Genomic DNA, 57,671 nt, shown 5'->3' on the forward strand with positions numbered 1-57,671 from the left:
TCTCGGGTTCCCCCTTTTGTGTGGACATACCCCACTCTTATAGCTGGGAACGCCGAGATTACAACCCCATCACTTCCTCATAAATCAACACGTTGCACGCTCTCTACCGCTTAATGCGTTGTTCCGGAAAGCACCGGTGCCCGGAACGATCACCCGATTGCCAGGGAGTGGCGGCCCGGGAGACGTCCGGTCGCCACTGCCAACACCAATGGGTCGCCTCGCCCGACTGACACCTTTCTCCATGCAAGGCGGTAGGGTAAATTAGCCGTCAGCTGTAGCTCGAAGTGCTATCAATAAAACATAGGCATGACTTTCCCGAGGTCGAGGAATGGCGGAATCCAGCGACTTCTACCGCAAGAGCTACGAGCGAATGCTCCGAGAGTTCACGCGTCTGGAAGACCACGACCTGCGGCTGGTGAAGCTGTTCAAGCTGACCATTAGCCGCACACTGATCGCGGTGGAAAAGGCCTATCCCAGTCTCGTACCCATGTGCAATCGCATCCGCAGCCATGTCAGCCGCCAGGCGGATGCCGAGTTCCCGCTCGATCAGCTTCAGGTGGATATCGAAAAACTCTCCGAGAGCCTGCGCAAGCTGGAAAGCGGCCGTGAGCCAACGGGAGACGAAGATAACCAATCGAACAACTCGCGCACCGATTTTCAGCGCAAGTTGTTCGTGCGGGAATTCATTCCGCAGATGCTCGAGGACATCGCCTTTATCGGCCCACTGGAAAGCCATCGCCGCCAGTTGCTCGAGGCGATAGCCGCCCATCGATTCGATGCTCACCCCAGCCTCCTGATCGACCGCACCGTGGCGCTGATCAACGAGATGCGCCAGATGATCGAGCAGGAGAAAACCGAACTCGCCCAGTTTCTCGACGAGATCCGCTCTTCGGTGCAGAAGATCGAGGAGGATGCCTTCAATCAGGGGCGCGAGGCGGAGGAGCGCCGCGGCAAGCTCAAGCGCTTCGACAACGTGCTCGCCAGGGGCGTTGGCAAGCTCAAAAAAGATGTCGAGCAGGCCCAGGACATCGACACCATCAAGCAGACCGTCCGTGATCAGATCGAGAACCTGCACAGCAAGGTGCGTGAATTTCACGAGACGGAAGGCCGGCGCTTGGCGGAATTCGAAAGCCAGAACCTGCGCTTGCGGGGCTACCTCACCACCGTGATCCGTCGCGCAAAGATGCAAGAGGCAAAGCTCAAGCAGCAGTGTGGTGATCGCAATCGCTGTCCGCTGACCTCCCTGCCCAACGCCTTTGCGTTCGAACAGCACCTGCAGGCGGAACTGGGGCGACTCGCACCGGAGCGACCGCCCAAGTCACTGCTATACGTCGAGATCGACCATTTCGATGATCTGATCCAGTTGCAGGGCCAGGAAACCGCCGACAGGATATTGATCGTGATGGTCCAGGTGATCTCGCGCAAGATTCACTACAACGACTTCCTGGCACGCATCGGCCCGGGACGATTCGCCGTGATCCTTGCCGAGCAGGACGGCTCGGCAGGAATCGAATTGGCTGACCGAATCCATACCCGGATGACACGCACCAAACTGCGCCGCGGTGGTAGCAGTCTCAAGATCACGGTCTCATGTGGCGTGACGGACCTGGAAATTGGGCAAATCTCCGAAGAGGCCTACCGACACGTGCTCGAAGCACTGCAGCACGCCAAGACCCAGGGCACCGGTCACTGTCAGAGGATCGGGCCGACTTGAGAGTCAGTCCCAGCCGTTTCTTGCTGCCACCCCAGGATTGAGCAGCCGAATCTGCTGCACCACCGGATCGGGGTGTTCGCGTTCAGGCTCGATCTGCATCAAGCGCAACAAGTAGGGCAACAGCGCACGGCGCACCGTCACACCGCGCTCACCATCGACCATGCCGTAATCTGCGGCGATCACCGCCTGTTGGGCCGGCGGCAGATCGGGATGGACACCCACCCGCAACGTCACCTCCTCGAACCAGTCGGCATCGCCGTCCCGCGGCGCACCCGGCTGATCCGGCAATGCTGCGGCATTCGTCATCCGTGCGAGCACGAAGTCTCGATATTCGCCGTGCTCGTGGCTAAACGCGCGTAGATGCCAGCGAAAGCCGCTGTAGACCAGGGTGTGCGGGGACAGCTCAAGCGTTCGTGGATGCGGCCGGCGCATCGACTGATAGTCCACCCGCAGCCGATGCCCATTGCTGGCCGCCGCCGAAACCGCACGCAGAATATCCAGATCCAGTTCACGCTCGAGTGGACGCAGCAATTCGACCGTCGGCCCGGCCGCGGCCAGCGCGACTACCGGCCGATTCTCCCCCGGCAAGGCGGCCAACACGTCCAGCAATTCAGAGGTACGTCCCGAGAGCAGCAACGCGGCGAAGTGCTCAGCGGGCTCGTAGTATTTCTGCGAGCGGTTGTAGACCAGGTTGTCCGGGGCGAGCGCCTGATAGACGGCAAAGTCCTTGGAGGCCTGCGCCCGACTGATGCCGAAACTCTCGGTCAGTGCCTGGGTACGGACCCAGCCGTTGAGCAGCACGGTGCACTCGAGCAGCTTGAGGCGCTGGCGCAGGTCCCACTTCAGGTCGGCGATGGTGGTCGGGGTGTTTGGGTTCATGCGACCTCATTCTCCGCCCCGGCACTGGTATGTCAATAAAAACGACGTAAGTTTGTTGACAGGTCCATATTGTGTGCATACTATCTGGACATGCCTATTTTGTAGGCAGTTAATAGAGGAGCGCAATCATGCAGACCTACCGTGACGAAGTGATCGATTTCTGGGCCAACATCTTCCGCGCCTGCCGCCTGTCGACAACCGGCCTCGACCTGGAGACCTTCCTCGAGGCACCCACCCGGCACCTCGATCAGCTCGGCCTGTCGGATGCCGTCGAGATGCTCGCCGGCGGCCACCTGCCGCTGCTGCCCGAACAGGCCCTGGTCCGGCGCGAGATCGACGCCCGGTTCCCGCTGCCGGCCGCACCGAAGGCGCCACCGGTTGCCACTCGGCCCTTTCTCGAGACGCCCGCCTTTCTCGCTGTGGCAACCTGACAAGGAGTAAACCCCCACCCTGGCGGGGAGGTGGGGCTCAACCGAACCTGCCGGGGCGGCGGCCCCAAGTGAACCATCCACTTGATGATCCCGGGGATGATCCCGGGCACGAGTCCGTCGGGGTGGACTAGGCTCTTCGCACTGACAGACCTCGTTGCGGGCAACCGGTCCCGGCGGCACGCCCGCTTGGGGCGATGCCTCGCGTATAGTTTAGGCACCGCCACCCACGCCCGATCCGAGAGCCATGGACGCGACCAACTCGTTTATTTTGCTCGGCGCCCTGCTGCTGTTTTCCAGCATTCTGGCCAGTATGGCCTCGGCGCGCTTTGGCTTCCCGCTGCTGCTGATCTTCCTCGCGGTGGGGATGCTCGCCGGGCAGGAGGGCCCCGGCGGGGTCGAGTTCGACGACTTCAAGACCGCCTTTCTGATCGGCAACATCGCGCTGGCCATCATCCTGCTCGACGGCGGGTTGCGCACCCATATCCGCACCTTCCGCGTCGCCCTCAAGCCCGCCCTGTCCCTGGCAACCGTCGGCGTGATGATCACCGCCGGTGGCATCGGCGCGTTCGCCACCTGGCTGATGGGGTTCGATTGGTACTACGGGCTACTGCTCGGGGCGATCGTGGGCTCGACGGACGCCGCGGCGGTGTTCTCGCTGCTCAAGGGCAGCGGCACCCGGCTCAACGAGCGGGTCGGCTCGACGCTGGAGATCGAATCGGGCATCAACGATCCGATGGCGATTTTCCTCACCATCACGCTCCTCGAAGTCATCTCGAGTAGCCAGTCGCTTTTCGACCCCTGGATCCTGCTGTTCCTGGTGCAGCAATTCGGCATCGGTGCGGTGCTCGGCGTGGCCTTCGGCTTCATCCTGCGCGAGACGCTGCGGCGCATCGAACTGGCCGAGGGCCTCTATGCGCTGCTGATCGCCTCGGGCGGGCTGCTGTCCTTCGCCATCATCAACGAGCTGGGCGGCAGCGGGTTTCTCGGCGTCTACCTCACCGGGCTGGTGATCGGCACGGCCAAGAATCGCGGCACCTTCCATGTCCTGCGCATCATGGATGGCCTGGCGTGGCTGGCCCAAGCGGGGATGTTCCTGATCCTGGGGCTGCTGGTCACGCCGTCAGCGGTGCTCGACCAGATCGTCCCGGCCCTTATCCTGGCATTCGCCCTGCTGCTGGTGGCCCGGCCGATCGCCATCTGGATCGGGCTGTGGCCGTTTCATTTTAATTGGCGCGAGACCACCTTCATTGCCTGGGTGGGGCTGCGCGGTGCGGTACCCATCGTGCTCGCCCTGTTCCCGATGATCTACGGCATCCCTGGGGCGGAACGTTTCTTCGAGATCGCCTACGTGGTGGTGATCACCTCGCTCTTGATTCAGGGCAGCAGCATTTCGCTCGCCGCTCGACTGCTGAAAGTCGAGGTGCCGCCCGAGCCGGAACCCCGGCATCGGGCCGACCTCAATTTGCCGATCGAGCCGCGGCTGGAGATGGTGCAATTCGTGGTCGGCGAGCATACCGACGCCGACAGCGCCGGGCCGGAGCGGATGCCCTTCGGCGAGTCGGTGTCCATCGCCGGCGTGGTGCGCAATCTCGCGCTGCGCAAACCCGACACGGGCTTCACCTTTCAGCCGGGTGACATCGTGCTGACCATCATCCCCGAGGACATGATCGGTGATCTCAGCCGATTCTTCTCCGGCGAGCGGCGCAAGAAGACGGCTCTGGTCGAGCAAACCTTCTTCGGCGTCTTCTCCCTGCGCGGCGGGGCGAAGGTGGCGGATCTCGCCGCCGTCTACGGCATCCGCTCGTCCGAGGAACTGCGCGAGTCGACACTCGACGAGGCCATCAAGTCCCTGCTGCGCAACCCGCCGGTGGTGGGTGACTCGGTCGACCTGGATCGCGTGCGCCTGACGGTGCGCGAGATGGAAGGGCCGACGATCACGCAGGTGGGTCTCAAGTTCCGCCAGTGAGTGGGATCAGTCCGGGTCGAGCAACCGCGCGACGCGGGCTCGCAAGGCGGGCACCACCTCCTCTTCGAACCACGGATTGTTCCTCAGCCAGCGATTGTTGCGCGGGCTGGGATGCGGCAGCGGAAAGTGCGTCGGGGCGAACCGGCGCCAGTCGGCGACCACGTCGGTCAGGCGCTGGCCGCCTTTGAGCCCTAAGTGCCATCCCAGCGCATACCGACCGATGACCACCGTGGTCTCGACAGTCGGCATCGCGTCGAGCAACGGGTGGCGCCAGGTCGGGGCACACTCCGGCCGAGGCGGCATATCCCCACCCCGGCCGGTGCCCGGAAAGCAGAAGCCCATCGGCACGATGGCGATGGCCGGGTGGTGATAGAAGGTCTCGCGATCGATACCGAGCCAGTCGCGCAGGCGATTGCCGCTGGGGTCGTTGAACGGCAGGCCGGTCTCGTGCACCCGTCGCCCCGGGGCCTGGGCGGCAATCAGCAGACGGGCCTCGCGGCGGGCGATGAACACCGGCCGCGGGCCGAGCGGCAGGTCCGCCTCGCACAAACGGCAGGCGCGTATCTCGGCCTCGAGTTCCTCCAGGGCGATGGGCTCAGCCGGCATCCCCGTCCAGGGCCTTGAGGTGGGCGAGCACCGAGTCCTCCAACCCTTCCAGGTCGTAGCCTCCCTCTAGCAAGGACACCACCGGCAGGTCGTCTCCGCCCGCCGCGGCGATCGCCTCGCGGGTGATCCAGGCAAAATCCTCGTCCTCGAGAATCCAGCCGCCCAGCGGATCGTTCTTGTGGGCGTCGAAACCGGCGGAGAACAGCAACAGTTGCGGGCGGAAATCGGCCAGCGTGTCGAACCAGACCGACTCGCGCACCCCTTTGCGGAATGCCTTGCCATCGGTCATGTTGGGCAGGCCGATCGGAAAGCAGTTATCGGCGATCGGCGGGATGCCCGAATAGGGGTAGAACGGGTGCTGGAAGACCGAGAAGAAGCGCACCGCGTCGCTGTTGGCAACGATCTCCTCGGTGCCGTCGCCGTGATGCACGTCGAAATCGACGATCGCCACCCGCTCAAGACCATGGTGGCGGATGGCGTAATAGGCCGCGATACAGACGTTGTTGAACACGCAAAAGCCACGCGGTTGGCAGGGGCCGGCGTGATGGCCCGGCGGGCGGGTCGCGAGAAAGGCACGCCGCTCGGGCCCCGGCAGGACCGCATCGATGGCCGCCTTCGCCGCACCCACCACCCGTCGGCTGGCATCGATGGTGTACTCGTTCAGCGAGGTATCGCCATCCACCCGCAGCACTCCGGAATCGGTGGGCGCCTGGCTGAAGATCGCCTCGACGTAACGCGGGTCGTGGGCCAACTCGTAATCGCTCTTGTCGCCCAAGGGCGCCTCGACTCGTTCATAACGATCAGCCGGGAACCGCTCGATCGCCGCCATCACCGCGTCCAGGCGCTCGGGGCGCTCCGGGTGCGGCAGCATGACGTCGTTTTCGTTCTCGTGCTTCCAGCAGACCGGGTGGCTGTAGATGAGCATGGGGCAAGTCCTCTTGGGCAGTTCGGCGGGCGTCGATCAAATCAAGCACGCGACCGGGCCGTTGTAAAGAATACTCCGGCGGTATCGAGTGCCCTGCCTACCGATCGTCAGACGCCCTCGTCGCCGGCACGCACGGTCAGCACGTCACCCTTCGACTCGCGCAGGATGTGTTGGGCCACGCTGCCGAGCAGCAGGTGGCGCAGCCCGGTATCGCCCTGGGTGCCACAGACGGTCAAGTCGGCGCGGGCCTTGATCGCCGCGTCGACCACCGCGGTGCCGGGATGGCCGGCGATAACGCGATAGTCCGGCTCGTGATCGCCGCGTACACCCACCTCGCGGGCGAACTCGCGCAGATGATCGTGCAGGGCCTCTTCCTGTTCCTGGCGCAGGCGCTCGTAGGTCGCCGCTTCGATGTAGCTCTCGAACCAGGTCTCGTAGGCATGCACCAGGGTGAACTGCGCCTGCGGCGCCCAGTCGAGCGCCGCGCGCAGCGCCGCCCGGCTCGATTCGGAGAAATCGATGGCCACGGCCACCTTTTGGTAGGCGTGGGTCGGTTCCACCCGGGCAACCAGCACCGGTACGTTGCTGGCGCGCACCATCTTCTCGGCGGTCGTGCCGATGAACCAGTCGCGCACCGCGTGGCGCCCGTGGGCCCCCACCACGACCAGGCGCGCGGCAATGGAGGTGGCCATCTCGGTGGCCACCGCGGCCGGCTTGCCCAGCCGCGCCTGCACGTCCGATGCGGGCGGCTCGATCCCCAGGCGCCCCGCCGCCTCCTGCACTTGCGATTTCAGGCCGGCGAGTGCCTCGCGCAGCAATTCGGCGCGCAGGTCGTCCGAGTCGAGATCACGGGTCTTGGCCACCCACCACAACGGCTCCTCCTGGATGACGTGCAGCGCGGTCAAGGAACAGGAGCGATGGGCGGCCAGCTGCGTCGCCCGGGTAATCGCCACCTCGCTGGCCTCCGAGAGGTCACTGGCAATCAGGATCGGACAGGTTTCGGCCATGGGGCGCTCCTTGCGACTAAGTTATCTTGCTTGTGAAGGTACCATCAGGCCATTCGTCTAAACCAGCGCCGCGATGCCACTCTAGCTCGGCACTGACCGTCGATCCCGGAGCAGGAACGCCTTGCAAGACCTCAAGATCTTCTGGAACACCCTGCTGCACGCCGGCCGCAACCTGCTGCCGATCGTGCTCGTGGTCGCCGTGTTCCAGCTGTTCGTGCTCGAGTCCGTGCCCGAAGGCCTGACCGGCATCCTGATCGGCCTGGGCGTGGTGGTCGTCGGCGTCGCCCTGTTCCTGCAGGGTCTGGAAATGGGCATCTTCCCTATCGGCAAGAGCCTCTCGAACGCCTTTGCCCGGCGGGGGTCGCTGCCCTTGCTGCTGGCCTTCGGTTTTTCCTTCGGTTTTGCCGCCGTGATCGCCGAACCGGCCCTGATCGCGGTGGCCGAACAGGCCCAGACCATCAGCCAGGGGCATATCGATGCGCTGACCCTGCGACTGATTATCGCCACCTCCGTGGGGGTGGTGGTGGCCTTGGGCGTGTTGCGCACCCTGCTCGGCCTGCCACTGCACTGGTTCATGATCGGCGGCTACATCACGGTGGTCACCGTCACCTGGTTCGCACCGGCCGAGATCGTCGGTCTGGCCTATGACTCGGGTGGCGTGACCACCAATATCGTCACCGTGCCCTTGATCGCGGCAGTAGGCATGGGGCTGGCCGCCTCGGTCAGTGGCCGCAACGTGCTTTCCGACGGCTTTGGCCTGGTGGCACTTGCCGTGATGGTGCCGATGATCACCGTGCAGGCCTACGGCATCTACGTATTCGAAATTGTCGGTGTCGATCCGGGTGCCGACTCGCTGGATCTGGCCGCACAAGCCGATGCCAAGCAGGCCCATCTCGACCCGATGGGCATCCTCACGGGCTTGCTGATCACGCTGCGCGACGTGCTGCCGATCATCGCCGCCGTGCTGTTCTTCCAGCTGGCGATCCTCCGCCAGCGCATCCCGCATCTCAAGCGCGTGATTATCGGCTTTCTGCTGGTCATCCTGGGGCTGTACGCCTTTGTCGTCGGCCTCAAGCTGGGGCTGTTCCCGATCGGCGAGCGCATGGCCGACCAGCTGATCGCCCAAGACAACGTGATCTTCCTGTACCTGTTTGCCTTTGCGATCGGCTTTGCCACCACCATGGCCGAACCGGCGTTGATCGCCATCGGTGACCAGGCCGAGCACGCCGCCCAGGGGCAGATCCGCGCCTCGATCATCCGCCTGCTGGTTGCCGTGGGTGTCGCGATCGGTATCACAATCGGCGTGCACCGCATACTGGCCGGGGATTCGATCCACTATTACGTGATCGGCGGCTACGCGCTGGTGATCCTGCTGACGCTCCTGGCGCCGCGCTACATCATCGCCCTGGCCTATGATCTGGGCGGGGTAACCACCTCGGAGGTGACCGTGCCGCTGGTCACGGCGCTGGGCATCGGCCTGGCCACGCAAATCGAGGGACGTGATGCGCTGATGGACGGCTTCGGCCTGATCGCCTTTGCCTCGATCTTCCCGATCGTGACCGTGCTCGGCTACGCCACGATCGCCGAGTTCGCCAACCGACGGCAGGCAAACCGGCCCTCGGGCCGGCCACCGAATGACACATCGACTGAAGAGGACGCACCGCGATGAGATTTTCCGTACTGGTCGCCATTCTCGCCGAGGATATGGAGGAAAAGGCCGTCGAGGTGGCCAAGACCGCCGGCGCCGGCGGCGTGACCCTGCTCAATGGCCGCGGCATCGGTGCCGAGGAAAAAAAGACCTTTTTCGGGCTGACCTACGAGGGCAGCCAGTCGGTATTGCTGTTCGTGCTCGAGCGCTCGCTGTCGCTCAAGGTGATGAAGGCGCTGACCCGGGAGCTCGAGTTGACCGACCACTCGCGCGGCGTCGTATTCACCCTGCCGCTCGAGCATATCGCCGGTATCGAGAACCGGCAGGTAGAACGTTTCCAGGAGAACGTGAAAGATGACCTCTGAAACCCGCCCCCGGCTGGTCGGCGACGTGATGGTCCGCGAGGTTGCGACCATCTCGCCCATGGCCACCCTGCGTGAGGCCCTGCGCGAGATGCGCCAGAAGCGCGTGAAATCGCTGGTGGTCGAGAAGGCCCATCCGCATGACGCCTACGGCATCCTCACCTACACCTCGATTCTGCGCACCATCGTCGCCGAGGAAGGCGACATCGATCTGGCGAACGTCTACGACGTGATGAGCAAGCCGGCGATCTCGGTCCCCGAAGGCATGGAGATCAAGTACGCCGCCCGCCTGATGGTCTCCCAATCGATCCGTCGCGTCATCGTGCTCAGAAGCGATGACCTGGTCGGCATCGTCACCATGAGCGACATCGTCGAATCGATCATGGAACTGGCCGAGCGCTGAAACACGGGCAAGCGAACGAAAAAAGGCGCACCCACTCGGGCCCGCCTTTCTGTCTCTTCCCGACCGATTCGGCCGGGTCACTCATTGGCTTACTGCCAGCCGATAAAATCGGTGGCGGCATCGGCCGCGTCATACAGGAACAGGTCGCGGAACATGTGATCCGCACCGGAGACAACCGTCATCTCGATGTGATCGTCTTCGACCCGCTCTGCCATCTTCTCTTCAAGATCGGTAACGGTCTCGTCCGCGCCGGCGACGATCACGAGCGTCGGCACAGAGACCTCGCCCAGCACCGTGGGCGTATCCATGCGCGGATCCTCGCGGTAGTAGCTGACCACGCTCGAGGCGGCGGCGCGGGTATCCGGGCAGTAGATGAAATCCATCTCCATCAACTCGTCGCCCTTGCCCTCGTCGACCAGTGCCTCGGCCTTCTCCAGCAGCGGGGCGAGCTCGGTGTCGTAGTTCGACTTGTAGTCCTTGGCGTAGTAGCCCTCGGACCAGGTCTGCGGTGCCAGCAGGACCGCCTTCTCGACCATCGGATCGGCCTGATCGGCGAGATAGCGCGCCACCTGGTTACCACCGCGCGAGTGCCCCATCACGGCCAGCCGCTCGGCACCCTCACCCTTGAGCCACTCGGCCCAGGCAGCGATCTCGTCGACCGCATCCTCGTGCTTGTGACGATGGGTGGAATCGCAGTCATACATGCCTTCGCGGGCGTCCTGACCGAGGCTCAAGTTGATGGCCAGCGAGTTGTAGCCGGCATCACGCAGCAGTTCCTGCATGCTGCTCATGATATCCATCTGCCCGTGGGCAAGCGTGCCGTGGACCATTAGTACCACGCCGTCCTCGACGGAACTGCCCGGCGCCATCTCCATGTACCCGACCAGGGTCATGTCGTCGTGCTCCAGTTCGACCCGGTCGGCGGCCTGCGCAACCGACTGGACCAGGCCGATCCCACCGACCAGCGGCAGGCAGAGCGCCGCCGTGGCAATACGTTTCAACATGCGTTTCATTGTTATCTCCCCTTTGGTGGACGAGTCGGTAGACGTCGACTTCAAAGTGTAGCCCGCTCTCACCGGTCACGCCCCTCCGTATGCCGCAGCAAACATGTCCTGGCTAACGTCCTTGGCTGACGTTCTGGACGAACGCAAACGTCCCCACGAGAGGCCGAGTGGAAAGACACGAACAGGACGCGACAGAGGCAACGATGTTTTTCCAACAGACAAAAAAATGGGCAGGTCGCTCCCCGTGGGAACAGACCTGCCCGCAAAACTCACCGCAGGAGGAGTCGATGAAAACGAAGAAGCATCTAAATGCGACTCACGGCCTATGACCGGAACGAGATTCAGGAGTTCCCCGAACCACGCTGAATCGCTGGAATCGATGCGCTGCGCTGGTCGATTCCTGGGGCTTGGCCGATTCGACCGCCCTTCGTTTTCAAGTGACGAGCCGAGTATAGCGCCCCAATATGCGAATGCAAACGTTTCGCATTGCCGTTTGCATGACATGGTGATGACAGCCCGCCAGACCCTCGGCTGACCTAATGAAAATCCCGCGAATGGGTGGGCAACTCGCCCAGCCACTCGCTGTGATCGACCAGCATGCGCGCGACGAGATGGGCGACGCCGTCGCGGTGTTGCCATTGACCGCGCACCTCCAGCAGACGCGCATTGACCACCACCTGCTGGTATGCGGCGACGCGATCCGGCCAGACGATCACGTTGACCGTGCCCACCTCGTCCTCGAGCGTGAGAAACACCGTGCCCTTGGCCGTGCCAGGGCGCTGGCGCATGGTCACCAGACCGCAGTAGCGCGTGTGGGCACCATCGTGCCGAGTCTTGAGCTCGTCGCTGCGTCGCAGCCGCAACTGCCGCAGCCGCTCGCGCAACAGGCCCAGCGGATGGCCGTTCAACGACAGGCCCAGTCGCTGGTAGTCGGCGACGATGGTTTCGGCCTGGTTCGGCGCGGGCAATTCGACGGACGGTTCGGCCACCATTCGATCGGCCGGCAAGCCGGCCTCGAGGTCCATGTCCGCCGGGATGCCGCTCGCCGACCAGTGCGCCGCGTATCGATTGCCCTCCAACGCGGCGAAGGCACCCGCATGGGCCAACGCGCGGCGGTCACGGACATCCAGGCGCGTCCGACGCACGCAGTCGGCCACATCGCGAAAGGCCGCCTGATCCCGGGCGGCCAGCAAGCGCTCGATGCCGGCAGCGGAAAGGCCGTGAATGCGCCCCAGCCCCAGGCGCAGGGCGTGAGTCTGGACGGCATACCCCGCTTCTTCCAGTGGTTCGAGCGTGCTCTCGCCGTCACTGGCCATCACGCAGGGCGGGCGCACCACCACGCCGTGACGACGGGCGTCCTGCACCAGTTGCGATGGGCCGTAGAAGCCCATCGGCTGGCTGTTCAACAGCGCGCAGTAGAAGGCGACCGGCTCGTGGCACTTGAGCCAGGCCGAGGCGTAGGCGATCACGGCGAAGCTGGCCGAGTGCGATTCGGGAAAGCCGTACTCGCCGAAGCCGAGAATCTGCCGGTAGACGCGATCGGCGAATTCGGCAGCAAAGCCGCGCTCGGTCATGCCGTCGAACAGGCGTCGGCGAAAGTCCTCCAGCGTGCCGCGCTTGCGCCAGGCGCCCAATGCGCGCCGGAGTTGGTCGGCCTCGCCGGCGGAAAACCCGGCGGCCACCATGGCCAGCTCGATCACCTGCTCCTGGAAGATCGGCACGCCCAGCGTGCGACCCAGCACCCGCCGGATGTCCTCGTTGGGATATTCCTCGCGCTCGAGCCCCTGCCGGCGCTTGAGATAGGGGTGGACCATCTCGCCCTGGATCGGACCGGGGCGGACGATGGCAATCTCGATCACCAGGTCGTAGAACGAGCGCGGCTTGAGCCGCGGCAGCATGCTCATCTGCGCGCGCGACTCGATCTGGAACACGCCGACGGTATCCGCCCGGCTGATCATCTCGAAGGTGGCCGGATCCTCGCGCGGGATCGACCACAGTGCCAGTTCCTGATCGCCTGGACGATGGAAATTGACCAGTTCCATCGCCCGGCGCACCGCCGAGAGCATGCCCAGCGCCAGTACGTCGATCTTCATCAGACCGACGGCGTCCAGGTCGTCCTTGTCCCACTGGATCACGGTCCGGTCGGCCATCGAGGCGTTCTCCACCGGCACCAGGTCGGCCAATTGGCCGCGGGCGATGACGAACCCGCCGACGTGCTGGGAGAGATGCCGCGGCATGCCGGTAAGCTGCCGGGCGATCGCCAGCCACCAGTGAATCTGGCGCAGGTTGCCGTCGACGCCGGCCGCAGCCAGCTTGTCGGCATCCACCTCGCGATCCCACCAGGCGAGCTGCTCATTGACACGCTCGGTGACGTCCTCGCCCACGCCCAGCGCCCGAGCGGCGTCGCGCAGCGCGGACTTGCGTCGGTAGCGGATCACCGTGGCCGCCAGCGCGGCCCGCTCGCGCCCGTAGCGGCGGTAGATGTACTGCATCACCTCCTCGCGGCGGTGGTGCTCGAAGTCGACGTCGATGTCCGGCGGCTCGGCGCGCTCCTTGGAAATGAAGCGCTCAAACAGCATCGAGGATTCGGCCGGATTGACCGCCGTGATGCCGAGCGCAAAGCACACCGCCGAATTCGCCGCCGAGCCGCGCCCCTGGCAGAGAATCCCCCGCGAGCGGGCGAAACGCACGATGTCGTGCACGGTAAGAAAGTAGGGCTCGAAGGCCATCTCGTGGATGATCGAGAGCTCGCGCTCGATCTGTGCGGACACACGCTCGGGGATGCCCTCGGGCCAACGCCCAGCCGCCCCCTCCAAGGTCAACCGACGCAACTGCTCGCGCCCGGTCACACCCGGCGGGATGTCGTCCAGCGGGTACTCGTAGGACAGTTCGTCGAGCGAGAAGTGGCACGACTCGGCGACCGCGATGGCCTCGGCCCGCCACTCGGCCGGAAACCGATCGGCGAGCAGCTCGACCGGACGCAGATGGCGCTCGGCATTCGACGGCAGTCGATCGGCCGCCTCCATCACGGTCACGCGATGACGCAGGGCCGTGACCACGTCCAGCAGCGGCTTTTCTTGCCGATCGGCCATCAGCGTATCGCCCAGGGCGGTGACGGGCAGATCGCGGGCTTCTGCCAGCGCCCGGGCATGGCCGGATCGACGTCCGTCCAGTCCGTCGAGCCACGCCACCACGCCCAGCCAGGGGCGGATGTTGCCGGCCAGAAGCCAGTCCGGCGAGACCATGCCACCGGCCGGCACCTGCCAGATCACCCGTACCCCCACATCCAGCCCATCCAGCCCATCGAGCACGTCCGCCCGGCCAAGCCGGTACTCGCCCTTGGTCGCCGCCCGGCGCCCGCGGGTGACGATCTGGCTGATCGCCGCATAGCCGGCCCGACTCGCGGCCAGCAGCACCAGCTGGTCACCCTCCTCAAGGTGCAGCCGCGTACCGAGGATCAGTTGCGGACGCCCGTCCTCCGGCAAGGCCCGCCACCCCTGCTGGGCCCGCACCACCCCGGCCAGCGAACATTCGTCGCAGATGGCGATGGCCGCGTAACCGCGCGCGGCCGCCACCTCGACCAGCCGCTCGGGGTCGGGCGTGGCGGTCAGGAAGCTGAAATTGGAACGGGCGGACAACTCGGCATGGGCATTCATGCCGATACTGTATATAAATACAGCTTAGGATATCCAGTCACTCATCAAGTCGATCTGTACCAACCCGCATACCGACTCGAATCATCGAGTCAGAGTCGTCGCCCCCGGCACCAACGACGGCAAGTCGGCTGGTCAGCCGGCATGCGCCTGCAGGATGCGCAGGAACCCCTCGCCGTATTTCTCCAGCTTGTGCTCGCCCACCCCGGAGACCGCCGCCATTTCCTCGAGGCCAGTCGGTCGTATCTCGAGCATGTGCTTGAGGGTGGCATCGCTGAACACCATGTACGGCGGAATGCCCTGCTCTTCGGCCAGCCGCTTGCGATGGGCGCGCAGCGAATCCCAGAGTGGCTCGTCTTCCGCGGGCACCGGGGTGCTGCCCGGCTTTGCCCCGCGCCGACCCGCTTGGCGCTTTTTCTCGGGACGCAGATGCAGGCGCTCCTCGCCGCGCAGCACGGTGCGGGCGCTGGGGTCGAGGTGCAGTCCACCGTGGCCTTCGGCATCGACGGCGATCAGCCCGCGCGCGATCAACTGGCGGAACAGGCCCCGCCAGGCGGTGGCGGACAATTCCGTGCCGATACCGAAGGTGGATATCTGGTCGTGGCCGAAGCGGCGCATCCGGTCGTCCGCCTCGCCGCGCAACACCGCAACCAGGTAGTTCACGCCGAAGCGCTGCCCGGTGCGATGAATGCAGGACAGCGCCTTCTGCGCGGCCTCGGTGGCATCCCAGGTCTCCGGTGGCTCGAGACAGTTGTCGCAGTTGCCGCAGGGTTCGGCCAGCGTCTCGCCGAAATAGCCCAGCAACGACTGGCGACGGCAGCGGGTCTCCTCGGTCAACCCGAGCATGGCGTCGAGCTTGGCCTGCTCGATGCGCTTGATGCGTTCGTCCGCCTCGGAACCGGCCATCATCTGGCGCAGGGTGAGCACGTCCTGCAGGCCGTAGTCCATCCAGGCATCGGCCGGCAGGCCGTCACGCCCGGCCCGGCCGGTCTCCTGGTAGTAGGCCTCGATGCTCTTGGGCAGGTTCAGGTGCGCGACGAAACGCACATCGGGCTTGTCGATGCCCATGCCGAAGGCGATGGTCGCGACCACGATGACGCCCTCCTCGGCGAGAAAGCGCTCTTGAACGGTGCGCCGGTGATCGGCCGACAAGCCGGCGTGGTAGGGCAAGGCGACCAGGCCCTGGCTGCTGAGCCATTCGGCGGTCTGCTCGACCTTCTTGCGTGACAGGCAGTAGACGATGCCCGCCTCGCCCGCGTGCTCCTCGCGGATGAAACGCAGCAGCCGGTCGCGGCTACCGCCACTGCCCTGGCTGATGCGATAACGGATATTGGGCCGGTCGAAACCTGAGACGAAGCGCCGCGCGTTATCCAACCGCAGGCGGTTGATGATCTCCTCACGGGTCGCCTCGTCGGCCGTGGCGGTCAGGGCAATGCGGGGGACGTTCGGGAAGTGGTCGGCCAGTTCGCCCAGACGGATGTACTCCGGGCGGAAGTCGTGGCCCCACTGCGAGACGCAGTGCGCCTCGTCGATAGCGATCAGGTTGACCGGCAGGCCCGACAATCGCTCGAGCGCCGCCGGGGTCATCAGCCGCTCCGGCGCCAGGTAGAGCAGATCGAGTTCCCCGGCGTGCAATTGGCGGATCACCTCGCGGGATTGCTCGGCCGAGAGGCTGGAGTTGAGAAAGGCCGCGGCCACGCCCAGCTGGCGCAGCGCGGCAACCTGGTCCTGCATCAGGGCGATCAGCGGCGAGACCACGATGGCCGTGCCGGGGCTCGACAGCGCCGGCACCTGGTAGCACAGCGACTTGCCGCCGCCGGTGGGCATCAGGACCAGGGCATCGCGGCCCGAGGTGACCGTCTCGATCACCTCGCCCTGCGGCGGGCGGAAGTCCTCGTAACCGAAGACGCTGTTCAGGATTTCGCGGGGGGTTTTTGACATGGCGCGTATTGGGCCAGATTCGGCCTCGGAAGGAAACCGCGCACGGTCGAACACGCGCGCTCAAGACCGACTCCCGGGCTTGGGAAATGGACGAAGCGGCGCGGGTCCGATAACGTTCCGTTTTTCATGACATTGTGACAGGCGTATTCGACATGGATCTCAACGAGATGGACGCGTCCGAAAAGGTTGCCCAACCCGCCGGCCGGGAGCTGTTCCGCTTTGGTGTGGCCCTGCTGTTCGTCATCGGCGTAGCGCTGTTCACCTGGCTCACCCAGGGGCACGTCAGTCTCGTTATGGTGGCCGCCGCGGTGATCGGCGCCTACATGGCCATGAACATCGGCGCGAACGACGTCGCCAACAATGTCGGCCCGGCCGTCGGCTCGAAGGCCCTGACCCTGGGCGGGGCCATCGCCATCGCCGCGATCTTCGAGGCGGCCGGCGCGATCATCGCCGGTGGTGACGTGGTCAGCACCATCAAGGGCGGCATCATCGACCCGGCCGCCATCGATGACCCGATGACCTTCGTCTGGCTGATGATGGCCGCCCTGCTCGCCGCGGCGATCTGGCTCAACCTCGCCACCGCGATGGGCGCACCCGTCTCGACCACCCACTCGATCGTCGGCGGGGTGATGGGCGGCGGTATCGCCGCGGCCGGCTGGGGCATCGCCAACTGGGGCACGGTCGGACAAATCGCGGCCAGCTGGGTGATCTCGCCCCTGCTCGGCGGGCTGCTCGCCGCCGTTCTGTTGTACCTGATCAAGCGGAGCATCACCTATCAGGACGACCTGATCGATGCGGCGAAAAAACGCGTCCCCTGGTTCCTCGCGCTGATGGCCTGGGCCTTCGGCACGTATCTCGTGGTCAAGGGCCTGAAAAAGATCATCGAGATCCCGTTCCTGGGCGCCGTGCTGATCGGCCTAGTGCTCGCCGGGATCGTATTCTTCATCGTCCGTCCCATCGTCGCCCGAGCCGCCGACGGCATGCAGGAAAACAACAAGGCGAGCGTCAATCGCCTGTTTATCCTGCCGCTGATCTTCGCCGCCGCCCTGCTGAGCTTCGCCCACGGCTCGAACGACGTCGCCAACGCAGTCGGCCCGCTGGCCGCGATCAACGATGCGCTCACGCAGGCGGGCACCGCCTCCGAGGCGGCCATTCCGTTGTGGGTGATGCTGATCGGTGCACTCGGTCTGGCGGTGGGTCTCGCGCTGTATGGCCCGAAACTAATCCGCACCGTCGGTCACGAGATCACCGACATCGATCCGATGCGCGCCTACTGCATCGCGTTGGCCGCCACCCTGACGGTCATCCTCGCCTCGCAACTCGGCCTGCCGGTCTCCACCACGCATGTGACCATCGGCGCGGTATTCGGCGTCGGGTTCCTGCGCGAATACCTCAAGTCCAACTACGACCGTCTCGAACAACAGGTCCGCGACCTGCACCCGGAAAGTGATGACGACGAGGTGATGCAGGAATACCTCGAGCGCTTCCGGGCAGCGCCGCTCAAGCAAAAGAAGCGGATGCTCCAGGAGCTCAAGGACAAGAACATGCGTCGCGAGGCACACATCAGCAAACGCCAGCGCAAGGGCCTGAAGAAGATCTACAAGCGTGAACTGGTCAAGCGCTCGCTGGTGCTCAAGGTCGTCGCCGCCTGGGTGATCACCGTGCCGGCCGCCGCGCTGCTGGCCGCGATGTTCTTTTTCGTGATCCGCGGCATCTTCGCCGGCGGGTGATCGCCAGCGCTGGCCAAGGAGCCTAGAATCCCTCCATGCCAGCGCACCCGACCGACCTGACCCTACGCGACACGCTCGACGCCGCCCTGCCCGCCTGGCAACGCGCCGGCCATCGCCTGCCGGTACTGCTCGCCGGCTCGCGCGACTGGGCACTGACCGCAGCAAAGGCGCTGGTCAATGCAGATACGCTCTGGGTGGGCCCCGATGCCCCGCCAACAATCCACTCGCTCGGCTTTCGCCGCACCCGCGAATCACTGGGCGGGGAATACGACCGGGTGGTATTCAACGCCCTGTCGGGGTTCGACCCCGATGCCCTCGGTGCGGTCGCCGGCCTGCCCCGTGCCGGCGGCTGCCTGATCCTGCTCGTCCCACCGCTGGCCGACTGGCCCGACCGGGAGGACCCGGAACTGGCCCGGATCACGCCCTACCCGTTCACCCCGGCGGATGCCGGCTCGGCCTACGTCCGTCGCCTGATTCGCCTCTTGGCCGAACAGCCCGTGTTGTGGAGTGTGACGGAGGGCCAGCCGCTACCACCGGCACCGTTTCCCGCCTTGCATGCCGGCAAGCCGCCACTCGCCGCCGCGCCCTGCCGCACGCCCGAGCAGGCCGAAGCGGTCGAGCGCATCCTTGCCGTGGCCAACGGCCGCCCGCGCCGACCGTTGGTGCTGCGCTCGCACCGGGGACGCGGCAAGAGCTCGGCACTGGGCATTGCCGCGGCTCACGCCCTGCAGATGGGCTTGGGCGACGTGCTGGTCACCGCGCCACGGCGCGCGGCAATCGAGCCGGTGTTCGCGCGCGCCGCCGAGGTCGTCGGGACCGAAACCGATGCCGATGGCACGCTGCGTCTCGGCGCCCACAGCCTGCGGTTCGTACCGCCAGATGTACTAATCGAGCAGCGCCCATCGGGACGCCTGTTGCTGGTCGACGAGGCGGCGGCCCTGCCCGCCGGCCTGCTCGAGGACCTGTTCGCGAGCCACTCGCGCTGCGTGTTCGCCACCACCGAGCACGGTTACGAAGGCAGCGGCCGCGGCTTCGCGCTGCGGTTCCTGCCCCGTCTCGAGGAGCAGGCGGTCTCGGTGCATCACCAGCGGCTCATTACGCCGATACGCTGGGCGGCGGACGACCCGCTCGAGACCCTGATCGACCGGCTGCTGCTTCTCGATGCCGAGCCGGCCGACCTGCCGGCGGAGGGCCCCCTCGCCCCCGGCCCGCCGCGACAGCTGGATCGCGACGCACTGGCCGCCGACGAGCCTCGGCTCGTCGAGCTGTTCGGCCTGCTGGTCAGCGCCCATTACCGCACCACGCCGCGCGATCTACGCCAGTTGCTCGAGGCACCCGGCACCCACCTGTGGGCAATCCAGGCAGACGACCGAATCCTGGCGACCGCCGTGGTACAGGACGAAGGCAACCTGCCCGAATCGCTTGCCGAGGCGGTATTCGCCGGCGAACGCCGCCTGCATGGCCACCTGCTGCCGCAGACCCTCGCGGCACACGCCGGCGAGGCCGACTGGCCAACGCTGTCCGGCCGACGGATCCAGCGAATTGCCGTCCATCCGGCGGCCCGTCGGCGCGGTCTCGGCCGGCGGCTGGTGGCAGCCATCGCCGAGACGGCCCGTGCCGACGGCCTTGATTTCCTCGGCGTGAGTTTCGGCGCACAGGATGACCTGGTCGACTTCTGGTGGGCCTGCAATCTCGTCGGCCTGCATCTCGGCCAGCACCGCGACCCGGCCTCGGGGCAGGAGGCGATGGTCATGGCATTGGGGTTGTCACCGGCGGGACAGGAAGCGGTCACACATACCACGCGTCGTCTGGTCGGAACCGTGGCAGACCGTGCTGCCGGGCCCTTGCGCCACACCCACCCCGCCCGACTGTCGGGGCTGCTGGCGAGCACGCCGCCGGCTGACATGCCCACCCTCGATGACGTCGAACGCCGGCAGATCGAAGCCTGCGCCTACCGTCGTCATCACTTGGATGCCGCGCTTGGGCCACTGCGCCGCTTCCTGCCGACGGCGCTCGGCCATCCCGCGGTGATCGAGGCCCTCGCTTCGGATGATCGCGCTCTGCTGACTGCTCGCTTCCTGCAGCTCCACGAGGACACGGCAGTGGCCACCCGATTCGGGCTGACCGGACGCCGGGCAGTCGATGAGGCATGCCGGAGGATGCTGGGAAAGATCCTCGAGGTACTGGCAGGCTAGAGTGGGAATAGCGCGCTATGCTTGACGCCGACGACGCACCAATCCGGCGCGACGAATCCAAGGCACCATTCCATCGATGCAGACAGGGACATCACTGCTATGAAAGTCGCTTTCTTCCATACCAAGCCCTACGATCGCGAGGCCTTCGAGGCCGAGCGGAAAGGGCATGAGATCGACTACTTCGACCAGCGCCTGAGCGAAGAAACCGTCCATCTGGCCCAGGGCTATCCGGCCGTCTGCGTCTTCGCCAACGACATCCTCAATGCCCGGGTGATCCACGCCCTGGTCGAGGGCGGTACCGAGGTGCTCGCCCTGCGCTGTGCCGGCTGCAATCACGTCGATTTCGACGCGGTCGCCGAGACCGGCCTGCGCGTGGTAAACGTGCCCGCCTACTCGCCCAACGCGGTAGCCGAACACGCCGTGGCGCTCATGCAGGCCGTCAACCGGCACCTGCCGCGCGCCGTCTCGCAGGTCCGCATGGGCAACTACGCCCTGCACGGGCTGGTCGGCATGGACGTGGTCGACAAGACGGTGGGCGTGGTCGGCACCGGGCGCATCGGCACGGTGTTCGCGCGCATCCTCAAGCAGGGCTTCGGCGCCAAGGTCATCGCCCACGACCCCTATCCCAACGACGAATGTCTTGCGATGGGCATCGACTACGTCTCGCTGGAGGACCTGCTTACGCGCTCGGACATCATCAGCCTGCACTGCCCGCTGACCGAGGACAGCCACCATCTCATCGACGCGGCGGCCGTCGCACAACTCAAACCGGGTGTGCTGATCGTCAACACCAGCCGCGGTGCGGTCATCGACACGCAGGCGGCCATCGACGGGCTGAAATCCGGGCAGATCGGCGGACTCGGCATCGATGTCTACGAGAACGAGGGGCCTCTGTTCTGGGAGGATCGCAGCGACGAGCCGCTCACCGATGACCAGTTCGCCCGGCTACTCGGGTTCGGCAACGTGGTGATCACCGGGCACCAGGCCTTCCTCACGCGCGAGGCGCTGGACCAGATCGCGAAGCAGACCCTGGAGAACCTCACCTGCATCGAGACCGGCACGGCCTGCGAGCGCGAGATCACCCCGACCGACGAACAGGCCGACTGACCCGTAATGGCCGGAACGCTACAATCACCCGCTGTTTCTTGCCCGCCTACTTCTCGGCAGCGCCCATGGACCTGATCTCTCCCCTTCAACTCACCGCCCTCAACCCCGTTGGCCAGGGGGCGCAGAAGCTCGTCTTCCGCCACCCCGACGACCCACGCGTGCTGGTCAAGGTGGTCAACCCGCGCTTTATCGAGCGCCGGGACAAGCGCGACCGCTTCTACCAAAAGCGCCGTCGCATCGGGCATCACCGGGCGTTTGCCCGCGAGATGATCGAGCACCTCGCCTCGCGGGCGCTGGCACCCGGTCGACTCGCGCCCTACCCGCAACATCCTCGGCGTGATCGACACGGACATGGGGGCGGACCTGTTGGTGGAAGCGGTACTGGATGAGAACGGCGAGCTGGCGCCCACCCTGCACGACCTAGTCGAGGGCGGCCGTTTCGGACCGCACGAACAACGGGCGCTGGAGCGATTCGCCGACTGGGCGCTGGCATCGAACGTGTTGATCAATGACCTGTCGCCGGACAACCTCGCCTGGCACCCGTCGGGACACTTCGTCATGATCGACGGCCTGGGCGATCGCGCCGGCATCCCGATCCGCGCGGTCAGCCCCTGGCTCAACCGTGTCTACAAGCGCAAGAAGATCCGCCACCTCCTCGCGGAGATCGGCATGGGAAAAGACTCGGGACGCTCCCGGAAACCCATCGCGATCGCCGTGGCGATCATCCTGGCGTTGCTCGGCCTGCTTGCCGCCCAGATGGAATTGTTGCTCGACTAAGCCAGTCGGCCGCGACAGACATCGAGCGTGTTTGAGGCTACTCTTTCCAGAAAAACAAGGAGGACAGCATGCGCCCCGAAACCATCGCCCTGCACGCCGGCTACGAACCGGACGACCAGCACGCCGTCGCCGTGCCGATCCACCAGACCACGTCGTACAGCTTCGACAACGCCCAGCACGCGGCCGACCTGTTCGACCTCAAGGTCCAGGGGAATATCTACTCGCGGATGATGAACCCCACCTGCGGGGTCCTCGAGGCGCGCATGGCGGCACTCGACGGCGGCATCGGGGCCTTGGCCACGGCCACCGGCATGGCCGCGATCACCTACACGATCCAGACCATCGCCCAGGCCGGCGACAACATCATCTCGATCAGCGAGCTCTACGGCGGCACCTACAACCTGTTCGCCCACACCCTGCCCCGCCAAGACATCGAGGTGCGGATGCAGGACAAGGACGACTTTGCCGGCATCGAGGCGGCGATCGACGAACGCACACGCGCGATCTACTGCGAGTCGATCGGCAATCCCTCGGGCAGCGTCGCCGACATCGAGCGACTGGCCGACATCGCCCATCGCAACGGCCTGCCGCTGATGGTCGACAACACCGTCGGCACGCCCTTTCTCCTCAAGCCGATCGATTACGGCGCCGACATCGTCATCCACTCGGCGACCAAGTACATCGGCGGGCATGGCACCACCCTCGGCGGCGTAATCGTCGACTCGGGCAACTTCGACTGGGCCGCGCACCCGGAGCGCTTCTCGCTGCTGATCGAGCCCGATCCCTCCTACCACGGCGTGAGTTACACCAACGACGTCGGTCAGGCGGCCTTTATCACCCGCGCCCGCGTGGTGCCGATGCGCAATACCGGCGCCGCCCTGTCGGCCCAGTCCGCCTGGAACCTGCTGCAAGGGCTGGAGACGCTCTCGCTGCGCATGGATCGAGTCTGCGAGAACACCCAGGAGATCGCCGAATTCCTCGAGGAGCATCCGCAAGTCAGCTGGGTGCAGTACGCCGGGCTACCCGAGCACAAGGACCACCGCTTGGCGCAGAAATACATGGACGGCCGGGCCTCGGGCATCCTCAGCTTCGGGCTCAAGGGCGGCCGCGAGGCGGGTGTGCGCTTCTACGACGCGCTCAACCTGATCCTGCGGCTGGTCAATATTGGCGATGCCAAGAGCTGCGCGGCCATCCCCGCCTCGACCACCCACCGTCAGCTCAACGACGAGGAGCTGCGCGCCGCGGGCGTGCCGCCGGACATGGTGCGCCTGTCGATCGGCATCGAGCACGTGGACGACCTGATCGAGGATCTTGATCAGGCGCTAAAGGCGGCACGCTGACGTAATCGAGGACGGACGCGAACACTCGCGCTGCCCAGCGAACGAGCGACGCCACTGTAGGTCGGGCTTCAGCCCGACAGCCGCCCAGGCCCCGACCCTACCCTGCCGAAACCGAATCACCTGTCATCCCGGTGGAATGTCGGGCTGAAGCCCGACCTACGGATGACGGTGGTTTCTGATAAGGGGCTTGGCCGCCTCAGGCCAGTAACACGGCAATAATCCCGGTGATGAATATCCCGTCGAAGGTGCCCGCCCCGCCGATCGAGGCCACCGGCGAGCCCATCTTGCGGATGTCCTTCAGGCGCAGCAGGTCGGCCCCGATCAGCACCCCGAGGGTACCGCCCACGTAGGCCAGTGCGGGGCTATGCTCCGGATCGATGACGATGCCGGCCATGGCGGCCGCCAGCGGCGCGACGAGGATCGGCATGCCGATACCGATTCCCGGCACGGGACGGCTGGCGTAGTACGACACGGCCGAGACCGTGATCACGGCCAGCAGGTAGTCGAACGGCGCGGCGCCGGCATTGAGCAGCAGGTAGGCGGAAAAGGTCAGCGGCAGCAGGCAGCCGCCCAGGTTCACGGCCACGGTCGTGATCCCCTCGAAGGGCACCTGGTGCTGCTTGAGCAGGCGGCGCAACGGGTCGGGGGGTGGCTCTGGTTCGTCGGGCGCCTCGGCCTGCATGCGAAACAGCGGCACGTTGACCAGGCTGCCCATCAGCGAGACGAACAGTAGCGTCATGCCCGCTTCTGGGGCTAGCCCCAGCTTCTGGAAGGTCAACTGCAGCGCCCCGACCTGGATCAGGACGAACAGGAAAACCAGCCCGAACAGGGCAAACAGGAATGGACCGCCCGGCATCGGTACTCAGGCCCCGCGGATCGCGGAGACAACCACGAAGCCGCCTTCGCCGTGCCCGGATCGCAGGGGTTCGATTTCCCGCGTTTGTGTCGGCAAGCGGGCCAGTGTCTGCCCCCACGCCGCCACGCGAAAGCCGCCTTCCTCGACAAAACGCCCCACCTCGCCGGCCGAGTGGAAGGTGGCGTCCCGGTAGAAGACGCTCTCATCCTGATGCGCCTCGTAGTCCTCGCCCAGCGGGCTGTCACGGTCGATAAAGCCGATCACCAGCCGCCCGCCGGGTCGCAGCACCCGGCATGCCTCGGCGACCATCGCCGCGGGCGAATCGACGAAACAGATCGTGGTGACCACCAGGACATGATCGAAACGCCCGGCCGGGAATGGCAGATGCTCCGCGACGCCCTCGACCGCCTCGATGCCGCGTCTGGCCGCGTATTCCAGCATGGCCGGAGACGGGTCGACGCCCACCTGCACACCCAGCGGCCCGGCAAAGCGACCGCTGCCCACGCCGATCTCCAGGCCGTCGCCGCTCCAGGGCACGAATGCACGCAGGGCGAGCAGTTCGGAGTGATAGGCGGCCTGGTGATGCTCGAACCAGTCGTCGTAGCGCTGGTGATGGGCCTCGAAGGCGGCGTCTCTGGCCATGCGCACATCTCCTGTCTTGCGGTGGAAGCAGCCGTTGCCAAAACGTCTTAGCGCGCCCCGGCAACGGCCGACGCTGCGACGTCCGGCCCGGCCACGACCCGACCCGCAACTCGGCCCAGGGTCACGAGTCGATCAACCGGAACGAAGACCCGGCCGGCGACACGCGGCAGGGTCTCGTCCCCGGGCGTCAGCCCCACCCGATCCAAAGCACGCCAGACCAGTTCGGAACAGTAAAAGCTCGGATCGTCGTCCAGGCGGAAACGGGTGTCGAAGGTGGTCTGCCGCGCGAGGTGATCGAGAAGCCAGTCGCCGATCAGCGCCCGCTGACCGTGATCGAGTGACGGGCGCACCACCTTTACATGTCGAGCCTCTCCGGTGAACGCGGCAACCGACTCGCGTCGGATCCGTCCTCCCGCGGGCGAGCCATCCATGTGGACCACGGCGACCTTCTCGCCTTCACGCAGCACCAGGCCGGCGTGGCTCCAGCGCGGATCGTGGTCGGCGAACCGGCGGGCGAAAAAGGCCCAGGCACTGTCATTCCCGGTGAGCACGATGTCCCCCGTCCGCAGCGAGTCGCCACGGGGCATGGCTTGAGATTGCGCCTGGGTGATCGGCACTAGCAGCGTGACGATCAGCGTGACGACGCGGGCAATCAGGGGCGCGTTCCGCACTGCTTGGCGGCGATCATCAGTTCCTGGAACGTGTGCTCGTTGAGACGCCCGCCGACCTCTTCGATCGAGGCAGTTTCATCGCGCATCAGCGCGACCAATTCCGCGAACTGCTCCTCGCCCAGGTTATTGTCCAGCCGCTCGCCCATGCAGGCGCAGCCCTCGGCATCGCCGGAGTTCGCCTTACAGACCGCCTCGAAATCCGCCTTGGGGCTCGAACAACCAGCCAGCATCAACAACACCCCGGCCAGCACGGTCATGCCGGCGACCTTCGCTGTCTTCACTTCAGTCACCTTATGTTTCCCTTGATCGATTGGACGACTGGCAAGTCTATCGCGTCGATCTCGACCCGCAACGCGCAGGGGCGACATGCCCGCACGAGAACCCGTGGGGTGTGGCGGACCCGGCTTGCCGACGTGCCCAGAAAAAACCCCGGCCAAGACCGGGGTCACGATCGGGAAGGGCTGGGTTTCAGTGACGCGAACAACCGCCACCCTGGTGGCCCTTGCCGTGATGAGACGCCTTGCCCTGGTGTCCCATCATCCGGTCGACCATGCGCTGCTGGTTCTCGTCGAGCGTCTCGTAGAATGCCGCCATGGCATCCGCACGCTCGGCCATGCGCTCCGAGGCCTCCTTCATGTGCTCGGCGCACTGCTCCATCTGCGCGGGCACGCTTGCCCCCATCATCTCGCGGCGCATTTCGCGGCGCATCTCCATGCGGGTCTCGCGTCCTTCCTCGCCGGTCTCGACAAAGGCGTCGAAGGCCTCGCGCTGGGGCTCGTCGAGGTCCAGCATCTCCGCGAGGCGCTCGTGACGATCGGCGCCGCCGTGGCATTCGCCCTTCTGAGCATGCTTGCCGTGCCCGGAAGGGCCGGCCTGCATCGACTTGCCCGCCCGGTCGCCGTGATGCGGGCACTGCTGCCCCGATGATGCGAAGGCCGCACCGGAAAGGGCGAGGGCCGAGGCGGCAAGCAGGGTGGTGGTAAATCGGACTGAACGTGTCATGGCAGGTCGCCGTTTGGTTGGATTACCCAACCATTCAAGCAGACGACGCCCGATGGCACCTGTCCATGCCGTAAAACTTGTTGCCCCGTGTCCCGAAAAGGCAACCAAGCGCGACGCGCCGGCCAATCACCTCACGCGCACGACGCAGGCCTGCCTCGGCAACGGATCGCAATTGTCGACGCCAAAAGGGCGAGCCCGGAAGGGAGCCGCCGATACAGACCCGGCCGGCGTCGCGGGGAGATCAGGTACCGACGGACGCACCGCTGGCCTGTCGATGCGGACCGTAGAACGCGGCCAGGGCCAGCACCAGACCGGACACGGTGGCAATCATCCCCGCCGCGCTCACGGCGTCGTCTGCTCCCAGCCACAACGGACCGTAACCGGCCAGCACGTAGCCCATGACCGCGGAGAACACGGCAAAGGCCACCGACCAGAGCACCTGGGCCTCGAGCCGATTGGTCATTAGTCGGGCGGCCGCCGGCGGGCAGATGAACATGGCGATGACGATGATCGAGCCGACTGCATCGAAGGATGCCACCGCCGCGATCGCCGCCATGATCACCAGCCCCAGGCCGATCAGGTTGGTGCGCATGCCCAGCACGCGGGCGAAACCCTCGTCGAAGGTGGAGATCTTGAGCGGCCGCCAGAAGACCACCGTGAAGACCAGCATCAGCAGCGCCACCATGGCGATCCGCGGCAGCTCGGGCGGCAGACCGGCCAGCGCGACCGGGTCGAACAACGAGCCCCAACCACGGGCCTCCACCCAGATCAGGCTCTCGAGGTTGCCGTAGAGCGCGTGCTGTACGTCGAGGTGGACCGAGGAGGTATCCGACTGCTCGAGCAGGAGCACGCCGAAGGCGAACAGCGCGGTGAAGGCCACGCCCATGGCCGCGCCAGGCTCGATCCGCCCCAGCCGCCGAATCAACTCGATCAGGAGCACCGCCACCACGGCCGCCCCGGCGGCACCGGCCATCATCGCCCAGGAACTGATCGTGCCGCTCAAGAGAAAGCCGACCACGATCCCCGGCAGGACGACGTGACTGATGGCATCGCCGATCAGGGCCTGGCGCCGCAGGACCAGAAAATTGCCCGGCAAGGCGCAGGCGACGGCGGCAAGCACGCCGATCAGGATCGGCACCAGGGACAGCATCACGAATTCGCCGCCCATCAGGCGCACTCCCCGCCGGCATCGGCAATCTGTCGATCGATCTCGCGGATCTCGTCGCGGGTCAGTACGTCCTCGATCACCAGCAGGCCGTCGTAGCGCGACACGGCCGATTCATGCGAGTGCATCCGGCGGGCGATCGTCCAGCGCGACTCGTCGCGACATGCCTTCTCGGCGCGGCGCCGACCCAGCTCCGTGGGCACCCCGTCGGCGCGGGCCAGACCCGCGCGAACCAGCAATTGCAGGGTGTAGCGTTCGTAGATGGGCATATCCTGGGCAATTGCCAGCAGCCCCTGGCGCAGGTGGATGCGCCGCTGCTGACGCCGGTGTCTCAGCCAGGCGGCCAGCACCCCGCGGCCGGGGGCGAACAGCATCGAGACGGCGAACAGGGCAAAGGCGGTCAGCACGATGATCGGCCCGGTCGGCAGCGCCGGCGCCGTCGCGGAGATCGCCGCGCCGACAAAACCCGATAGTCCGCCAAACACGCCGGCGATCGCCACCACCCGATGGCTGCGATCGCTCCAGAACCGCGCGGTCACCGGCGGAATGATCAGCAGCGCGACGATCAGCACCAGGCCGACCACCTTGAGCCCGATGATGGTCACCGCCAGCACCAGCCCCATCATGGCCAGGTCCACCCGCCGGACGTTCACCCCCGAGGCGGCCGCGAAGCCGGCATCGAAGGCAACCATCGTCATCGGTCGTCGCAATACCCAGACCACCAGCACGGCCAGCGCCCCGGCTACCGTAATGAGCACGGCATCCTGATAGAGCATGCCTGCCGTGGCACCGAGGAGGAAGTCCTCCAGCCCCGCGGGTCGACCGACCGAGACGGTCTGGATGACGGTCAGCAATACCACCCCGAAGCCGAAGAACACCGACAGCACCGCGCCAATCGCGGCATCCTCGGCCAAACGCGTGCGGCGGGTCAGCCAATGCATGGTCAGCAGCCCGGCCGCGGCCGTCAGTGCCGCCCCCAACAACAGCCCCGCCAGGTGACGCCCATCGCCACCGAAGGCGGCCATGACGAGAAAGGCGAGCCCCACGCCCGGCAGGGTCGCGTGGCTGATGGCATCGGAGACCAGCGCGCGCTTGCGCAGGAACAGGAAGGTGCCCGACGCACCGGCAGCAATGCCCAACAGGGCCGCACCGATCGCCACCAGCGTGGCGTTGTAGCCCAGCTGCAGTGTCAGGGCATCAAGCAGCATCAATGGCCGCCGAGCTGCAATTGATCCATCAGGTTCGCCGCCAGCCGGCCGCCGTAGGCGCGCTGCAGGTTCTCCTCGCTAAAGGCCTCGGCGACCGGCCCTTCGGCGACCTTGTGCACGTTGATCATCATGACGTGATCGAAGTAGTCGCGCACCGTGGAAAGATCATGGTGAACCGCCACCACCGTGCGACCCTCGGCACGCAGCGCCTTGAGCACGTCGATGATGGCCCGTTCGGTGGCCGCATCCACCCCGGCGAACGGCTCGTCGAGCAGATAGAGGTCCGCTCCCTGCGCCAGCGCCCGGGCCAGGAAGACACGCTGCTGCTGCCCGCCGGAGAGCTGACCGATCTGCCGCTCGGCGAAATCGCGCATGCCGACGCGGTCGAGGCACTCGAACGCGTGCTTGCGGTGTCGGTCGCGCACCGGCCGCAAGAGCCCCAGTTCGCGCGCCAGCCCCATGAGCACCACGTCGATTACCCGCGTGGGGAAGTCCCAGTCCACCGACGCCCGCTGCGGGACATAGGCGATACGGGGACGGCTTTTTGCCAGCGGCTGACCGAACACCGACACCACCCCCGAGAGCCGGGGCACGATGCCCAGCACGGCCTTGAGGGTGGTCGACTTGCCCGCGCCGTTCGGGCCGATGATGGCAGTCATCGAGCCATTCTCGACGGTCATGTCGAGCGAGAACACCGCCGGCTTGTCACCGTAGGAGACCGTCAAACCACGCACCGCCAGCGGCTTGTCCGACAGGCTATCGAGCGGATCGCTGGCCGCTGCCTGGCCCATTGCCTGGCCCATTGCCCTCTGCATGGTCCGAATCACCGCTCCCCCTCCGTCAACCGACCCTGCATGCCATCGGCTGGCGCCTGGCCGCCGAGGGCACGAACGATGGTGGTGATGTTGTGGTCGATCATGCCGATGTAGGTGCCTTCGTAGCTGCCCTCCGAGCCCATGGCATCGGAGTACAGTGTCCCGGCGATGCGCACCTCGTGGCCACGAGAGGCCGCGCCCTCCACCAGGGCGCGGATATTACGCTCCGATACCGAACTCTCGACGAACACGGCAGCGATCTCGCGCTCGACTAACAGATCGACCAGGTCGCGAATGCGCCGCAGCCCGGCCTCGGATTCGGTCGATATGCCCTGGATACCGATCACCTCGAATGCGTAGGCGCGACCGAAATAGGCAAAGGCATCATGCGCGGTCAGCAGCAAGCGCGCCTCGTTCGGCACGCTTGACGTGACCTCGGTGGCCCACTGGCCCAGTTGCTCGATGCGCTCGATGTAATCGGTCGCCCGCTTGCGGAAAGTCGCTTCCAGATCGGGACGTGCCTCGATCATGGCATCGCGCACGTTGGCGACCACCTCGCTCCAGAGACCGGGGTCCATCCAGACGTGCGGGTCGCGCTTGTCGTCATAATCCTCGTGGCCGAGCAGACGGTCGCGCTCCAGTCCTTCGGCCACCGGCAACACCGTCTGACGCTTGGCCAAACGCTGCAGGAATTCCTCCATCTGGGCCTCGAGATATAACCCGTGCCAGAGCACCAGGTCGGCCCGCGTCATGGCGACGATGTCACTGCGGGTCTGGCGGTAGCTGTGCGGGTCGATGCCCGATCCCATCAGACCGTCCACCTCGACCCGCTCGCCCCCGATCTCGCGCACGGCATCGGCGATCATCCCGGTGGTCGCGACCACCGACAGGCGTTGGTCCGCACCGCTGGCCGAGGGGGTCATCAGCAACAGGGCAAGCAGCGCCCAGAGTGCCAATACCGCCACGAGCACGCGTTGCATGGCCGCCAGTCGGCGTGTCGCCCGGCCAGCCCATGGCCGGACCGCCGGCCCCTCGTCTACCCGCATCAAGTCGCCCCCTCGAAAAAGTTAGTCAAGACTAACTTTTAACTTTATCCGCTCGGGCCGCACCCCGTCAATCCGACTGGTTGCACCATCACGGGGCAAGGGCGGTAGAATCCGGCCTCGCTTTCACCCGCCAGTCGTTGCAGGTAATACGCATGACACGAGAGACCCTATCAAGGCGCTTTCTGACGAGAATCCAAAACTTCATCGGACCCGGCACCACACGAGTCGGCTGGCGGGAAATGGTGATCGCCGGGTTAGCCGCGCTAGTGGGGATCTGGGCGGTGTACGCCCTGACCAGCTGGGTCGCCGGCCCATGGGCGGCGATCCTGATGGTCGGCTCGATGGGCGCGGCGGCCGTCCTGTTGTTCGCCGTGCCCCATGGGGCCCTGTCGCAACCATGGCCCGTGTTCGGCGGCCAGATCGTCTCTGCTGTCATCGGGGTGAGTGCCGCGGCTTGGATTCCCGACCCGGCCCTGGCAGCCGGGGTCGCCGTCGGCGGCGCGATTGCGGCCATGCAGTTGCTGCGCTGCGTCCATCCCCCCGGTGGGGCAACCGCCCTGATCGCCGTGATTGGTGGCGCGCCGGTGCATGAACTTGGGTATCTCTATCTTCTCGTGCCGGTGCTGGTGAACACCGCCATCCTGTTTGTGGTCGCCGTGATCGCGAATTACCCGTTCGCCTGGCGGCGCTATCCCATCGGCCTGGCCCGTTGGGACGAGCCCCCTGCCCCACCGCTGACGTCCGCGCACCTGCAGGCGGCGGTGCGTGATATCAATGTCATGGTCGACATCACGCCGGCCGAGCTGGAGGCCATCGCCCGCAGCGCGATTGCGCACGCCACGCAGGACACCTCGCCACTGCAGGTGCCGATCGGCGAGCGCTACGTGCATGCAGAAGCGGGGGAATCCGTGACGATTCACAAGCGTTTCGAGGGCGATGAGGCATCACAGGGACGCGGACGGGTCACGCTGAACGTGGTGCGACGAGAGAATGAAGCCGATCCCGACGCGAGCGGCAAATCAACCGACTGAGCGCTCGAAGGTTGGGCTTGGGGAGATTCGAACTAGGACGCCTCGACTCGGGAGGAATCGAGGCACGACAACGCTACTTGACCGGCTCGCGCACTCGCAGCGCCGCCCGACCATTCTCGGTGGAGAGCTCGTTGGTGATGTGGCAGAACAGCTCGGCGGTCTTCTGCGCATCGTAGAGCGCCCCGTGTGCCCGACTGTTGTCCCAGTCAAAGCCCGCTGCCGTGCAGGCCTTGGCAAGCACGGTCTCGCCGATCGCCACGGCGGCGGCCGTGACCGTGTCGAGCGTGGAGAATGGGTGAAAGGGGTTGCGCTTGTAGCCGGTGCGCTCGCAGGCCGCCTTGACCACGGCCAGGTCGAAGGGCGCGTTGTGACCCACCAAGATGGCGCGACGTGCGTTGAGCGCCTTCACCTGGCGACGGATCGGTCGGAAGAAGGCATCCAGCGCGGCGCGCTCCTCGACCGCCTCGCGTTCGGGATCCGACGGATCGATACCGTGGATCTTAATCGAGACGGGGTCGACCACGGTCAGGGCGCTGGGATGCACCGAGACCGCGATCTCCTCGGCGGGATAGAGCCGCCCATGCTCATCGACATCCAGCAGCACGGCGGCCAGTTCCAGCAGGGCATGACCCTGCGGGTCGAGCCCACCGGTCTCGACATCGACCACCACCGGCACAAAGCCACGAAAACGGCGCGCGATGGTCCAGTCGGTGTGTTCGGCAGTCGCCTCGCTCATCGGGCGCTCAATCCAGTCCCAGGCGACGACGCCAGGAGGTAACGGTGTTGTTCATCAGCATGGCGATGGTCATCGGCCCCACCCCGCCGGGTACCGGCGTGATGAACCCCGCGCGCTCCGCGGCCGCGTCGAAATCGACGTCACCATGCAGCGTGCCGTCCTCGCGCCGGTGGATGCCCACGTCGATCACGATCGCGCCGTCCTTGATCCACTCACCCTTGACCAGCCCCGGCTTGCCGGCGGCGACCACCACCAGGTCGGCACGACGCACATGGGCGGCCAGATCCTGGGTAAAACGATGGCAGACCGTCACGGTCGCCCCGCCCAGCAGCAGCTCGAGGGCCATGGGGCGACCAACGATGTTCGAAGCCCCCACCACCACAGCTTCCATGCCATGCAGGTCGAGACCGGTCTCCTCGAGCAGCCGCATCACCCCGTAGGGCGTGCAGGGCCGCAGGCCGGGCTGGCGGATGGCCAGTCGCCCGATGTTGGTGGGATGAAAGCCGTCGACGTCCTTGTCCGGGTCGATACGGTTGATGATCGAATCGGCGCTCAAGTGCTCAGGCAGTGGCAGCTGCACCAGGATGCCGTCGATGCGCTGGTCGGCATTGAGCTCGTCGACCAGCGCGTCGAGTTCGGCCTGGCCGATCGTTTCATCAAGATCATGCGAGAACGAGGCGATGCCGAGCTTCGCGCAGGCCTCGCGTTTTTTGGCGACGTACACCGAGGAGGCCGGATCGCCGCCCACCTGCACCACCGCCAAACCGGGCGGGCGGTGGCCATTTTCGGTAAAGGCGGCGATCGTCTCGGCAAGCCCGGCGCGCACGGTGGCGCCGACGGCTCGCCCGTCGAGAATTGTTGCAGTCATGGGGCGATCACATGCGGGGGAAAGGCGCGATTGTCGCATGCGCCCCGGGCCGACTCAACGCCGCACCCTCGCGGGTTCGCCCAAAGCAATCCGTTGCTGTCCGCAACGGCGACACCCCGTGCGCTGGCAGACGGGTGTCCGCCGAACGAATCAGTCGGCGTAGATCATCTTGCGCGTCATGCCGCCATCGATCACGACATTCTGCGCAGTCACGAAGCCGGCCTCTGGCGACAATAGATAGGCCGCCATGGCTGCCACATCATCGGGTCGGCCCACGCGCCCGGCCGGGTGCTGCTGATGATCCCGTGCGCTCAGCGCCTCCGTTGACTGGCGCGCCGCGCGCTTCTGCCATTGGCTCACATCGATCCAGCCGGGGCTGATTGCATTGACTCGAACGGCCGGGCCCAGACTGATGGCCAGCGCGTGCGTCAGTGCGACGATGCCGCCCTTGCTGGCGGCATAAGCCTCGGTATCCGGTTCGGACTGCAGGGCCCGGGTGGACGCGATATTGACGATGGCACCCCGGCTTTCGCGCAGATAGGGTACGGCATGCTTGCTCACCAGAAAGGCGCCGGTCAGGTTGGTGTCGATCACCCGTTGCCATTCCGCCAGATCGACTGACTCGATCTCACCCATAAACGGGTCAGCCAGCGCCGCGTTGTTGATCACGCCATCCAGGCGACCGAACAGATCGACGGTTTGCGCGATGCTGTGCTCCACCGCCCGTTCATCGCGCACGTCGACCGTCAGGAAGCGCAGTGGGCCGATATCACCCAGTTCCTCGATGCACTCGGCCCCCGCCTCCTCGTCGATATCGACAATCACGACCGAGCGCCCCCGCTCCAGCAGGTAGCGCGCGATCCCCTTGCCGATTCCCTGTGCACCACCGGTGATATAGACAACTTGTGACATCGAGCGACCCGCCTTAATGCTGAATGTCTGTTTCGGACAGGCTTAGCCGCTTGCGCCAAGCATGGCAACTGCTGTTTGAGCACCGCGACGCTTATCGCCGGGATCAGGGAGGCATTTCCACTTTGGGCCGACACCGCCGCGCCGCTTCCCGGCCTAGTCGACGGTCTCCGGCAAATACCGGGTGGGCGACGGCGCGGGCCGGCCGATCAGAAAGCCCTGCGCGTAGTCGATGCCGAGCGCGCGGACCTGCTCGAGCACCTCCTCGCTTTCGACGAACTCGGCGACCGTGTGGATCTCGAACTCGCGCGAGAGCTCGGCGATCAGGCGCACGAAGGCGCGGTCGCGCGAATCGTCCAGCAGATTGAGGATGAAATCGCCCTCGATCTTGAGGTAATCGATCGGGAAGTGCTTGAGGTAATGGAACGAGGAGAAGCCCGAGCCGAAATCGTCGATGGCGAACTTGAAGCCCTCCAACCGCAGCTCCTGGACGAACTTCTCCAGCAGCTGGATGTTCTTAACCGTGTCGCGTTCGGTCAGTTCGAAGACGATGCGCTGCTTGGCTACGCCGGCCGCTTCCACGATCTTGCGCACCGTCGGGATGAACTCGGAGAGCACCAGGGCCCGCGGCGAGAGGTTGATGAACACCATGCCGTCGAAGCCACTCGCGCTCACCTCGGCGAGCGCCTTCTCGATCATGATGTAGTCGATCCGGTCGATCACGCCCATCTTCTCGGCGATCTCGATGAACTCCGAGGCCCCCATGATGGTGTCGCCCAGATCGATGCGAGAGAGCACCTCCACGGCCTCGATGCGATCGGACGCCGTGGCCAGGATCGGCTGGAAGTACGGCACGATGCGCTTCTCCTCGACCGCGCGCAGGATGGTCAGCCCCTTCTCGCTGATCGAGCGGAACACGTCCATGACGTCCTCATCGCTCGGCACCGCCACCCGCGCCTTACCGTCGGCCTTGGCCTTGTACATCATGTTGTCGGCGAACAGGAACAGGTCCTTGGGCTCGCTCGCGTGATCCGGATAGACGGCGACCCCGATGGACACCGAGGCCGACACCGGATCGCCATCCGGGGCGGTCAACACGACGCTGCCGGTGTTGCTCAGCACCTGGTTGGCGATCACGCAGGCCTTCTCCAGGTCGGTCTCGGGCAGCACCACCACGAACTCGTCACCGCCGTAGCGGGCGAAGATGTCGCCACGATTGAGTCCCTTGCCGATGGCATCGGCAAAGGCCTTTAGGAACAAATCGCCAAAGGCGTGGCCATAGCTGTCGTTGACCAGCTTGAAGTTGTCCAAGTCGATCAGAAGCAGCGAGAAACGCTGGTCGTGGCGCTGCGACCGGCCGATCTCGTAGCCGATCATCTCCCAGAACACCCGCTGGTTGTAGAGGTCCGTCAGTGGGTCGCGGGTGGCGTAGTACTCGAGATCCCGGGTGTACTTGAAGATCGCCTTGACCGAACCGACCACATTCAACAACGTCGAGAGCACGCTCTCGATCACCAGCAGGCGGGTTTCGTCATTGACCGTTTCCGCCTGCACGCCGATACCCACGATGCCACCGATCTTGGGCGCGTCGACCAACAGCGACTTGACCTGCACCTGCACGTCGGATTCGTCGAGATCGATCGGTGGCCCGTCGTGATTGGCGACATGATGGTTGACGTGCATCAGCGTGGCATCGCCCAGAGTGGGGTGCTTGCCCATGTGCTCGCGCACCGCCCGTTCGAGGAGGTCGCGGCTCTCTTCCGACGGCGGCGAGCGCCAGAAGACGTCCAGGTCGAACAATTCGTCGTCGATCTTGAAGATCGAGAACAGCGTGTAGGTCTCGATTACCTCGTTGATGTCAGTCATCAGTCGGCAGACATAGTCGTGCCAGTCGCGTACGACCTCCGAGGTGATGATGAACTTCTCCAGCAACTTGATCTCGAACTCGAGCAGGTCGCGATCCACCGCCACGCCGCGAAACTTGTCCACCACCCCCTCGAAACTGCGGAACACCCGATTGAGCTCATCGAAGCCCAGATCGGTATCACCCAGCGACAGATTGCGCAGGTCGGCGACGCGATTGACCTTGGCGGCATTCTCCTCGAGCAGTTGCACCGAACGGGAGATCCGCCTGTTGACGAACACCGTGATCAGCCCCGCACCGATGATCGGTATAGGGGCCAGCAGGATGAGCCAGAAGAAGAAGTTTTCGCGCGCCTCGGCAATCGTCGCGGAGAAATCCTGCGAGACGTCGATCACGCCGAGCACGTCGCCCTCCTCTGCCGTGGCATGACAGCTCAGGCACTTGTCCTCGGCCCGCAGCGGAAAGGTGTGGCGCACCGAGTGCTCCTCGACGTGCTCGAGCGTGCGCCCGGAGTCGAATACGGCGGCGACCGTGTCGTCGATCGGGGCCTGGTCGATCTGGCCGTATTGCTCGGCGACCACCGGCCCGCGGAATATCTCCAGATCGTAGCCACTACCGGCCAGCGCCTGGCGATTGGCCTCGACGAACCGCTCGAGCTGCGCGCGCGTCCAGCCGGTACTCATCAGTTGGTACATGGAGGCGAACGTCGAGCGCGCCAGCAGGTTCGAGTCCTTGAGCGCGCTTTGCTGCACGGACTGGTTGAATATGCCGGAGACGATCAGGTAGGCCCCGCCGAAAAACAGCAGCGAGACGAGCAGGGACATCGTGAGGATGAACGATTTAATGGTGCGCATGCGAACGACGTTGTGATAGCCGTGGACCAATCCGTTGAGGAACGGCCGCACTGGGTTCCTCAAGCCTTCCTGGCTCGGACGAATCAGCGGATGGTATGAATCCGGCGCCACGCACGCAACGCAGCGGCATACTCAGTTAATGGAAGTCTGATATGCCAGTCACGCCGAGATGCCGGCATCGAGGGGCGTCAAATCGTGTTTCCGCTGCTCTCGGCCAAGGAGTCCATCGGGGAGTCAGGCGGGGAGTCGGTCGGGGGTTCGACCGGACGGAGCAGCATGTCGCGCGCCACGCGACCGTCGCGGGTACGCCGCATCGGCGGCAGGGCATCGAGGATGGTGCGGCCGTATCCTTTGGACTGCAGGCGTGGGTCGCAGAGCACCATCACGCCGGTATCGGCCGTGTCGCGAATCAGTCGGCCGACGCCCTGCTTGAGGGTGATGATCGCCTCGGGCAGCGCCATGTGCACGAACGGCACCAACCCCTTGTCCTTGAGGCGTTGCTCGCGGGCGGCCCGCACGGGATCGCCGGGCGCGGCGAAGGGAATGCGGTCGATCATCACCAGCGACAACGCCTCGCCGCGCACATCCACGCCCTCCCAGAAGCTCTGCGTGCCCAGCAGCACACCGTTGCCGGCCTCGCGAAACGCCTCCAGCAAGGCCGACTTGGCCTGCGTGCCCTGCACGAACAGCGGCAGTTCGGTCAGGTGCTCGCCCAGCGTCTCGGCGGCAAGCTTCAAAGCCCGGTGGGAGGTGAACAGCAGAAAGGCCCGCCCGCCGCTGGCCTTGAGCAGCGGGTAGACCGCCCGCAATGACGCGAGCGTGTGCTCGCGCGCCCCACCCGGCCCGGACGGTTCGGGCAGGTTGGGCGGCAGGTAGAGCACCGCCTGGTTGGGAAAATCGAACGGCGACTCGACCTGCTCGCAGCGCGCGTCATCGAGGTTCATGCGCCGGGTGAAGTGGCTGAAATCCGAGCCGGCGGCGAGCGTCGCCGAGGTCATGATCCAGGCACGCGGCGCCGACTCGACATGCGACTTGAGCTGCCCGGCGGCATTGACCGGCGTGGTATGCAGGGTGAACGAGCGGGTGCGGCGTTCCACCCAGCGCACCGCGTGACCCTGGGACTCCGCCTTGCCCTCGCGGAAGGCCGTGAGCTCATCGCGCAAGCCCTGCGCCCGACCGAGCAACGCCTGCAATCCCTTGCCCCGCGGCGCGCCAATCTCCAGTTCTCGCACCAACCCGTCGAGGGCTTCACCCAGCCGGTCAAGCGCCTCGGTGACGCTCGCCTCGTCGGCCAGTTCGGCCCAGGGAGGCCGCTCGTTATCGATACGGGCCAGGGCCTCGAGTACCGGATCGGTCGCCCCCTTGAGGGTATCGGCCGCCTCGGCCAGCCCGGGCTGGTCGCGCGCCTCGTGTTTCTGCTCGGCGCGGGTGTCGGCGGCCAGGTCACGCAACTGGCGCGAACCGATCGCCTCGCCGAAGAACATCGAGGCGATTTCCGGCACCTGGTGGGCCTCGTCGAGCACCACCACGTCGGTCTCGGGCAGCAGTTCGGCAAAACCGGTCTGGCGCAGGGCCAGATCGGCGCAGAACAGGTGGTGATTGATCACCACGATGTCCGCCTTCTGCGCCCGCTCGCGGGCCTTTACGACGAAGCATTCGTCGTAAAGCGGGCATTCGCGGCCCAGGCAGTTGTCGTTGGTCGAGGTGACCAGCGGCCAGATCTCGTGATCGTCACCGACGCCGGTGCAATCGGCACGGTCGCCACCGATGGTTCGAGTCGCCCAGTCCCGGATCCGGGTGAGCGCCCGGGCATCCTCGCGCCGCGGCAGGCGCGCCTGCTCCTCGGCCAGCTCGAGGCGATACTTGCACAGGTAGTTCGCCCGCCCCTTGAGTAGTGCCACCTTGGCCGTGACGCCCAGCAGGTCACGCAGGCGTGGCAGGTCACGATCGAACAGCTGATCCTGCAGGTGCTTGGTGCCGGTGGAGATCAAGGCGCGCTTGCCCGAGAGCAATACCGGCGCGAGATAGCCGAAGGTCTTGCCCACGCCGGTACCGGCCTCGAGCACCAGCGTGTGCTGATCGTTGATCGCATCGCGGATCATCTCGGCCATGCGCCGCTGACCCGCGCGGGGTTGATAACCGTCGAAGGCCCCGGCCAACCTCCCCTCGGGGCCGAAGACGTCCTCGATTCCCAGCTGACTGCGGCGGCTCGCTTCGGTCATGCCGCGCGGACACCCTCGGCACGCTGGGCCGACGTGCTACCGGCTCGCTCCTCCGCCTCGCGGGCACCGGCCTCGTCGCCCTGGGCGCGTCGGGCCTTGGCCACCAGCTGCCAGGCGGCGGACAGGGTGCGGTTGTCCCGGGCGTGCTCGACCGCCCGCAAGGCCAGTTGCTCGGCCTGCGCGGGCTGGTTCTGCGCCAGGCGCAACTGGGCGAGATCCAGCCACAGGCGCGCGTTGCCCGGTTCGATCTGCACCGCCCGCTCCAGGGTCGATTGCGCGCCGGCCAGGTCCCCCGAATCACGACGTTGATCGGCCTGTTGCACCAAGGCCACGACGGCGGGCGAGGTGGCCGGCTCGCGCGATTCCGCCGGGCGATCCATCGGCAACGCCTCTTCCTGGATCTGCGGTGTCGACAAGGGAGTCGAGCGTACCTCGGGCTGCGGCTGCGGCGCCGGCTCGGGGCGCGGCGGCTCCGAGGAGCCCGGCGGCGGGGTCATCGGCGCGCAGGCGGCCAGGAACAGGCCAGCGGACCCCGCGGCCAGCGCACGAAGGGCCGAGACCCGAAGGATCGGGGCACGCAAGAAGGGGAATGCGCGGAAAAACGGTCGGTTGATCGACGTGCTGCTGTCCATTGGTTGCTACCTGACATGTCTGGGGATATCGGGTTATCGTAACCCGGCAAGGCCGACTGGCGGGAGTCGGCCGAGCGGTCAGGCCGCCCCGTGCTCGATCAACGGAACCAGTCCCAGATCGTGCCCGAACCCTCATCGTCACGGTCACGGTCGCGCCGCCCACCATCGCAATTGGCTGCCGGTTCGGGCCGATGCGAAGCGATAAACGGCAACGACTCACCCGGGCAATTGTCCGGAATGACGAATCGACGCTCCGGATCGACCCGGGCAAAGCGCACCCCGCGCGGCGGATTCATGTCACGCGGCTGGTTGTCGAGCGAGGCGAAGGTCGCGCCCCACAGCGGCAGGGCCGCTGTCGATCCGGTCAAGTTGGACGCACGGTCGTCGTCACGACCCACCCAGATCACGCCGACCCGATTGCCGGTAAAACCGGCGAACCAGGCGTCGCGGCCGTCGTTGGTGGTGCCGGTCTTGCCCGCCACGCCCACGGCCGGCGGGACCATCTGATTCAGGCGCGTCGAGGTGCCCTCGGCCACCACCGTCTGCAGACCGTATTGCAACAGGTAGAGGGCCTCCCGGCCGACGGCGCTCCGCACGTCGAGCGAGTAGCGCGACAGTGGCTCGCCGTCGCGATCGACCACCGTGCGGATCGAGCGCAGCGGCGTCATGAACCCGTCGGCCGAAAGCGTCTGGTACATCTGCGCGACCTCGAATGGCGTCATGCCCATCGAACCGAGCAGCATCGAGGGGTAAAACGGCGACGGGCGCGCTCCACCTAGCCGCTCGATGGTTTCGGCGACCGACTCCAGCCCGATGTTCATCCCCAGGCGCACGCTGGGCACGTTGCGTGAATGCGCCAGCGCCTCGATCAACGGGGTGGGGCCATGGAACTCGCGACTGTAATTCTGCGGTTTCCAGTCCTCCGAACCCCGCTGCTCGACCGTGATCGCCTCGTCGGCAAGCGGGGTGATCAGGTTGTACTCGGCCGGGCGCGACAACGCCGTCAGATAGATAGCCGGCTTGATCAGCGAACCGATCTGGCGGCGGGCATCCAGTGCTCGGTCGTAACCCTCGTAATGGGTGTCACGCCCACCGATCATCGCCTCGACCTCGCCGGTACTCACCGAGGCGATTACGCCGGCGGTCTCCAGGGTACCGGCCTCGAGACCGCGGCTGGCCTCGACCTCGTCGAGACGGGCCGTGCTCTGTTCAAGTGCTTCCTGCACGCGCGGTCGCAGGGTGGTGAAGATATTCAGTCCGCGTGTCTGCAGGTCCTCGGGGTTGTACTGCTCGGCAAGCTGGCGACGGACCAGGTCGACAAACGCCGGATGGCGCGCCCGCGAACCGGCCGTCTTGAGCACGCCCAGCGGCCGTGCCTGCCAATCGGCACCGGTGGTCTGATCGACCAGACCCAGATCGATCATCACGTCGATGACGACATTGCGGCGCGCCAGCGCGCGCTCGGGGTTGCGGCGCGGATTGTAGTAGTTGGCCCCCTTGACCATCCCCACCAGCAACGCGACCTGCTCGGGCTTGAGCTCGCCGATCGGTCGACCGAAGTAGAAACTCGCCGCCAAGCCAAAGCCGTGGATCGCCCGTCCGCCGTCCTGGCCAAGATAGACCTCGTTGAGATAGGCCTCAAGGATCTTGTCCTTGGGGTAATGCCACTCCATCTCGAGCGCCATGATCAACTCGGCGAACTTGCGCCGGTAGGTCCGATCCTGGGTGAGGAAAAGGTTCTTGGCCAGTTGCTGGGTGATGGTGCTGCCGCCCTGCACCCGCTCACCCGAAAGCAGGTTGGCCATGAAGGCGCGCAGGATCGCGGTGGGCACCACACCGTAGTGGTCGTAAAACGCACGATCCTCGACGGCCAGCAGGGTGTCGAGCAGCAAGGGCGCGTCGTCGCGCACCTCCTCGATCGCCAGAAGCACCCGGTCCTCGGCGCGATTGGGGTAGAGCGTGCCGATCGAGCGTGGCTCAAGCCGGACAATGCCGAGCGACTCACCATTCGGCCCGTCGAGCTCGGTCACCTGCCCGCCGACGATACGCACGTCGACACGACGGGACGGCTGCTCACCGTCCGGGAAGTCGAACGCACGCCGATGCAACGACACCTGGTTGCCACGGCGGCGGAAGGTGCCGGTCTCCTCGAGTGACTCGACGGCGACGTAGTTGAGGCGCTCCAGCGACGCGGTCAGCGCGTCGATACCCATCGCCTGGCCGACGTAGATCTCGTCCGGCGCGGCGTAGACGGTCGCCGGCATGGTGAACAGCGCCCCCTCGAAACGCTCGGTCACCCGCTCGTTGAGATACCAGGCCCAGGCGCCCAGCAGGAGCAGGCCGATGGCCGCCGCGATCAACAGGCCGCGCAGGGCCCAGCCGAACACCCGCGCCCGCCAGCCGCGCCGCGAGCTTCCGCTACGGCGAGGAGTGCCCTGACGCCGCGTCGAAGACGGTTTGCCGTTCGCTGGCCGGCGCGTGCGCCCGCCACGTCCCTTGCCGCCCCTGGTCTTGGTGTTACCGCTACCCTTGCTGGATGCCACGTTCAAGCCACGCTGTTACACTTTTGGAAATGGATCCGACCGCAATCTGGAGCGGTCGGCCCGGCAAGTCTAACAGGCCCGGAATGCGGTCGAGTGACCGCCACCAAGGCGTGCCACCACTCCGCCCGCATCCCGGGCCGTATCCCCGATACAACCTAACCCGGAGCGCCCATGGCCGAGCACCCGCAAGAGCGACTGATCGAACGGTTCAAGGAGAACCTCACCGAGAGCGACTCCTCCCTTGAGCACCTGCAGACCCACATCTCGCACGTGTTCCTGACCGGGCCCTGGGCCTACAAGATCAAGAAACCGATGAACTTCGGCTTTCTGGATTTCTCCAGCCTCGACCGCCGTCGCCACTTCTGCGAGGAAGAACTGCGGCTCAATGCCCGACTGGCCCCGGAACTCTACGACTCGGTACTGGGCCTGGACGCCGACGGCAAGCTGATCGAGGCGGATGATGGGGCGGAGGAGTTCGTCATCCGCATGCGCCGCTTCGATCAGGCGGACCGGCTCGACCACCTCGCCCGCCGTATTGGCCTCGACGAGGCGCTGGTCGAGCAGATCGCCGACCAGATCGCGGCCTTCCACGCCAAGGCCGAGGTCGCCGACGCCCAAACGCACTTCGGTGAGCCCGATACCGTCTGGGCACCGATGCAGCAGAATCTCGAGCAGATCGCCCCGCTGCTGGAAACCGATGCCGACCGGGACCGTCTCGCTGAGCTGGAACGCCGGTCGCGCGCGGCCTTCGAGGCCATTCGGCCGACCCTCGAGCAACGCAAGCGCGAGGGACACATCCGCGAATGCCACGGCGACATGCATCTGGCCAACATGGCCCTGCAGGACGGGGCTGTGACCATCTTCGACGGCATCGAGTTCAACGATGATTTCCGTTGGACGGACACGGCCAACGACCTGGCCTTTGCGCTGATGGATCTGAACAAGCGCAAGCTGATTGGCCCGGCGCGCCAGCTGCTCAACCGCTATCTGGAGATCAGCGGGGACTACGAGGCACTGCCGACCCTGCGCTTCTACCAGGGCTACCGGGCCGCGGTTCGGGCCAAAATCGCCCTACTCAGCCTGCGCGACGGCATGCCCGACGAGGAGCGTGACGCCGCGTGGACCGATTTCCGCGAATACACCGATCTGGCCAATGCGTTCTTCACCCCGGCCCAAGGGGAGCTTTTCATCACCATGGGCGTGAGCGGCAGCGGCAAGTCGCTGGCCAGCCGCGAACTGGTGCTCGCCCGTGGCGCGATCCGGGTGCGCTCGGATGCCGAGCGCCAGCGGATGTTCACCGATCCGGCCGAGCGCTATACCGAGATGGCTAGCGACAGCACCTACGACCGACTCGCGGAGATCGCGCGGCTGGGTACCGGGAGCGGCTGGCCGATAGCCCTCGACGCCACCTTCCTCGAGCGCGCCCGCCGTGGTCAGTTCGAGACACTGGCCGACGAGACCGGGGTGCCCTACACCATCCTGTTCATCGAGTGCGACAACGAGCAGTTGCTCGCCTACCTGCGCGAACGCCAGGCGCACGGCGGCGACATCTCGGAGGCCGACGAGCAGGTATTGCAGCAGCAATTGCAGAAGCTCGAATCCCTGTCGCCCGACGAGGCGCAACATTGCGTGCGCCTCAAGTGCGATTCACCCTTCGGGCCGCAGATCGCCGAACGGCTGGGGTGATCGACGCCAGGGCGCGCCACCCGTCGGCGAGCATCACGTGACATCGGGGTGCCTGTAGAGATTTCGCGGCTAAAGCCGCTCCTACACGTATTGATCGAGGCCGTAGGAGCGGCTTTAGCCGCGAAACACGTCGACCGCCGCGATTAGCCCGCCCTACTCTACTAACTCCACTACCGCTCCGCCACGGATGGCATCAACCGCCAACCGGTACATGTCGATGTCCAGCGGATGCTCGTCGCCGCCGGCTAGCAACTCGACCATTTCCCCCTCGGAACGGGCCGTGCCCAGATAGCGCCAGTGGCGGAACAGGTGGCGTTCCTCCATGCCATCACGCACCTCACGACTCGCGATTGCGCCGGGATAGGGCCAGGCCTCAAGCGCCAACGGCCCGAGGGCCTGCTTGAGGCGCAATCGGTGGGCAATCTCGGCCTCCCGTCCGACGCACAGACCACGACACTGCCCGATCTGGTGGGCAAAGCAGGCACGGTCAGCCCCCTTCTCCAGCCCGAGGTATTGCGGGCAGAGCCGGTGTTCCTTGGCCAGTTCCCTGAGGCGTTCGCTGGCCTTCATCCGCGAACGGAACACCCCGTGGGCGCGCCCCAGTGCTGACGGGGCCAGCTCATCGATCCGCACCAGCGTCGGCGGCTTGTCCGACTCATCGTCCCAGTACCAGGCCAGCAGGCCGCGTCGCGCGCGCAGGCGGCGGTTGAAGATCGGCTGCTCGCGCTTGACCAGCCGGGCCTCGGTGAGCAGCGCACCGATCTCACCGGCCGTCTCGATCCAGTCGAGATCAAAGGTCTGCTGGGCGATGCGCATTTCGCGGTCGCTGCGGTGGTCGTCGGCAAAGTGCGAGCGCACCCGAGAGCGCAGGTTGACGCTCTTGCCCACATAGAGCAGCGCGCCCTCCTCACCGAAAAAGCGATAGATGCCCGGGACGGCGGGCACTTCGTCGAGACGGGTGGGATCGAGATTGGGCGGGGTGCTCGCCCGCTTGACCTGGCGCCCGAGCGCCTCGAGCACGGCCTCGAGACCGTCGCGCTCGACAAAGCGGGCCAGCAGGGCCGGCAGGGCCTGGCAGTCGCCCATTGCGCGATGGCGATCGCCCACCGGTAGCGCGTGGCGGGCAATCAGGCTATCGAGGTTGTGACGGCGTTCGCCTCGGTCGAGGCGTCGCGAGAGCTTGACCGTGCACAGCTCGCGCAGCGTGACTGCCAGTCCGGCGGCGCGAAACGCATTGCGCAGAAAACCGGCATCGAAGCGGGCGTTGTGGGCGACCAGCAGACGGCCGTCGAACAGCTCGCGCACCTGGTCGGCCAGACGGGCGAACACCGGCGCGCCCGCCACCATGTCATCGCGGATACCGGTCAGGCGGGTAATGGTCGGTGGAATCGCCACTCCCGGGTCGAGCAGGCTCTGGAAGGGCTCGCCCACCACGCCATTATCGACGGGAATGATCGCGACCTCGGTGATCCGGTCACTGGTCGGGCGCATGCCGGTGGTCTCGACGTCGACAAAGGCCAGACGGTCGAAAGGCGCTGGCAATGCCGCCAGCGCCTCGATGCATTCGCCGGGCTGTAAGACGTTCGTCACCGTCAGGCGTCGAGCGTCTCCACGCGCATGCGCACGACCGGGGCGCGGACGGTGTCCAGCGCCTCGATCTCGGCGAGCGCATCGTCCATGTCCTTTTCGCGCACCTGGTGGGTCAGCATGACGATCGGCAACGTGCGCTCGTCCTCGGTCATCTCCTTCTGCATCATCGCCTCGATCGATATCTCGTGGTCGGCGAGGATCTGGGCGATGCGTGCCAGCACGCCGCGCTTGTCCTCGACGGCAAAGCGCAGGTAGTAGGCCGTGGCGATCGAGGCCATCGGCACCACCGGCATGTCGCTGATCTGATCCGGCACCACAGCCAGATGCGGCACACGGTGCATCGGGTCAGCGGTAAGCGTGCGCACCACGTCGACCAAGTCGGCGACGACCGCCGAGGCCGTGGGCTCGGCGCCCGCGCCGGCACCGTAATACAGGGTCGGGCCGACCGAGTCGCCCCAGACCAATATGGCGTTCTGCACGCCATCTACGTTGGCCAGCAGGCGGCGCTCGGGAATCAAGGTCGGGTGGACGCGCAGTTCGACACCGTCGTCGCGCTGGCGCGCAATCCCCAGATGCTTGACCTGGTAGCCGAACTCGCCGGCATACCGCACATCATCGGTCTCGATGCCTGAGATTCCTTCCGTGTAGACCTCGTCGAACTTGAGTGGCATGCCAAAGGCGATCGCGGCGAGGATGGTCAGCTTGTGTGCCGCATCGATCCCCTCGACGTCAAAGGTGGGATCGGCCTCGGCGTAGCCTAGGTACTGGGCCTCGGCGAGCACCTCGGCGAAGGCCCGGCCCTCGTCGCGCATGGCGGTGAGGATGTAGTTGCCGGTGCCGTTGATGATGCCGGCCAGCCACTCGATGCGGTTGCCCGCCAGGCCTTCGCGGATCGCCTTGATGATCGGGATGCCGCCGGCCACTGCCGCCTCGAAGGCCACCATGGTGTGGTGCTTCTGGGCCAGCTCGAACAGCTCCATGCCCTCGTGGGCGACCAGCGCCTTGTTCGCGGTGACCACCGGCTTGCCCAGCTCGAGCGCCCGACGCATCAAGTCGCCGGCAGGCTGCATGCCGCCGATCAACTCGACCACGACATCGACGTCGGGGTTCTCGACCACCTCCATCGGATTGGTGGTCAGCAGGATGCCCTCCAACGGGCAGATACGAGGGGCGTCGAGATTGCGCGCCGAGGCATGCACCACCTCGATGCGACGGCCGGCACGGCGGGCGATTTCCTCGGCGTTACGGGTCAACACATTGACCACGCCCCCGCCGACGGTACCTAGCCCCAACAGGCCGATACGAACCGGCGGTAATTCTTGATGTTGATTCGTCTGCATGTCGCTCATTGTCCTCCCTCCGACGGCACGGGCACACCGTGGGCGCGGAACATCGCCTTGATGCCACGGATAGCCTGCCGGGTGCGGTGTTCGTTCTCAATCAGGGAGAAACGCACGTGATCATCGCCGTAATCGCCAAAGCCAATGCCCGGCGAGACGGCCACTTTGGCCTCGGCCAGCAACAACTTGGTGAATTCCAGCGAACCCATGTGGGCAAAAGCCTCGGGGATCTTCGCCCAGACGAACATGGTCGCCTTGGGCGGCTCGACCGGCCAACCGGCCGCGTTCAGGCCCTCGCAAAGCACGTCGCGGCGACGCCGGTACATGTCGCAGATCTCGTGCACGCAGGTCTGATCACCCTCGAGCGCGAGGATCGAGGCCACCTGAATGGGCGTGAAGGTGCCGTAATCGAAGTACGACTTGATTCGTGCCAGCGCGTTGACCAACGTCGGGTTGCCCACCATGAAGCCCACGCGCCAGCCGGGCATGTTGTAGCTCTTCGAGAGCGTGAAGAACTCCACGGCCACGTCCTTGGCGCCCGGCACCTGCATGATCGACGGCGCCTTGTAGCCATCGAAGACGATGTCGGCATAGGCCAGGTCATGTACCACCCAGATACCCGCCTCGCGGCAGATCTCGACCACCTTCTCGAAGAACTCCAGGTCCACGCACTGCGTGGTCGGGTTCGCCGGGAAGTTGAGGATCAGCATCTTCGGCTTGGGCCAGGTCTCCTTGATCGCCCGCATGAGCTCCTCGAAGAAATCCACCTCCGGGGTCAAGCGCACGTGGCGGATGTCGGCGTCCGCGATCACCGAGCCATAGGGATGGATCGGATAGGCCGGATTGGGCACCAGCACGGTGTCCCCTGCCGACATGGTCGCCATGGCCAGGTGCCCCAGCCCTTCCTTGGAACCGATGGTGACGATTGCCTCGGACTCGGGATCGATATCCACGTCGTAGCGCGAGCGATACCAGTTGGCAATCGCCCGGCGCAGGCGCGGAATCCCCTTGGACTGGGAGTAGCGATGCGTGTCACCACGACGGGTGGCCTCGACCATCTTCTCGACGATATGCGGTGGCGTCGGCTGGTCGGGATTGCCCATGCCGAAATCGACGATGTCCTCGCCGGCGGCACGCGCCTTCGCCTTGAGCTCACCAATGATATTGAAGACGTAGGGCGGCAGTCGCTTGATGCGGGCGAAATGTTCGTTCACTTGGATTCTTATGCGTCTTGGAGAGGTGGACAAAACGACGCCGGATCGGCGGAAGGGCCGGGCGCAGGCAAAGGGTACAAACAGTAAGGAGCGGGGCCCATCCTGTCAATCCGCGCGGCGATCGAAACGCCCAGAGACCAGCGCAAATCCGGCCCGCGGCCGGCCCCTTCGGCCGATCACGCATCAACAAATCGGAGGGAGTAGAAAATGCGCTTATTGGCATATGCCGACGGGCTGATCTAGCGTCGACGCCGACGACAAAAACCACATAAAACCAATGGTTTTGGTCGGGTACAGCCGGAACCACTGAACACGATCCGCGGGGATCGGGGCCGGTCGACCGGACCGACACAACTCAGCACGGAGCGCAAGAATCACCATGAAGGTCAATCTACCGGTCACGCAGAAGGACGTCGATTACCCCGCGGACATGCAACTGATCTCCACCACGGATCTCAAGGGTCAGATCACCTACGTCAACCAGGATTTCATCAAGGTCAGCGGCTTTTCCTGGGACGAGCTGATCGGCCGCCCGCACAACCTCATCCGCCACCCGGACATGCCGGCGGCCGCCTTCAAGGATCTCTGGCAGACCATCAAGGCCGGGCGGATCTGGCATCAACTGGTCAAGAACCGCTGCAAGAACGGCGACCACTACTGGGTGGATGCCTACGTCACACCGGTGTACGCCGGTGACGAGATCGTCGGCTACCAGTCGATTCGCACCAAGCCCAGCAAGGAGGCGATCGCCAAGGCCGAGAACCTGTATCGATGGATGAACGAGAAAAAGGTCGAGAAGCTGCCGTCGAAAAAGCGACTCGCCGACCTAAGCCTATCGCGCTTCTCGCTCATGGGCCTGGCCGCACTGGGCATGATCCAATTGCTGGAAGTCATCGATCCACGCTGGCTGGCTGCCAGCGGCAGGCTTGGCCTGGAACTGTTCGGCATCCTGCTGACTATCGCCCTGGCCTGGCTGCTCTGGCGAGGAATCTTCCGCCCGCTCGAACAGACGAGTCAGATCCTGCGACGCATCGCAGGCGGCAAGCTCCGTCAGCCCATCCACGTCAGTGGCGAGAACGAGATCGGCCAGATCAACCAGTCGGCCAAGCTGTTGCAGGCGCGCCTGGGCACGGTGTTCGGCCAGTTCACCGAATCGGCCTTGTCGCTCACCGCCTCGGCCGACCAGCTTTCTGCCACCGGCGCACAGACCTCCCGGCGCATGGATCAACAAACCCGCGAGGTCGAACAAGTGGCCACGGCCATGAACGAGATGGCACAGACGGTCGAGGAAGTCGCTCACAGCGCCGCGCGCACCGCCGAGACCGTCGAGCGTGCCGATCGCGAGGCCCACGGCGGCAAGGAACAGGTGCGACGCACCCACGCGGCCGTCGGGGAACTTTCCAGTCAATTCGAACAGACAGCTGGATCAATCGAATCGCTGCGGGCCCACGGGGACCGGATCGACAGCATCATCCAGGTGATTGGCGGCATTGCCGATCAGACCAACCTGCTCGCCCTGAATGCGGCCATCGAGGCTGCCCGGGCCGGGGAACACGGTCGGGGCTTCGCCGTCGTCGCCGAGGAGGTCCGCTCGCTCGCCAGCAAGACGCAGGACTCGGCTGGCGAGATCCGCGACATGATCGAAACGCTGCGCCAGGGTATTCGGTCGGCGGTGGAAAGCGTCGAGCAGGGCCGCGGCCGCATGGATGACGTCGAACAGCAGGCCGGCGCCACCGACCGAGCGCTCGACTCGATCACCGAGGCCGTCGACGAGATCAGCCAGATGAGCACCCAGATCGCCACCGCCACCGAGGAACAGAGCGCGGTCGCCGAGGAAATGAGCCGGAACATCACCTCCATCTCCGGCGAAACCGAAGAAACCAACGAGAACAGCCGCGATATCGCCACCCTCGGCCAGGCACTTTCGACGATGGCAGCCGACCTGCAAACCCTGCTGGCCCAGTTCAATCACGACGGCCGACAGGGAACCGGCGATTGACGCCCAACGCTGCCCTGGGCGTCTCGGATTCGGCAAGCCGTCCTTACCGTCCGCAGCCAAGGCGTCGGCGCACACGCATGCTATCGTTCGCGAAGTTCGCCTGAATTCACCTGGTCACGGACGACCCATCGAGAGGGGAGTCCGTTACCACGAAGGACCTCCCCATGAGCCAGCCTTCGCCTTCCCGTCAATCCACCGAGACCGGCCTTGCCCGCTTCGGTGACCCGCTGGTCCTGATCCTGACCATCGGGTTCGTGCTCGCCTTCATCGGGCTGTCCCTCTGGGACATGGACCGAGTGGCCGACGGCATCGGCTCCGGCTTTGCCTGGACCGCGCGCGTGCTGGGCTCCTATTTTCAGATCTTTCTGCTGCTGACCTTCTTCATCGGCATCGGCGTCGCCCTGTCGCCGGCGGCGAAGGCGCGGGTCGGCGATCTCGAGACGCCCGAGATGAGCACCTTCAAGTGGCTCTCGATCATTATGTGCACCCTGCTGGCCGGCGGTGGCGTGTTTTTCGCGGCCGGCGAGCCGGTCTACCACTTTCTGGTCACCCCGCCGGCCTTCGACACCGAGGCCGGGACCGTTGAAGCCATCGCCGGCGCGCTGGCGCAATCGTTCATGCATTGGGGCTTTCTCGCCTGGGCGGTGCTGGGGTCGCTGACGGCCGTGGTGCTTGCCTACGCCCACTACGTCAAGGGCCAGCCATTGCGCCCGCGCACGCTGCTCTACCCGGTGTTCGGTGAGCGCATCATGCGCGGCTGGTTCGGCGGCGTGGTCGACGCCTTCTGCGTCATCGCGGTGGTCGCCGGCACGGTCGGGCCGATCGGGTTTCTCGCCACCCAGTTGAGCTTCGGCCTCTCCGAGCTGTTCGGCCTGCCGGAAACCTTCGCCACCCAGCTGGGCATCCTCGTCTTCCTGGGCGCCATCTACATCACCTCGGCCGTCACCGGCGTGCACCGCGGCATCCAGTGGCTCAGCCGTTTCAACGTGCTGCTCGCGATCGCGATCGGCGCGGTGATCTTCGTCTTCGGCCCGACGCAGTTCCTGGCCAACGCCTACCTGCAAGGTATGGGCACCTACCTCTCGTCATTCTTTACCATGGCCACCATGACCGCCGAGACGGCACCAGACTGGTGGATGCAATGGTGGACGGTGTTCTTCTTCGCCTGGTTCATCGGCTACGCGCCGCTGATGGCGGTGTTCGTCGCGCGGATCTCGCGTGGGCGCACCATCCGCCAGATGATCCTGGCGGTGGCCGTGATGGCGCCGATCGCGACCACCATCTGGTTCACCCTGCTGGGTGGCTCGGGCATCTACTACCAGCTCAACGGCGTCTTCGACCTGACCGAACCACTGAACAACTTCCAGTTCGACGTGGCGACGCTCACCGTCGCCCAGGCCCTGCCGGGCGGCACCTGGATGGCCGCGGCGATCATGCTGCTCACCCTGATTTTTGTCGCCACCACCGGGGATTCCATGAGCTATTCCATCGCCATGGTCGGGTCGGGCCACGATGCACCGCATCCGCTGGTCCGCGCCTTCTGGGGCGGCATCATGGCGGTCATGGCGGCGGTGCTCCTCTACATGGGCTCCGGCCAGATCAGCGTCCTGCAGCAGTTCATCGTCATCACCGCCATCCCGGTGTCGTTGATACTGCTGCCCTCGCTCTGGACCGGGCCAAAAACGGCCTACGCCATGGCTCGCGCACAGGGTCTGCTGCCCGAGGATTGAGCACACGCATCCTGATTTGCCTGCCTATACTCCCGGGGAGATGTCCTGAAAGATTTCCCGGGGAGATATCCCGGGGAAATATCCTGGGGACATTTCTGGGCAGATTTCTTTCAGCGGGAGGAGCCAGTGACCATGCATACCGGAACAACCACCACGATGCGCACGCCGAGAACCGCCCTGTCCACGGCGATGATCGTCGCCGGGCTGACCTTCCAGGCACCCATTCTCGCCGACAGCCACGGCGGCAACTGGGAGCCCGGCGGCGAAGACATCGGCTACCAGATCGACGGCGAGGCCTTCGAGGGCTACCTCTCGTCGGCCGACGGCGACTCACGCGGCACGGTGCTGGTCATCCACGACTGGGACGGCATCGACGACTATGAGCGCAAGCGCGCCGACATGATCGCGGCGATGGGCTTCGACGCGTTTGCCGTCGACCTGTACGGCGATGGCAACCGGCCGCAGGAGACCGGCGCCAAGAAGGCGGAGACCGAGCGTCTCTACAAGGATCGCGAGCGCATGCAGGCGCTCACGCTCGGTGGCCTGGAGTTCGCCCGCGAGCAAGGCGTGGCCGAGAAGACCGTCATCATGGGGTACTGCTTCGGCGGCGCGGTGGTACTGGAGGCCGCTCGCAACGGGCTGGTCGACCAGGCCCTGGGCTATGCCACCTTCCACGGTGGACTGGGCACGCCCGAGGGTCAAAGCTGGTCCGCCCCCGACGCGCCTCTACTGATCGCGCATGGCGGGGCCGACTCGATGATCTCGATGAACGACGTCGCCACGCTGTCAGGCGAACTCGAGGACGTGGGCGCGACCTACACGATCGAGGTCTATTCGGGTGCACCGCACGCCTTCACGGTGTTCGGCACCGGGGCCTACCAGGAGCGCGCCGACAAGCAATCGTGGACCGCCTTCACCAGGTTGCTCGACGAGGTCTTCTAAGAAGCCCCCTCACTCGTATAAGAACGCGAAAGGCCCGACTTGAGTCGGGCCTTTCCTGTATCCGGTCGGGCGGCGATTCGAATCAGGTCCGCTGCCACCAGGCGATCCGCGATTTGAGCTTTTCGATGTGCTGGCGAACCGCACGGGAGGCGGCCGTCTCGATCACCGCCTCACGCTGGCGTTTCGGCACGCCGTGCGCGTGGTCCCAGTGCTTCATCTGCGCGGCAAGCGCCGACTTCAACGGCTCGATCTCGACCTTGTTTTCCTCGAGCCAGTCGCGGGCGAACTTGATGGCATCACTGGTCAGTATCTCGCGGCTGGTCATGGGGCAGGACAACTCGTCGGGTCAGGGAAGGTGGGAGATCATTCGGGGTCGTAACGGCCCCTGGAGCAAAACGGCTCGAATCCTACCGGATTAAACACCGTGGCACGACGGCTGGTTCCTCAATCCCTGACGTCAAGGACCGGCACCCGGGCTAGACTCACATGGACACCCTTTGCATCAATCGGTCACGGAGGAGCCTATTCCAGCCATGTTAGGCACATCCACTCCCCAGCCTTGCAACGCGACTGTCTTGCGCCGCGCCGCGCTGATTGTCGTGGCGTTTTTGCTGCTCGGCATGCCTACGCTGGGCAAGCCGGCCATGGCCGATGATGCCTCAACGCCCACCACCGAACAGATGCGCGAGTGGATCGAGGCAATGAAAACCGCGCCACGCGGGCCGTTCGAGCGGATTCGCTGGTTTTGCGAGGATGGGACCGTCCTGCCACCGAAACCGTATGCCTGTGGCGATCACGGCGGCGGCATCCAGCACGGTGAATGGAACGAGCGCACACAGACCATCCGTGCCCAGGGGTATCCGCTGGCCACGCTGCTCGCGGAACTCGAGCCGAGCGATTACCTCGGGTCTGATGGCCAACACGAGGCGTTGCGCCATATCCTGATCGAGCGCTTCCTGGTCCGCGCCGATGATGGCTGGGTCTTCCGTCGTGCCCGTTACTACCGCGGGGCGATCCAGGTCGAGGACGAGATCCACCAGGCGCGCGCCCTGTTGCTCGACCTGGCCGGGGATCCCTGGTGGCGCGACCCAAACCGCTTCCTGCTGCTGCGCGAGGCGACCCGCCTGTTGCCGGTCGATGGTGACCACCCGGCGGCGAGTCGGGCCCGCGATCTCGCCATCGAGATCGCCGAGGCCGACCCGGCCTTCCAGGACCTGCGGATCAAGCTGCACGGCATGCCGGACGCCGGCGACATTCAGCGGGTGACCGAGTACGCCCGACACAACGACGATCCGGCCCTGGACGGTCCATTGGCGACACTGGGCCGGGCACTCGACGCCCTTTACGCCCCCCAGGCCGCCGTGGACCGCCTGCGAGCGCTGGGCGCCCGCAGTTCCGACAACGCCCTGCGCGATTCGCTGCTCGAGGCAGCCGACCGCCTCGAGCAGAGCGAGACGCTCACGGCTCGACTGACCACCACCGGGCAACTCGCGCACCAAGTCCGCCAGCGCATCGAGGCGCCCGCCAGTTCGCCGGAACAGAAGCTACACCTGCTGCAAGCCAGCCTGGCGTTGGAGCAGGAGGCCTTCGCAGTCGCCAGCCACCTGTTCGAGCGCAACGACACTGATCCGGCCACCCGCCACGAACAATTGACCTGGTTACGTGCCCTGGGCGAAAGCTTGTACGGCACCGGCCTGCTGTCCGCCCGACAGTGGCAACACCTCTCGGCGGCCATCGACGGGTTGCTTGACACCCCGGCCGTACCCGCGCCGCGCTATGCCGCCGAGCTGGCCTACCTGGCCCGCACACCCGGCTGGGCGCAGCGAGCGCTCGGGTTTCATTTCGACCGCGCCATCGATCGCTGGGCGGAACTCACCCCGCTGGCCAGGCACTTTATCCCCGACCGCCTGCGCGACAGCCCGTTGCTGTTCTTCAGCCGCCTGCTCGACGGCCTGCGCGATGACGCCGGGCGCCTGACCGATACGCGGCACATTCTGTTCGGTGACCCCCTTGCCACCGGCCTGCGCGCCCTCAATCCCGGCCTGCGTCGTGGTGTGCTACGCACGGCACCGGCCGACGGCAAGCCGTTCGACCCCGAGGACATCTATCTGCTGCCCGAGACCACCGCCTCGCTGCCACCGGTGGCCGGCATCCTGACACTGGGGGCGGGCAATTCGCTTTCGCACGTGCAACTGCTGGCCCGCAATCTGGGCATTCCCAACGTGGTGGTCGATGAGAAGCTGATCGATCGTATTCAGGGGCATGTCGGCGAACCGGTCGTGCTCGCGGCCAGCCCCGGCGGACGTGTTGAGCTGGCCGCCGACGGGCCCGAGTGGCAAGCGGTACTTGGCCGGCGTGAGCATGAGTCCGACCAGCGGATCGAGCCGGACTGGAACAAGCTCGATCTGAACGAGACCGACCTGCGCGCACTCCACGGGTTGCGGGCCGACGACTCCGGACGACAGATCGGGCCCAAGGCGGCCAATCTCGGTGAGCTCGCGCATCACTACCCCGAGCAGGTGAGTGCCGGGCTGACGATCCCGTTCGGGGTGTTCCGTGAATTGATCGAGCGACCCATGCGGCCCGGTGGCCCGACGGCCTTCGAGTGGCTCCAACAGCAGTACGAGCGCCTGCGCCAGATCGAGGATGCCCAGGCCCGCAACGCGGCCACTGCCGAGACCCTGGCCCGCATGCGGGACTGGATCGCGACGGCCGAGTTGCCCGCTGGTTTTCGCGGGCGATTGCGCGGCCGCCTGACCGAGACCTTCGGCTCGGCCGATACCGCGGGCGTGTTCGTGCGCAGCGACACCAACGTCGAGGACCTGCCGGGGTTCACCGGTGCCGGCCTGAATCGCACCGTGGCCAACGTGGTCGGGTTCGAGGCCATCATCGATGCGATCCGCGAGGTCTGGGCCTCGCCATTCACCGAGCGTGCGTATGCCTGGCGTCAGGCTTATATGGACGCGCCGGCGCACGTCTACCCGGCCGTATTGCTGCAAGCCACCGTGCCGGTGGACAGGTCCGGCGTACTGGTCACCTCCGATCTCGACACCGGCGACCGGCAATGGCTGAGCATCGCGGCCAGCGAGGGACTCGGCGGCGCGGTCGACGGGCAGGCGGCCGAGGAGTTGCGTGTGCACCGGGAAAGCGGTGCCGTGCGGCTGCTCAACCAGGCCACGGCACCCACCCGGCTGGCCGCGCGACCGGCGGGTGGCATCCAACGGGTTGCCGCCGAGGGGCCGGCGACCCTGCTCTCGCAGACGGATATCGATCGGCTGCGCGCCCTGGCCGACGACGTCGAAACAAGGGGTCTGCTGCCGGTCGACGACGAGGGGAACCGTCCGGTGGCCGATATCGAATTCGGCTTTGTCGACGATCGACTGGCCCTGTTCCAGATACGCCCGCTGGTGGAGAATCGGCGGGCCCGTGCCGACGAGTACCTCATCACGCTCGACCGCCCGCTGCGTAGAAGCGACGCCGGGGCGGTCGACCTCTCCGGTCCACCCCGTCGATAGCCGGGCGAGATGCCGTTTCGCCTCCGACTGACCTATGCTCGACACATGAGCCCCATTACGCGACAACCCTATCTCCGTCCGACGTTGCCCCCGGTAGCAACATTGGCAATGGCCGGTCTGGTCGGCTTGCTGCTGCCCACCACCCTGCCCGCCTATCCACTCGATGCCGCCGAGGAGACCGGCATCGAACGTCTGGAGGGCTACCGCCTGGCCAACCAGGGGGAGATCGCCGGCAACCGGGTGCCGCCGGGGGCCCTGCTCGACCGCGAACAGATCCGCCTGCGACTGACCGACCGGCCGGGCTTCGAGTTACCTGAGTCCGATGCCGCCCTGACGCGTCGCGTCGTCGGCCTGCTGGGCCCCGAGGCCTCCCGCTACAGCGTCAGCGTGCTCGACATCAGCGACGCGGAGCATCCACGCTACGCCGAGCACAACGGCCTGAACCGCCGCACGCCCGGCAGTATCGGCAAGATCATGCTGGCGACCGCGCTGCTACAGGCGATCGCCGACCTCCATCCCGACGACATCGAGGCCCGACAGCGACTGCTGCGCGAGACGCAGGTCACCGCGGATGAATTCATCCAGTGGGACAGTCACACGGTGCCGTTCTGGGACGGCGAGAACCGCCGTTTCAGGCGCCGCCCGCTGCGCGTCGGCGACACCGCCAATCTCTGGACCTACCTCGACTGGGCCATGTCGGCGAGTTCGAACGCCGCGGCGAGCGCGGTGATGAAGCAGTTGATGCTGCTGCACCACTTCGGCGAGGACTACCCGGTGCCGCCGGAGCGGGAGGCGGAACTGTTCGATCGGCCACCCGCCGAGCGGCGCGAGATCCTGCTCGAGGCCCTGGTCGAGCCGATCGCCCGCAACGGCCTGGATACCGAGCAATTACGCCAGGGGGCA

46 protein-coding genes (1 of these 46 running past the window's edge) are annotated in these 57,671 nt (G+C 65.8%); 19 read left to right on the top strand and 27 right to left on the bottom strand.

Going from position 1 to position 57,671, the window contains the following annotated elements:
• The first annotated feature begins 328 nt into the window (after nucleotides 1-328).
• A complete protein-coding gene (locus tag ABGV18_RS08455; RefSeq protein ID WP_396582377.1) occupies nucleotides 329-1,714 on the top strand; it encodes a GGDEF domain-containing protein in 1,386 nt (461 codons plus the stop codon).
• 3 nt (nucleotides 1,715-1,717) lie between these two features.
• On the opposite strand, the gene ABGV18_RS08460 is transcribed toward ABGV18_RS08455, so the two are convergent.
• Nucleotides 1,718-2,593 (bottom strand): helix-turn-helix transcriptional regulator, encoded by an 876-nt coding sequence (locus ABGV18_RS08460; RefSeq protein ID WP_396582375.1) that lies wholly within the window; start codon nucleotides 2,591-2,593, stop codon nucleotides 1,718-1,720.
• 128 nt (nucleotides 2,594-2,721) lie between these two features.
• On the opposite strand from ABGV18_RS08460, the gene ABGV18_RS08465 reads away from it, so the two are divergent.
• Both ABGV18_RS08465 and ABGV18_RS08470 read left to right on the top strand, forming a co-directional pair.
• On the top strand, nucleotides 2,722-3,024 hold the full coding sequence (locus ABGV18_RS08465; RefSeq protein WP_396582374.1) for a hypothetical protein: 303 nt from the start codon (nucleotides 2,722-2,724) through the stop codon (nucleotides 3,022-3,024).
• Between the two features lie 244 nt (nucleotides 3,025-3,268).
• Nucleotides 3,269-4,990 (top strand): potassium/proton antiporter, encoded by a 1,722-nt coding sequence (locus ABGV18_RS08470; RefSeq protein WP_396585653.1) that lies wholly within the window; start codon nucleotides 3,269-3,271, stop codon nucleotides 4,988-4,990.
• A 6-nt stretch (nucleotides 4,991-4,996) separates the two neighbouring features.
• Here ABGV18_RS08470 and ABGV18_RS08475 read toward each other — a convergent pair whose 3' ends face one another.
• From ABGV18_RS08475 to ABGV18_RS08485, 3 genes are all read right to left on the bottom strand, one after another.
• Entirely contained in the window at nucleotides 4,997-5,596 is a 600-nt protein-coding gene (locus tag ABGV18_RS08475; protein WP_396582372.1) for a uracil-DNA glycosylase family protein, read from the bottom strand.
• Entirely contained in the window at nucleotides 5,586-6,521 is a 936-nt protein-coding gene (locus ABGV18_RS08480) for a histone deacetylase family protein (protein ID WP_396582371.1), read from the bottom strand. The genes ABGV18_RS08475 and ABGV18_RS08480 overlap by 11 nt, the downstream gene beginning before the upstream one ends.
• Before the next feature lie 107 nt (nucleotides 6,522-6,628).
• The gene (locus ABGV18_RS08485; protein ID WP_396585654.1) at nucleotides 6,629-7,528 is read right to left on the bottom strand and encodes a universal stress protein; all 900 of its coding nucleotides are present in this window, start codon (nucleotides 7,526-7,528) and stop codon (nucleotides 6,629-6,631) included.
• Between the two features lie 121 nt (nucleotides 7,529-7,649).
• On the opposite strand from ABGV18_RS08485, the gene ABGV18_RS08490 reads away from it, so the two are divergent.
• From ABGV18_RS08490 to ABGV18_RS08500, 3 genes are read left to right on the top strand one after another with little or no spacing between them, the layout of a single operon-like run.
• Complete coding sequence (locus tag ABGV18_RS08490; protein ID WP_396585655.1) at nucleotides 7,650-9,197, top strand: DUF1538 domain-containing protein; 1,548 nt, start codon at nucleotides 7,650-7,652, stop codon at nucleotides 9,195-9,197.
• Nucleotides 9,194-9,541: a P-II family nitrogen regulator gene (locus tag ABGV18_RS08495; protein WP_396582367.1), complete on the top strand. Its 348-nt coding sequence runs from the start codon at nucleotides 9,194-9,196 to the stop codon at nucleotides 9,539-9,541. The genes ABGV18_RS08490 and ABGV18_RS08495 overlap by 4 nt, the downstream gene beginning before the upstream one ends.
• On the top strand, nucleotides 9,531-9,941 hold the full coding sequence (locus ABGV18_RS08500; RefSeq protein WP_396582366.1) for a CBS domain-containing protein: 411 nt from the start codon (nucleotides 9,531-9,533) through the stop codon (nucleotides 9,939-9,941). Before ABGV18_RS08495 ends, ABGV18_RS08500 begins: the two co-directional genes overlap by 11 nt.
• Before the next feature lie 89 nt (nucleotides 9,942-10,030).
• Here the strand turns inward: ABGV18_RS08500 and ABGV18_RS08505 are convergent, their stop codons facing one another.
• From ABGV18_RS08505 to recQ, 3 genes are all read right to left on the bottom strand, one after another.
• Complete coding sequence (locus tag ABGV18_RS08505; protein ID WP_396582365.1) at nucleotides 10,031-10,954, bottom strand: alpha/beta hydrolase; 924 nt, start codon at nucleotides 10,952-10,954, stop codon at nucleotides 10,031-10,033.
• Between the two features lie 527 nt (nucleotides 10,955-11,481).
• Nucleotides 11,482-14,601 carry an error-prone DNA polymerase gene (locus ABGV18_RS08510; RefSeq protein ID WP_396582363.1) on the bottom strand — a complete coding sequence of 1,040 codons (3,120 nt, stop codon included), beginning with the start codon at nucleotides 14,599-14,601 and terminating at the stop codon, nucleotides 11,482-11,484.
• Between the two features lie 132 nt (nucleotides 14,602-14,733).
• On the bottom strand, nucleotides 14,734-16,539 hold the full coding sequence (gene recQ, locus ABGV18_RS08515) for a DNA helicase RecQ (protein WP_396582361.1): 1,806 nt from the start codon (nucleotides 16,537-16,539) through the stop codon (nucleotides 14,734-14,736).
• Between the two features lie 152 nt (nucleotides 16,540-16,691).
• Here recQ and ABGV18_RS08520 point away from each other — a divergent pair, with 152 nt between their 5' ends.
• The 6 genes from ABGV18_RS08520 to ABGV18_RS08545 all read left to right on the top strand — a co-directional run bounded on the left by ABGV18_RS08520 (nucleotide 16,692) and on the right by ABGV18_RS08545 (nucleotide 23,688).
• A complete protein-coding gene (locus ABGV18_RS08520; RefSeq protein ID WP_396585656.1) occupies nucleotides 16,692-18,269 on the top strand; it encodes an inorganic phosphate transporter in 1,578 nt (525 codons plus the stop codon).
• Nucleotides 18,270-18,304: 35 nt separating this feature from the next.
• Nucleotides 18,305-20,464 carry a tRNA(Met) cytidine acetyltransferase TmcA gene (locus tag ABGV18_RS08525; protein ID WP_396582358.1) on the top strand — a complete coding sequence of 720 codons (2,160 nt, stop codon included), beginning with the start codon at nucleotides 18,305-18,307 and terminating at the stop codon, nucleotides 20,462-20,464.
• A gap of 99 nt (nucleotides 20,465-20,563) precedes the next feature.
• A complete protein-coding gene (locus ABGV18_RS08530; protein ID WP_396582357.1) occupies nucleotides 20,564-21,571 on the top strand; it encodes a 2-hydroxyacid dehydrogenase in 1,008 nt (335 codons plus the stop codon).
• A gap of 65 nt (nucleotides 21,572-21,636) precedes the next feature.
• A complete protein-coding gene (locus ABGV18_RS08535; RefSeq protein WP_396582355.1) occupies nucleotides 21,637-21,960 on the top strand; it encodes a protein kinase family protein in 324 nt (107 codons plus the stop codon).
• A complete protein-coding gene (locus tag ABGV18_RS08540; protein WP_396585657.1) occupies nucleotides 21,923-22,348 on the top strand; it encodes a YrbL family protein in 426 nt (141 codons plus the stop codon). Before ABGV18_RS08535 ends, ABGV18_RS08540 begins: the two co-directional genes overlap by 38 nt.
• Before the next feature lie 68 nt (nucleotides 22,349-22,416).
• On the top strand, nucleotides 22,417-23,688 hold the full coding sequence (locus ABGV18_RS08545; RefSeq protein WP_396585658.1) for an aminotransferase class I/II-fold pyridoxal phosphate-dependent enzyme: 1,272 nt from the start codon (nucleotides 22,417-22,419) through the stop codon (nucleotides 23,686-23,688).
• A gap of 196 nt (nucleotides 23,689-23,884) precedes the next feature.
• On the opposite strand, the gene ABGV18_RS08550 is transcribed toward ABGV18_RS08545, so the two are convergent.
• The 9 genes from ABGV18_RS08550 to ABGV18_RS08590 form a co-directional block, all read right to left on the bottom strand.
• Nucleotides 23,885-24,544 carry a DUF1614 domain-containing protein gene (locus tag ABGV18_RS08550; protein WP_396585659.1) on the bottom strand — a complete coding sequence of 220 codons (660 nt, stop codon included), beginning with the start codon at nucleotides 24,542-24,544 and terminating at the stop codon, nucleotides 23,885-23,887.
• A 6-nt stretch (nucleotides 24,545-24,550) separates the two neighbouring features.
• On the bottom strand, nucleotides 24,551-25,186 hold the full coding sequence (locus tag ABGV18_RS08555; RefSeq protein WP_396585660.1) for a methyltransferase domain-containing protein: 636 nt from the start codon (nucleotides 25,184-25,186) through the stop codon (nucleotides 24,551-24,553).
• A gap of 47 nt (nucleotides 25,187-25,233) precedes the next feature.
• Entirely contained in the window at nucleotides 25,234-25,857 is a 624-nt protein-coding gene (locus ABGV18_RS08560) for a hypothetical protein (RefSeq protein WP_396585661.1), read from the bottom strand.
• Complete coding sequence (locus ABGV18_RS08565) at nucleotides 25,839-26,147, bottom strand: hypothetical protein (protein WP_396585662.1); 309 nt, start codon at nucleotides 26,145-26,147, stop codon at nucleotides 25,839-25,841. Before ABGV18_RS08565 ends, ABGV18_RS08560 begins: the two co-directional genes overlap by 19 nt.
• Before the next feature lie 178 nt (nucleotides 26,148-26,325).
• Entirely contained in the window at nucleotides 26,326-26,859 is a 534-nt protein-coding gene (locus ABGV18_RS08570; protein WP_396585663.1) for a Spy/CpxP family protein refolding chaperone, read from the bottom strand.
• Between the two features lie 241 nt (nucleotides 26,860-27,100).
• Nucleotides 27,101-28,027, bottom strand: coding sequence for a metal ABC transporter permease (locus ABGV18_RS08575; protein WP_396585664.1), 927 nt, complete (start codon nucleotides 28,025-28,027; stop codon nucleotides 27,101-27,103).
• Nucleotides 28,027-29,232, bottom strand: coding sequence for a metal ABC transporter permease (locus tag ABGV18_RS08580; RefSeq protein WP_396585665.1), 1,206 nt, complete (start codon nucleotides 29,230-29,232; stop codon nucleotides 28,027-28,029). Before ABGV18_RS08580 ends, ABGV18_RS08575 begins: the two co-directional genes overlap by 1 nt.
• Nucleotides 29,232-30,047 (bottom strand): ATP-binding cassette domain-containing protein, encoded by an 816-nt coding sequence (locus ABGV18_RS08585; RefSeq protein ID WP_396585666.1) that lies wholly within the window; start codon nucleotides 30,045-30,047, stop codon nucleotides 29,232-29,234. The genes ABGV18_RS08580 and ABGV18_RS08585 overlap by 1 nt, the downstream gene beginning before the upstream one ends.
• A gap of 8 nt (nucleotides 30,048-30,055) precedes the next feature.
• Nucleotides 30,056-31,027, bottom strand: a complete 972-nt coding sequence (locus ABGV18_RS08590) for a metal ABC transporter solute-binding protein, Zn/Mn family (RefSeq protein ID WP_396585667.1) — start codon at nucleotides 31,025-31,027, stop codon at nucleotides 30,056-30,058.
• A 218-nt stretch (nucleotides 31,028-31,245) separates the two neighbouring features.
• Between ABGV18_RS08590 and ABGV18_RS08595 the strand changes: the two genes are divergently transcribed.
• Nucleotides 31,246-32,124 (top strand): HPP family protein, encoded by an 879-nt coding sequence (locus tag ABGV18_RS08595; protein ID WP_449728737.1) that lies wholly within the window; start codon nucleotides 31,246-31,248, stop codon nucleotides 32,122-32,124.
• Between the two features lie 73 nt (nucleotides 32,125-32,197).
• On the opposite strand, the gene rnt is transcribed toward ABGV18_RS08595, so the two are convergent.
• The 7 genes from rnt to mrcB all read right to left on the bottom strand — a co-directional run bounded on the left by rnt (nucleotide 32,198) and on the right by mrcB (nucleotide 42,596).
• Nucleotides 32,198-32,860, bottom strand: a complete 663-nt coding sequence (rnt, locus tag ABGV18_RS08600) for a ribonuclease T (RefSeq protein ID WP_396585669.1) — start codon at nucleotides 32,858-32,860, stop codon at nucleotides 32,198-32,200.
• 7 nt (nucleotides 32,861-32,867) lie between these two features.
• On the bottom strand, nucleotides 32,868-33,728 hold the full coding sequence (gene folD / locus ABGV18_RS08605) for a bifunctional methylenetetrahydrofolate dehydrogenase/methenyltetrahydrofolate cyclohydrolase FolD (RefSeq protein WP_396585670.1): 861 nt from the start codon (nucleotides 33,726-33,728) through the stop codon (nucleotides 32,868-32,870).
• Between the two features lie 150 nt (nucleotides 33,729-33,878).
• Nucleotides 33,879-34,640, bottom strand: coding sequence for an SDR family oxidoreductase (locus ABGV18_RS08610; RefSeq protein WP_396585671.1), 762 nt, complete (start codon nucleotides 34,638-34,640; stop codon nucleotides 33,879-33,881).
• Nucleotides 34,641-34,793: 153 nt separating this feature from the next.
• The gene (locus ABGV18_RS08615; RefSeq protein WP_396585672.1) at nucleotides 34,794-37,355 is read right to left on the bottom strand and encodes an EAL domain-containing protein; all 2,562 of its coding nucleotides are present in this window, start codon (nucleotides 37,353-37,355) and stop codon (nucleotides 34,794-34,796) included.
• A gap of 188 nt (nucleotides 37,356-37,543) precedes the next feature.
• Nucleotides 37,544-39,577, bottom strand: coding sequence for a helicase C-terminal domain-containing protein (locus tag ABGV18_RS08620; RefSeq protein WP_396585673.1), 2,034 nt, complete (start codon nucleotides 39,575-39,577; stop codon nucleotides 37,544-37,546).
• The gene (locus tag ABGV18_RS08625) at nucleotides 39,574-40,209 is read right to left on the bottom strand and encodes a tetratricopeptide repeat protein (RefSeq protein WP_396585674.1); all 636 of its coding nucleotides are present in this window, start codon (nucleotides 40,207-40,209) and stop codon (nucleotides 39,574-39,576) included. The genes ABGV18_RS08620 and ABGV18_RS08625 overlap by 4 nt, the downstream gene beginning before the upstream one ends.
• Nucleotides 40,210-40,307: 98 nt before the next feature.
• The gene (mrcB, locus tag ABGV18_RS08630; RefSeq protein WP_396585675.1) at nucleotides 40,308-42,596 is read right to left on the bottom strand and encodes a penicillin-binding protein 1B; all 2,289 of its coding nucleotides are present in this window, start codon (nucleotides 42,594-42,596) and stop codon (nucleotides 40,308-40,310) included.
• 327 nt (nucleotides 42,597-42,923) lie between these two features.
• Between mrcB and ABGV18_RS08635 the strand changes: the two genes are divergently transcribed.
• Nucleotides 42,924-44,438 (top strand): bifunctional aminoglycoside phosphotransferase/ATP-binding protein, encoded by a 1,515-nt coding sequence (locus ABGV18_RS08635; RefSeq protein ID WP_396585676.1) that lies wholly within the window; start codon nucleotides 42,924-42,926, stop codon nucleotides 44,436-44,438.
• A gap of 153 nt (nucleotides 44,439-44,591) precedes the next feature.
• On the opposite strand, the gene ABGV18_RS08640 is transcribed toward ABGV18_RS08635, so the two are convergent.
• The 3 genes from ABGV18_RS08640 to alaC are packed head-to-tail and all read right to left on the bottom strand — an operon-like array spanning nucleotide 44,592 to nucleotide 48,582.
• The gene (locus tag ABGV18_RS08640) at nucleotides 44,592-46,028 is read right to left on the bottom strand and encodes an exonuclease domain-containing protein (protein ID WP_396585677.1); all 1,437 of its coding nucleotides are present in this window, start codon (nucleotides 46,026-46,028) and stop codon (nucleotides 44,592-44,594) included.
• Between the two features lie 2 nt (nucleotides 46,029-46,030).
• Nucleotides 46,031-47,368: a homoserine dehydrogenase gene (locus ABGV18_RS08645; RefSeq protein WP_396582328.1), complete on the bottom strand. Its 1,338-nt coding sequence runs from the start codon at nucleotides 47,366-47,368 to the stop codon at nucleotides 46,031-46,033.
• Between the two features lie 5 nt (nucleotides 47,369-47,373).
• Nucleotides 47,374-48,582, bottom strand: a complete 1,209-nt coding sequence (gene alaC, locus ABGV18_RS08650; RefSeq protein ID WP_396582326.1) for an alanine transaminase — start codon at nucleotides 48,580-48,582, stop codon at nucleotides 47,374-47,376.
• Nucleotides 48,583-48,961: 379 nt separating this feature from the next.
• Between alaC and ABGV18_RS08655 the strand changes: the two genes are divergently transcribed.
• The 3 genes from ABGV18_RS08655 to ABGV18_RS08665 all read left to right on the top strand — a co-directional run bounded on the left by ABGV18_RS08655 (nucleotide 48,962) and on the right by ABGV18_RS08665 (nucleotide 53,253).
• On the top strand, nucleotides 48,962-50,581 hold the full coding sequence (locus tag ABGV18_RS08655) for a methyl-accepting chemotaxis protein (protein WP_396585678.1): 1,620 nt from the start codon (nucleotides 48,962-48,964) through the stop codon (nucleotides 50,579-50,581).
• A 164-nt stretch (nucleotides 50,582-50,745) separates the two neighbouring features.
• Nucleotides 50,746-52,311: a BCCT family transporter gene (locus ABGV18_RS08660; RefSeq protein ID WP_396585679.1), complete on the top strand. Its 1,566-nt coding sequence runs from the start codon at nucleotides 50,746-50,748 to the stop codon at nucleotides 52,309-52,311.
• Nucleotides 52,312-52,443: 132 nt separating this feature from the next.
• A complete protein-coding gene (locus ABGV18_RS08665; protein WP_396585680.1) occupies nucleotides 52,444-53,253 on the top strand; it encodes a dienelactone hydrolase family protein in 810 nt (269 codons plus the stop codon).
• Between the two features lie 82 nt (nucleotides 53,254-53,335).
• Here ABGV18_RS08665 and ABGV18_RS08670 read toward each other — a convergent pair whose 3' ends face one another.
• On the bottom strand, nucleotides 53,336-53,578 hold the full coding sequence (locus ABGV18_RS08670) for a hypothetical protein (protein ID WP_396585681.1): 243 nt from the start codon (nucleotides 53,576-53,578) through the stop codon (nucleotides 53,336-53,338).
• Between the two features lie 208 nt (nucleotides 53,579-53,786).
• On the opposite strand from ABGV18_RS08670, the gene ABGV18_RS08675 reads away from it, so the two are divergent.
• Together ABGV18_RS08675 and ABGV18_RS08680 are read left to right on the top strand one after the other, a co-directional pair.
• Nucleotides 53,787-56,768, top strand: coding sequence for a PEP/pyruvate-binding domain-containing protein (locus ABGV18_RS08675; RefSeq protein WP_396585682.1), 2,982 nt, complete (start codon nucleotides 53,787-53,789; stop codon nucleotides 56,766-56,768).
• A 108-nt stretch (nucleotides 56,769-56,876) separates the two neighbouring features.
• Nucleotides 56,877-57,671: the 5' portion of a hypothetical protein gene (locus tag ABGV18_RS08680; RefSeq protein ID WP_396585683.1), read on the top strand. The gene runs 441 nt beyond the window's last position; only the first 795 of its 1,236 coding nucleotides appear in the window; its start codon is at nucleotides 56,877-56,879; its stop codon lies off the right edge, out of view.

It is taken from the genome of Guyparkeria halopsychrophila (assembly GCF_044582135.1).
Lineage (GTDB): Bacteria > Pseudomonadota > Gammaproteobacteria > Halothiobacillales > Halothiobacillaceae > Guyparkeria.

What these genes read in the sequence shown, in the direction of transcription:
- ABGV18_RS08455 (WP_396582377.1), top strand. Translation starts at nt 329, where the DNA reads ATGGCGGAATCCAGCGACTTCTACCGCAAGAGCTACGAGCGAATGCTC.
- ABGV18_RS08460 (WP_396582375.1), bottom strand. Translation starts at nt 2,593, where the DNA reads ATGAACCCAAACACCCCGACCACCATCGCCGACCTGAAGTGGGACCTG.
- ABGV18_RS08465 (WP_396582374.1), top strand. Translation starts at nt 2,722, where the DNA reads ATGCAGACCTACCGTGACGAAGTGATCGATTTCTGGGCCAACATCTTC.
- ABGV18_RS08470 (WP_396585653.1), top strand. Translation starts at nt 3,269, where the DNA reads ATGGACGCGACCAACTCGTTTATTTTGCTCGGCGCCCTGCTGCTGTTT.
- ABGV18_RS08475 (WP_396582372.1), bottom strand. Translation starts at nt 5,596, where the DNA reads ATGCCGGCTGAGCCCATCGCCCTGGAGGAACTCGAGGCCGAGATACGC.
- ABGV18_RS08480 (WP_396582371.1), bottom strand. Translation starts at nt 6,521, where the DNA reads ATGCTCATCTACAGCCACCCGGTCTGCTGGAAGCACGAGAACGAAAAC.
- ABGV18_RS08485 (WP_396585654.1), bottom strand. Translation starts at nt 7,528, where the DNA reads ATGGCCGAAACCTGTCCGATCCTGATTGCCAGTGACCTCTCGGAGGCC.
- ABGV18_RS08495 (WP_396582367.1), top strand. Translation starts at nt 9,194, where the DNA reads ATGAGATTTTCCGTACTGGTCGCCATTCTCGCCGAGGATATGGAGGAA.
- ABGV18_RS08500 (WP_396582366.1), top strand. Translation starts at nt 9,531, where the DNA reads ATGACCTCTGAAACCCGCCCCCGGCTGGTCGGCGACGTGATGGTCCGC.
- ABGV18_RS08505 (WP_396582365.1), bottom strand. Translation starts at nt 10,954, where the DNA reads ATGAAACGCATGTTGAAACGTATTGCCACGGCGGCGCTCTGCCTGCCG.
- ABGV18_RS08510 (WP_396582363.1), bottom strand. Translation starts at nt 14,601, where the DNA reads ATGAATGCCCATGCCGAGTTGTCCGCCCGTTCCAATTTCAGCTTCCTG.
- recQ (WP_396582361.1), bottom strand. Translation starts at nt 16,539, where the DNA reads ATGTCAAAAACCCCCCGCGAAATCCTGAACAGCGTCTTCGGTTACGAG.
- ABGV18_RS08520 (WP_396585656.1), top strand. Translation starts at nt 16,692, where the DNA reads ATGGATCTCAACGAGATGGACGCGTCCGAAAAGGTTGCCCAACCCGCC.
- ABGV18_RS08525 (WP_396582358.1), top strand. Translation starts at nt 18,305, where the DNA reads ATGCCAGCGCACCCGACCGACCTGACCCTACGCGACACGCTCGACGCC.
- ABGV18_RS08530 (WP_396582357.1), top strand. Translation starts at nt 20,564, where the DNA reads ATGAAAGTCGCTTTCTTCCATACCAAGCCCTACGATCGCGAGGCCTTC.
- ABGV18_RS08535 (WP_396582355.1), top strand. Translation starts at nt 21,637, where the DNA reads ATGGACCTGATCTCTCCCCTTCAACTCACCGCCCTCAACCCCGTTGGC.
- ABGV18_RS08540 (WP_396585657.1), top strand. Translation starts at nt 21,923, where the DNA reads ATGGGGGCGGACCTGTTGGTGGAAGCGGTACTGGATGAGAACGGCGAG.
- ABGV18_RS08545 (WP_396585658.1), top strand. Translation starts at nt 22,417, where the DNA reads ATGCGCCCCGAAACCATCGCCCTGCACGCCGGCTACGAACCGGACGAC.
- ABGV18_RS08550 (WP_396585659.1), bottom strand. Translation starts at nt 24,544, where the DNA reads ATGCCGGGCGGTCCATTCCTGTTTGCCCTGTTCGGGCTGGTTTTCCTG.
- ABGV18_RS08555 (WP_396585660.1), bottom strand. Translation starts at nt 25,186, where the DNA reads ATGGCCAGAGACGCCGCCTTCGAGGCCCATCACCAGCGCTACGACGAC.
- ABGV18_RS08570 (WP_396585663.1), bottom strand. Translation starts at nt 26,859, where the DNA reads ATGACACGTTCAGTCCGATTTACCACCACCCTGCTTGCCGCCTCGGCC.
- ABGV18_RS08575 (WP_396585664.1), bottom strand. Translation starts at nt 28,027, where the DNA reads ATGGGCGGCGAATTCGTGATGCTGTCCCTGGTGCCGATCCTGATCGGC.
- ABGV18_RS08580 (WP_396585665.1), bottom strand. Translation starts at nt 29,232, where the DNA reads ATGCTGCTTGATGCCCTGACACTGCAGCTGGGCTACAACGCCACGCTG.
- ABGV18_RS08585 (WP_396585666.1), bottom strand. Translation starts at nt 30,047, where the DNA reads ATGCAGAGGGCAATGGGCCAGGCAATGGGCCAGGCAGCGGCCAGCGAT.
- ABGV18_RS08590 (WP_396585667.1), bottom strand. Translation starts at nt 31,027, where the DNA reads ATGCAACGCGTGCTCGTGGCGGTATTGGCACTCTGGGCGCTGCTTGCC.
- ABGV18_RS08595 (WP_449728737.1), top strand. Translation starts at nt 31,246, where the DNA reads ATGACACGAGAGACCCTATCAAGGCGCTTTCTGACGAGAATCCAAAAC.
- rnt (WP_396585669.1), bottom strand. Translation starts at nt 32,860, where the DNA reads ATGAGCGAGGCGACTGCCGAACACACCGACTGGACCATCGCGCGCCGT.
- folD (WP_396585670.1), bottom strand. Translation starts at nt 33,728, where the DNA reads ATGACTGCAACAATTCTCGACGGGCGAGCCGTCGGCGCCACCGTGCGC.
- ABGV18_RS08610 (WP_396585671.1), bottom strand. Translation starts at nt 34,640, where the DNA reads ATGTCACAAGTTGTCTATATCACCGGTGGTGCACAGGGAATCGGCAAG.
- ABGV18_RS08615 (WP_396585672.1), bottom strand. Translation starts at nt 37,355, where the DNA reads ATGCGCACCATTAAATCGTTCATCCTCACGATGTCCCTGCTCGTCTCG.
- ABGV18_RS08620 (WP_396585673.1), bottom strand. Translation starts at nt 39,577, where the DNA reads ATGACCGAAGCGAGCCGCCGCAGTCAGCTGGGAATCGAGGACGTCTTC.
- ABGV18_RS08625 (WP_396585674.1), bottom strand. Translation starts at nt 40,209, where the DNA reads ATGGACAGCAGCACGTCGATCAACCGACCGTTTTTCCGCGCATTCCCC.
- ABGV18_RS08635 (WP_396585676.1), top strand. Translation starts at nt 42,924, where the DNA reads ATGGCCGAGCACCCGCAAGAGCGACTGATCGAACGGTTCAAGGAGAAC.
- ABGV18_RS08645 (WP_396582328.1), bottom strand. Translation starts at nt 47,368, where the DNA reads ATGCAGACGAATCAACATCAAGAATTACCGCCGGTTCGTATCGGCCTG.
- ABGV18_RS08655 (WP_396585678.1), top strand. Translation starts at nt 48,962, where the DNA reads ATGAAGGTCAATCTACCGGTCACGCAGAAGGACGTCGATTACCCCGCG.
- ABGV18_RS08660 (WP_396585679.1), top strand. Translation starts at nt 50,746, where the DNA reads ATGAGCCAGCCTTCGCCTTCCCGTCAATCCACCGAGACCGGCCTTGCC.
- ABGV18_RS08665 (WP_396585680.1), top strand. Translation starts at nt 52,444, where the DNA reads ATGCATACCGGAACAACCACCACGATGCGCACGCCGAGAACCGCCCTG.
- ABGV18_RS08670 (WP_396585681.1), bottom strand. Translation starts at nt 53,578, where the DNA reads ATGACCAGCCGCGAGATACTGACCAGTGATGCCATCAAGTTCGCCCGC.
- ABGV18_RS08675 (WP_396585682.1), top strand. Translation starts at nt 53,787, where the DNA reads ATGTTAGGCACATCCACTCCCCAGCCTTGCAACGCGACTGTCTTGCGC.